The sequence below is a fragment of the Pseudoalteromonas sp. PSi26 genome, assembly GCF_054960575.1.
On record NZ_JBHNYT010000001.1, the window covers coordinates 115,343 to 173,013 of the forward strand.

The following is a 57,671-nucleotide window of genomic DNA, read 5'->3' on the forward strand; positions in this document are numbered from 1 at the left end:
CGCGTCCCCACCTTCTAGTGAGAATCGTTTGGCACCAGGGAACTTAGCACCCAAATATTTTTCAAGACCATCAGCTGCAGTTAACCCTTTGAGGATACGTAGCTTTTCTTCTTTTTCGAATTTAGGCCTAGATTGAACAGATTCTAAACGTTGTTGTAACCAACGCTTTTCTTCTGTTGATGTGATGTGCATATACTCTGCACCGATAGAACCACAATATGTAGTCTTAAGTGCTTGGTATAATTCACCTAAAGGCATAGAGTCTGAACCAACTGCAAAAGACCCTACGTTAAACTCTCGATCAAAATCAGCTTCTGACAAGTCGTGGTAATCTAGCTCTAAATCTCGAACACGCTCTCGCTCCCAAATACCCAATGGATCTAGGTTTGCATTTTGGTGACCACGAAAACGGAAAGCATTAATAAGTTGTAGAACTTTAACCTGTTTAAGGTCACCGCCGCTACCCTCTGCTACCACTACTTCTCTATGCTTGTTTTTTGCAAGCTCTGCAAACTGTGCTCGAACTTCTGAATGCTTAACTTCAACATCCACACCATTAACTTTTGGTAATTGTTCGAACACTTCTCGCCATTCATCTGGCACAGAAGTCGCATCATCTAAATACGCTTCATAAAGCTCTTCTACATAAGCAACGTTACCGCCGTTTAAATGTGAAGATTCTAACCATGCCTTCATCACACCTTCGTGCATTTATAAGCCCTTTTCTTTAGCGCAGAAATTAATAGTTATAATAACAAGATGGCTAGTAATGAAACTAGCCATCTTACGTTTCTATGTAGTTAAACTGAACGATTTAATAACATAGATTTTATTTGCCCAATCGCTTTGGTCGGATTAAGACCTTTAGGACAAACGCTAACACAGTTCATGATACTGTGACAACGGAACACACTGAACGCATCGTCTAAGTCTGCTAAACGCTCTTCTGTTGCTGTATCTCGGCTATCAGCTAAGAAACGGTAAGCATGAAGAAGGCCTGCAGGACCAATGAACTTGTCTGGATTCCACCAGAACGAAGGACACGATGTTGAACAACATGCACATAAAATACACTCATATAAGCCGTCTAATTTATCACGTTCTTCAATAGACTGAAGACGTTCACCTGCAGCAGGTGTGTCATTAATTAGATAAGGTTTAACTTTTTCGTATTGAGTGTAGAACTGACTCATGTCAATAACAAGGTCACGTACCACTGGTAATCCTGGAAGAGGACGGACTACTATTGTACCTTTACCGTTATTTTGTAACGTAGATAAAGGAGTAATACATGCTAAACCATTCTTACCATTCATGTTAACACCGTCAGAACCACACACGCCTTCACGGCATGAACGACGGAATGAAAGTGAAGGATCTTGCTCTTTTAATAATAAAAGTGCATCCAGAACCATCATGTCGTGACCATCGTCAATTTGCAAGGTGTAATCTTGCATACGCGGTGCGTTGTCAACATCTGGATTGTAACGATAAACTGAAAATTGTACTTGTGCCATCGTCTCGCTCCTAGTATGTACGTGCTTTAGGTGGAAATGCTTCACGCGTCTTAGGCGCGTAGTTTACGTCACGCTTACTCATTTCATCCGTAACAGGATTGTATACTGAGTGACATAACCAGTTCGTGTCATCACGATCTGGGAAGTCGAAACGAGAGTGTGCACCACGGCTTTCTGTACGGAAGTTTGCAGCTACTGCTGTTGAGTAAGCTGTTTCCATTAAGTTATCAAGTTCAAGACATTCGATACGCTGCGTGTTGAAGTCTGACGATTTATCGTCAAGACGAGCATGTTGTAAACGCTCACGAATTTCTTTAAGTTCTTGAAGACCAGTCGCCATTGAATCACCTTCACGGAATACCGAGAAGTTAAGCTGCATACATTGTTGAAGATCTTTCTTAATTTGAACAGGATCTTCACCTTGACCAGCTGTTGAGTTTTCCCAACGGTTATAACGTGCAAGAGACGCTTCTAAGTCTGATTCAGAGGCAGCTTTTGATACTTCAACATCTCTGAGGTATGTACCTAAGAAATTACCTGCAGCACGACCAAACACTACTAAATCAAGTAATGAGTTACCACCTAGACGGTTTGCACCGTGCACAGATACACATGCAATTTCGCCTACAGCAAATAAACCTTCAACTACTTTTTCATCGCCTTGAGCGTTGATTTGAAGCACTTGACCATTCACGTTAGTAGGTACACCACCCATCATATAATGACATGTTGGTATAACTGGAATTGGTTCTTTAGCTGGGTCTACGTGAGCAAATGTTTTTGCAAGGTCACAAACACCAGGAAGGCGTAGGTTAAGTGTCTCTTCACCTAAGTGGTCAAGCTTAAGCTTGATATGAGGACCCCAAGGACCATCACAACCACGGCCTTCACGAATTTCTGTCATCATTGAACGTGCAACAACATCTCGAGAAGCTAAGTCTTTTGCGTTAGGTGCATAACGTTCCATGAAACGCTCGCCATCTTTATTTAAAAGATAACCACCTTCACCACGACAACCTTCAGTTACAAGTGTACCTGCTCCTGCAATACCTGTCGGGTGGAACTGCCACATTTCCATGTCTTGCATAGAAATACCAGCACGTGTAGCCATACCAACACCGTCACCAGTGTTAATGTGAGCATTTGTGGTTGAAGCGTATATACGACCAGCACCACCAGTAGCTAGTACAACCGCCTTTGATTTGAAGTAAGTGATTTCACCTGTTTCAATCTCAATTGCAGTACAACCAACAACATCGCCGTTATCATTTTTAACTAAATCAAGTGCATACCACTCAGAGAATACATTTGTTTTATTTTTAACGTTTTGTTGATAAAGAAGATGTAATAAAGCATGGCCAGTACGGTCAGCTGCTGCTGCAGTACGTGCTGCTTGTTCGCCACCAAAATTCTTTGATTGGCCACCAAAAGGACGCTGGTATACACGGCCATTTTCAAAACGTGAAAATGGTAAACCCATGTTTTCTAATTCAGTAATTGCTTCTGGCCCGGTTTGACACATATACTCGATAGCGTCTTGGTCACCGATAAAATCGGAACCTTTAACGGTATCGTACATATGCCATTCCCAGTTATCTTCGTGTGAATTACCAAGCGCTACTGTAATACCACCTTGAGCGGATACGGTATGTGAACGCGTTGGGAATACTTTCGATATTAGTGCACACGTTTTGCCAGATTCAGTAATAGCCAAGGCAGCGCGCATACCTGCACCACCTGCACCGATTACTACGGCGTCAAATTCACGAACAGAATATTTCACTTAAACACCCCATAATACAATTAGACCAATAGCTACGTAAGCAACGGCCATTAGGTTTAGAACAAACCCTAAAAATGCGCGTAACTTTGAGTTTTTAACATAGTCTGTTAAAACCTGCCAAAGGCCAATGCGGGTATGAACCATAATGCATACTAGGGTTACTAGCGTAAACCCTTTCATAGCTAGGTTAGAGAAGAGGCCTGTCCAGGCTTCGAAAGTGACTTCCGGCGTCGCTAAAAAATAGCCGATAATAAAAATAGCATATGCGCTAATTATTAATGCCGTGGTACGTAAAGATACATAATCTTGTACACCATCACGTTTAAGAGTTGCTTGATTTAAGACCATATCCACACTCCCGCTAACACAGCGAATACAACGCCAAGAGCCATTGCAATTTTAGCGCTTAGGTTACCTGATTCAAGTTCTTCCCAGTGTCCCATATCCATTACCATGTGACGGATACCACCAATAAGGTGATAGCCTAGTACTGAAATAGTGCCCCAAGCTATAAATTTGGCAATGAATCCGTTAAACAGACCCTTGACGAATTCAAAACTTTCAGCTGACGAGAGAGACTCAGACCAAGCCCAAATGACAAACGTTAAAGCAAAAAATAATGCAACACCGGTGACGCGGTGAAAAATTGATGCTTTAGCCGTTGCCGGCATAGATATAGTTGTTAGATCTAGATTTACAGGTCTTTGCTTTTTCACAGTTACTTGCCCATCTTGCTCACATTGGAGCTCATCTACTTGCTTTTCTAAAAACCCACCAAATGTTTCTGGTGGAACTATCAAGATAAACGAATTAAAACATTAAAAGTTCACATTAATGTAAATTTTTTGAATGTAAAAATATCTTTACCCAAATACAATACGGTTTTAAAACCTCCGTTAGTATATATACCCATAAGGCTTTTTACAATTCTTGTTTATTTAGAGATGTTTGCGAATTAGCCAATAGTATAATACATATATGATACAGAATATTTATTATACAAATGTGCATAATGTTTATAAAAATTGACTTTAACCCCCTCTTTCACGTTAAAATGCGTAGATGTGCTTAAAACAGATTTCAGAACTTTAAAAATCTAAAAATCAGAATAGATATCTTAATAGGAGATACATAGCGATGGCAGATAAAAAAGCCACAGTTCATATTGATGGACTTGATCCAATCGAACTTCCAATTTATCAAGGCACTGCTGGCCAAGATGTAATCGACGTACGTACGTTAGGTTCACATGGCCACTTTACCTATGACCCAGGTTTCATGTCGACTGGTTCTTGTGAATCTGCAATCACCTACATTGATGGTGGTAAAGGTGTTTTACTTCACCGCGGTTACCCAATTGAGCAACTTGCTGAAGAATCAGACTATATTGAACTTTGCTACTTACTTCTTAACGGTGAGTTACCATCTAAAGAGCAATATGATGCATTCGCAGAGAAAATTACTCGCAGCACAATGCTAGATCAAAAAATTGCTAATTTCTTCCAAGGTTTCCGCTTTGATGCACATCCAATGGCAATGCTTTGTGGTGTTGTGGGTGCTCTATCTTCTTTTTATCATGAAGATTTAGATATTACTGATGCTGAACAACGCAAAACAAGTGCTATTAGATTAGTTGCTAAATTACCTACAATTGCTGCAATGGCTTATAAAACAAACATTGGCCAGCCTTTTGTGTACCCACGAAATGACCTAAGCTATGCAGAAAACTTCTTACACATGATGTTCTCTGTTCCAGCTGAAGAGTACAAAGTAAACCCGATTACTGCTAAAGCAATGGACAAAATATTCATGCTTCACGCAGACCACGAACAAAATGCTTCTACATCTACAGTTCGCCTTGCTGGTTCTTCGGGCGCGAACCCATATGCGTGTATTTCAGCTGGTATCGCTTCTTTATGGGGCCCTGCTCACGGCGGTGCTAATGAAGCATGTTTAAACATGTTAGAAGAAATTGGCTCAGTTGATCGTATCGATGAATACGTAGCCAAAGCAAAAGATAAGTCAGACCCGTTCCGTCTAATGGGCTTTGGACACCGTGTTTACAAGAACTTTGACCCACGAGCAACAGTAATGCGTCAAACGTGTCACGAAGTATTAGAAGAGCTAAACATTCAAGATCCTCTTCTTGATATTGCAATGAAGCTTGAGCAAATTGCCCTTGAAGACCCATACTTTGTTGAGAAGAAACTATACCCTAACGTAGATTTCTACTCAGGTATTATCTTAAAAGCGATCGGTATTCCAACAAGCATGTTCACTGTAATTTTTGCAATGGCACGTACTGTTGGTTGGATCACTCACTGGGATGAAATGCTTTCTCAGCCTGGTCATAAGATCAGTCGTCCTCGTCAAATGTATACTGGTTATACTGCCCGTGACTACGTATCTGCCGACAAGCGCTAATATTATTTAGCTATGAAAGGCCGCTTTTGCGGCCTTTTTTGTGTTCAATACTTGAGAATTATTATAAACCCATTACAATTTGCGCCTCAAAATGACCATGTTGAAGAGCTATGCCTGCTTTAGAATTTAATATTAATAAAATTAGAAATGACTTTCCTACTTTAAAGCAGCAGATAAATGCTAACCCACTTGTTTATTTAGACTCTGCAGCAACCACTCAAAAACCCCAATCAGTAATAGACGCTATAAACGAATTCTATACCAGCCAAAATTCAAATGTACATCGCGGCCGTCACACATTGAGCGAGCGTGCCACAAGCTTATACGAGCAAGCTCGTGACAAAACAGCCAAGTATTTTAATGTATCAAGTAAAGAAATTGTTTGGACTAAGGGTGCTACAGAGGCAATAAATTTAGTAAGTAATGGTTTACGAAGCCGATTTAACCAAAACGATACTATTATTATCTCAGTATTAGAACATCATGCTAACATTGTGCCTTGGCAAGTTCTTAGTGAGCAAACTGGCGCTAAAATATTAGCACTCCCAGTTAATGATGATGGAACATTAAATATTAAACAATGCTGTGATTTTATTAAGCAGTCAAAACCTAGTATGTTTGCCATTACACAAGCATCTAATATGCTTGGTAATATCACAAATTTAAAGCCTCTTATTACTGCCGCAAAAGAAGTTAATTCACTCGTTTTGATAGATGGCGCTCAAGGCGCAATGCACTTAAAGCCTGATTTACACAACTTAAACTGTGATTTTTACGTGTGCTCAAGCCACAAGATGCTTGGTCCCACAGGTTTAGGTGTACTTTATGGCAAATATCAAGAACTTAATTCTTTAGATGTGTATCAAACTGGCGGGGAAATGATAGATAAGGTGTACCTTACTCATAGTACTTATCGCCCTGCGCCTGCAAAATTTGAAACAGGTACTCCTAATATTTCTGGCGTAGTAGGTTTTTCTGCGGCTTTGGATTATTTAAACGCTCTACAAAACGAACAATTACAAAAGTATGAGAAAAGACTATTTAATTATGCGGCTGAAAAACTGGTAACCATTAAAGGTATTACAATTTACAGTAATCTATCTGATAACACGGGCACCCTAAGTTTTAATTTTAAAGATGAGCATCCTTACGATTTGGCAACATTACTTGACGGTTATGGCGTTGCAGTCAGAGCAGGTCACCATTGTACGCAACCACTTATGACTCATTTAGGAATAAATGGCACCTTAAGAGCCAGCTTTTGTTTTTACAATACCCATGAAGATGTTGACATATTCATCAACTCACTCAAAGAATGTATCGCCTTATTAGATTAAACGTCGCTTTTATATATTTTATTAGGATAACTCATGACAAATACGTTTAAAAAAACCACTGAGTCAATTGAAAAAGCGTCTTCTTGGCAGCAAAAGTATCGTGAAATAATGCTTTTAGGCAAAACTTTACCCGCTTTACCTGATGCTTTAAAAACAGAAGGTTCACTAGTTCCCGGCTGTGAAAGCAAGGTATGGATGTTCGTTGAATTTGATTTAAAAGAAAATACGTTAGTAGTCATTGGTGATTCCGATACACGTATCGTAAAAGGTTTGCTAGCAATTATTTTATCTTTATATAACGGACTGACACCAGAGCAAGTAGTGAAAATAGATGCGTATGAGGAGTTTGATAAGCTAGGTCTTATTAGCCACTTAAGTACATCACGTGGTAACGGAATTAAAGCCATGGTTGATAGAATCCAAACCATGGCACAGCAAAAAATAAGCTAAGTAGTGCTAAACCTGCAAACGCTGCTTTTTATCTAGGTATTTGCGAATAGCTCTCGCTGCTACAAAAAAGCCGAAACTTCCTGTAATCATCGTTGCAGAGCCAAAACCATTATTGCAATCCATATTCATGCTGCCATCTGCACTTTGCTTTGCATGGCATACACTACCATCACTCCCTGGATAAACTAATTGCTCTGTTGAGTAAACGCAATCAACATTAAATTTTCGTTTAGGGTTATTACTAAAGTTATACTGTTTACGTAATATGTAACGCACCTTTGCAAGTAAAGGATCTTGCGTTGTTTTAGCTACATCACCAAATGTAATTTGACTGGGGTCGGTTTGACCACCAGCACCACCAGTGGTAATTATTGGTATTTTATTTCGCTTGCAATGGGCAATCAGTGCTGCTTTTTCTTTAACCGCATCAATGCAATCGATAACATAGTCAAAGCCGTGAATGTGCTCTTTAATATTTTCAAGTGTTATAAAGTCATCAATGACATCAATGTTGCATTCTGGATTTATAAGTTCACAACGCGCTTTCATTGCGTCGACTTTAGCATGACCAATCGTTCCAGATAAGGCATGGATTTGACGGTTTACATTGGTCGCACAAATATCATCAAGATCTATAAGCGTTATTCTACCTAATCCGGTGCGTGCAAGCGCTTCAGCTGCCCAACTTCCCACTCCACCAATGCCAACAACACAAAAGTGAGCCTCTTGAAGCCAATCAAATTGCTGATGACCATATAAACGTTTAATGCCACCAAAGCGGATGTCAGTTATTTTTTCACTCATTTACCAGTCCAGTTCCCATGGCGAACGCCATGCTTGAAAATTATCATGTTGTAACAAGGTTAAAAACGCATCACCGTTACTAGGTAATAGCGTAAATTGTAAGTTCTCACCCTTCCAAGTAAAGCTCAATGCATAAGCATGCAAATATGTTCTATTTGAAGCCGTACCTGAGTAAGCAACATCACCCAATATTGGGGATCCAATGCTTTTTAAGGCAACTCTTAGCTGGTGTGTTTTACCCGAAAAAGGTTTTAAAATAAACGCTCTAAAACCCGCTTTAAAACTAATTGAATAAAAACGGGTAATTGCAGGATTTAAATTAGATGCCAATAGCTTATAGGTACCACGGCGGGACTTGGCCATGTCTCCTTTAACCCAACCTTGCTTTTTTTTAGGTTTAGAGTCTGTAATAGCAAGATAAAATTTATCAATAGAATGTTGTGCAAAAAGCTCAGTAAAAGTTGCTGCAGCGCTTTTATTTCTTGCTAAAATAATTAGACCTGATGTCACTTTATCTAAACGATGAACAGCATAAAGCTTTTGCGATAATTGTTGTTCAGCTAAAACAACAAAGCCAGGCCCCTCTTCAGAATGAAAATTAAGACCCTCTGGCTTTTCTAAAATATAAAAGTCGTTATGTGTATAAACAACTTTTAATATCTTACTTACTTGCTCACTCACACGTTTTTACTTTTAATATGCGCTATAACTTTAGCTAAGTCATCAGGCGTATCTACACCTGCATGAGGGGCTATTTGAGCTTGTTCTATTTTAATTTTATAACCGTGATACAAAACACGTAACTGCTCAAGTGATTCAAGTAATTCTAGTGGTGATACACTCAGCTCTATGTATTGTTTAATAAAACCCGCTCTGTACGCATAAATACCTACATGGCGTTGAAACGGGGCTAAATTAAGGGCAGTGCTATCATCCATCATCGTATTTCTATCAAACGGTATAGTTGCACGAGAGAAATACAGGGCATTTTTATTTATATCGCTAACAACCTTGACTGCATTAGGATTAAATATGTCGTCTTTCTCTTCAATGGCTACGCTTAGTGTAGCCATGGGTGCTGATGATTCATTTAACAACCTGGCTACTTGTAAAACGTTATCGGGAACTAGTAATGGTTCATCACCTTGAACATTTACAACTATGGTATTGCTATCTAAATTTAATAAAGCAACTACCTCCGCTAAGCGCTCGGTTCCCGACTGGTGATCTTCACGCGTCATTACAACATCATTAGTAAACGTACTAACCTCATCAAATACTTTTTGATGATCGGTTGCAATTATCACTTGGCTTGCACCTGATAAACATGCTTTCTCATAAACATGTTGAATCATAGGTTTACCACAAATGTCTGCTAGCGGTTTTCCTGGTAATCTTGTTGAAGCATAGCGCGCAGGTATAACGACTACGAATTCCACTTTTCAACCTCTTCTAACGATAACTCTCTTGCTTCATTTTCAAGTAATACCGGAATATCATCTTTAACAGGGTATGCAAGTTTTGCAGCAGTACTAATTAGTTCACTGTTGTCTTTATCAAAACGTAATTTTCCTTTACATACAGGGCATGCAATTATGTCGAGTAATTTAGTATCAAAGGCCATTTAGGATCCCTTTTTCTTTTAATATTAAAGTTAATTTATTTATTACAGCCTGTGTTGGCTTTGCATCAACTGGTAAATAATACCAATTATCTTTGGCAAACTCGCTACATTTTACGGCGTCTTTTTCGGTCATTAAAACATTGTCGTTACCAAATCGGGTAAAATCTTCGGCAGTGTATGGATGATGATCCCTAAAGTGATTTGAAGATAATAATGTAATCCCCTGTTTTTTTAAGGTGCTTTCAAAACGCTTAGGATTACCTATTGCGCTTACTGCATGGCCATTTGTAATCGATTCACTGACAGGAAAGGAACTTTTTACTGACCTGAGCGCTGCGGGCTCTAATGTGTAGTTATTACTATTCTGCCCACCGTTTTCAACAATCAAGTCTACCGACTTCAAACGTGCAGGAGTTTCTCGTAATGGTCCTGCAGGCATTAGTAACCCATTTCCAAATTGGCGTTCACTATCAACGATACAGCATTCAATAGTCCGTGCCATTTTGTAATGCTGCATACCATCGTCAGAGATAATGATATCTAAATTATAATCACGCGCTAGTAACTCAATATTGCGTTGTCGGTTTGGCCCTATAGCAATTGGGCATTTTAGACGATGAAACAGAAGTTTAGGCTCATCACCCGCCTCAGCAGCTGGCGTATTATCTTTAACAATCAAAGGATAATTACTCGCCTTACCACCATAACCTCGGCTAATAATTCCAACTGACAACCCTTGTTTTATTAAAAAGTCATAAAGCCATAATACAAACGGTGTTTTACCATTTCCACCCACACTAATGTTACCAACAACAATAATAGGTATGTCGCTTTTAAATTGCTTAAATATTCCAAAACGATACATCTGCTTTCTGGTAATCGAAATTAGCCAAAATAAAGCTGACAATGGCAAAAAAAGTAATGTAATAAGTCCAACTGGTTCATACCAGCTTTTTTCGATTTTATTCACGGTTGCTCGCCAAACTGCATTTTACACAACGCTGAATAAGTCCCATCGTTTGAAAGTAAGCTGGTGTGATCGCCACTTTCAATAACACGCCCATTATCGATAACATAAATTTTATCGCTATTTTCAATTGTAGATAATCGATGTGCAATGACGATTGATGTTTTATCTTTCATTAATTCATCAAGCGCATGTTGAATCAGTTTTTCGGACTCTGTATCTAATGCAGATGTTGCCTCATCTAATATTAAAATAGGGGCATCTTTTAAAATAGCTCTGGCTATAGCAATGCGTTGCCGTTGACCACCAGAGAGCATCACTCCGTTTTCACCTACCATCGTATTTAGCTTTTCAGGTAAGTCTTTTACAAACTCCCACACGTGGGCCTGCTTAGCTACCTGTAATAACTCAGCATCTGTAATATCTCGCTTAATTCCATAACATATATTGTTAGCTATAGTGTCGTTAAACAGCACAACCTGTTGCGATACTAGCGCAAATTGGCGTCGCAGATCTGTAAGCTTATAATCATTTAAAGGAATACCATCTAACAGTATTTGACTTGGTAAATCTAAATCATAGTAACGTGGTAATAAATTTGAAATTGTTGATTTACCGGAACCCGAACGCCCAACTAACGCAATACTCTCGCCTGCTTGAATTGTAAGTGTTAAGTTATTTAATACAGGCTCATCTTTTGTGGGATATTTAAAGGTCACATTTTTGACCTCAATTAAACCTTTAGCTTTTGTTACAGATACTGTGCCTGTATCTTTTTCTATATTTTCGTCAAGTATTAAAAATATACTTTGCGCTGCAGAAATACCGCGCTGCATATCACTATTAACGTTAGCTAACTGTTTCAGCGGACGTAGTAACATCATCATCGATGAAATAAGCACAACAAAGTCGCCTGAGCTAATGCTGTCTATCATTGAAGGCATTGATACCACCCACAAAATAACGGCCATGGCGCTCGCTGCAAGTATTTGAATAATTGAAACACTCAATGCCTTTGTAGCATCCATTTTTATACGTTGTTGTCGGTTATGATTGTTAATTTTAGAAAATTGATTAATTTCTCTCTCTTGACCGCCAAAACCATGAATCACTTTATGGCCACTGAGCATTTGCTCTGAGCTTCTTGTTACTTGGCCCATAGCTGATTGTATATTTTTAGAAATATGACGAAAACGCTTAGATACTATTGCAACGATCAGCGCAACTAAAGGAATAATAACTAAAAATATCAGAGATAATTGCCAGCTTGTATAAAACATTACACCAAGCAGAAACACAACAAATGCCCCTTCTCGCACTACAATCAATAATGCTTTGGTTATTGCTTGTTGAACTTGTTCTGTATCAAACGTGATTTTAGAAATTAGGTCACCTGTTGAATTTTTATCGTGAAATGAAACAGGTAGATGTAAAATATGTTCAAATAATTCCTGGCGGAGTGAACGAACAACTTGTGAGCCTACATAGCTTAGGCAATAAGATGACATAAAATTAAAAATACCACGACCAATAACCAAAGCGATTACTACAAAAGGAGCGTATTTTAATACTTCGTTATTTCGCTGATTTAAACCTTCATCAATAAAAGGCTTCATTAATTGAATAAATAAAGCATCCATACCTGAATAGCCAATCATGCCGACAATAGCAACTATTGCCACGCTTTTGTAAGCACCTACGTAAGAAATTAAACGCTTGTAAATTTGTGTAGTACTTTGATCCATAATACTCTCTTTATTCAAATACAGACCCTATTGTATCCTTGCTAGAACTAAAACAAAACGTCAATCTTTTATAAACCAGTAGCTTTGGTAATCTCGTGCTGTAATAACAGTCACAGTCTCTTCGTAAAATTCCACCGTAATTTGCCCTTGTTGCCCAGTGATATACTGAAAGGCATTAATATTTCTATAACGCTCAACAACTTCAGTTTTAGGAAATTGCCACTGCCCTTTGTAAGCACTTGAGTGAATAACAATCTGTGGCATAACTGCAGTAATAAAGTTCTTACTTGATGACGAACTACTACCATGATGAGGACTAAGTAACACTGTACTTTTTAAAATATCGCTAGAGTTTATCAGTTGCGACTCTCTCTTTTTTGAAATATCGCCTGTAAACAGAACACTGTGCTCTTTATCTGAAACCTTTATTACACAAGACTCATCATTTTCATTACCATACAAAGGGGTTGGGAAGCTTTTAATTATTAGCCCAGCCATGTTTACTTCATTTGGAATACAGCCCTTTGAGGGTCCATTAGGGTGAAATTCATTAAATGAAAACTTTAAACCTGCGCCGATAAAATGAGATAAACCACCGGAATGGTCATTATCAAGGTGACTAACTACAGAATGAGTCGCTGCAATATTATTTATATCAATAAAAGGTAACAAAATACTTTTAGCACGGCTAAAACGATTAAAGTAACTAGGTCCAAAATCATAAATAAACCCTTTATCATCTTTTTCAATAAGCGCCATAAGACCGTGCCCAACATCGAAGACATGTAATTTCCATGTAGGCTTATCAGCAAGTAAATAATCAATATAGAGTATGGCTAAAGGTAAAAAAGCGAGCCGCCTATATGGCGAAAAATAAAAAATTAAAAGAGTAAGATAAGCATAAATAATGACACTTAGACCAATAATTCCTATGTTTAGCCAACCAAAACCTGCAGGTAATTTATTTAAACAGGTAAAAATAAAAGCTAAACCACTATCGATAAAAATAATCACCATACTAATATCAAATACGGCACTTATAGCCGTTAATAAAATTAAACAGGGCATTAAAATAAATGAAAGAAATGGGATTGCGACTAAGTTTATGACTAAGCCAGCAACACTCACGCCATTAAAAAAGTAAACAGACAGAGGCAGTAAACCAATAAATAGTGCAGCCTGAATAGTAATTAATGCAAAGAGTACTTTTAGAAATGAATTAGTAGAGAGAGGTATATTTTTAATAACTAAAAAAATAACCACGACTGCAAAAAATGAAAAATATAACCCAGGATTAAGGGTATTGAACGGGTTAACAACGAGTACAATAACAAGCGCAAACAAAATACTGCGCCATCTCATTGGCTGTTTTTGAAAATAATATAGAAGTAAATAACAGCCAAGCATTATTAGTGCACGAGTCGCTGAAACCAAAAAGTTACTTAAATAGACATAAACAAACGCTGATACAAAGCCAATCACACTGTAAGCAATTGAAAAATTCATCGTTTGATTATTAAACAATTTAACGTGAATAAATACCCACTTTGTAATGAAGAAACCAAAACCGAACACCAACCCAATGTGTAAGCCTGAAATAGCAAGTAAATGGCTTAAACCCAGTGATTGCATCAGCTGCTTATCACTCGGTGTCATTAACGTCTTATCCCCTGTTAATAAAGCATAGTAAAGCCAATTCAGTGTTGTATTTTCGTATGTATTTTTAATAAAGCTTTTATAACTTTGAACACTATTTTGCTCTGAAGTACTTTTGATTTTTAACTCTTTATTAAGAACTTTGCCTTTAAAGAAAATTCGCTGCTTAAATGCATACAGTTCGTTGTCAAATACATTAAAGTTCTTATTACTTCTGAATTTTTGTAAATTAACACTTGCCACAAAACGATCATTAGCACGCAATGGGTGATCTAAATTAACGCTTAACATCGCGCTAGGTGCACTCAAATTAGAATAGTATTTTCCATTAATACGCACTAATTTTGCTTTGACATATTGGGGGGCTTTGTTTGAGATGACTTCTTGTATTACAACTTCGACTGGATATGCGTACTTTTCATCATCAATTATATGCTCAAAGTTATAAAAAATATGATAATGCGCTATAACGATACAAATTCCACAAATAAAGCCTAACAATAAAGACAAAAACGGCTTAAAATAAGCGCCTATTATTACAATGGACACTGTAATAATAATAAATTCGAGAGTTTCGTAATAAAACACGGTTGAAATACAGCCAATTACAAAACCAAGACTGATCCACGCTGATGTAAATGGTTGCTTTAAATGGCTAAGAAAACTATCCAAAGATTTTTACCCGATCCGAATAAAATTAGACATCACAAATCGTTAAAAATTTTTGGTAAGCTTTTGCAGGATGCAAATCTTTGGCACTTAAACAGACGTTCTGCTCGAGGAGCCTTTGCGGTTGGTTTATTTTTTGCTTTCATCCCTGTTCCCTTTCAAATGGTTTTAGCCGCAGCGACTGCTATTTTATTTAGAGTAAACTTACCTATCTCAGCAACGCTTGTTTGGCTTACTAATCCGTTAACCATGCCACCTATTTTTTATGGATCTTACCTCGTCGGCACTCTTGTTTTAAATCAGCCAGAGCAACACTTTGCTTTTGAGCTTAACTGGGCTTGGTTTGAGCAGAGTGTCGAAACCATTGGCCCTGCATTCTTAGTTGGCTCACTTGTATGCGCCTCTATAGCATCAATTATAGGCTATTTTGGCATTGATATTTTATGGCGCCGCTCTGTTATAAAGGCAAGAGCTGCACGCAAATAATGACGATTCTTTGAATAGTATAGACGAAAAAAAACCCAGCTAGAAAGCTGGGTTTTTCTATTTAAAAATAATTAAAAACGAAATATGCGTCGAATACCAATTAATGGTAGTAAAAATAACGCTAACCAAGAGGTACTCGCTGAACTTCTTTCAAAAAATTCGGCCTCTGGGGGTGCACAATTTTCAATTTCACCATTTTCTAATGGTGTTAATTTAACCGCAACTGCAACAGTTTCAAATTCAATATTACCGTTAATATCGGTCACTATACCACCAAGTGTGTCACGCTTTTCTACTGTTTTGGTGGCAACACCAAACACTTCGTTATTCTCATTAATAACATTAGCTTCAACAACTGTGTATGGGTAATCAGTTTCACCATCTGATTCATAACATGGTAAAAAGTCATTTATGTTAGTTATTTTATCTTCACCAATTTTATAAATAAATGCGGCTTTATCTCGCGAACTGTCCGATCCACCTAATTCACTCTCACCAACAATATAACCTTGATTATTGATATCGTTAGCAGTCGAGTTTGCTGCTAAAAAGAAGTTTGTAGGGTAAACAGTGTTACCAGTAGCGATATCATGATAAAAGAATTTTCTTACCCGAGTATTCTCGACTATTCTGGTTGCATAACCAGCAATAATATTTTCATCATTTATCGCTAAAGATACACCTGACTGATTAGAATCATTTTCTTGTTCGATAAAAGAAACAACTTCACTATCCCTAAAATAGACTGGCATTGTGATAAATAAATTATCGTTATTTTTATATCTGGTGTGGGAAGAACCTACTGCTATACCATTGGCGTTTACGGCAAGAGCATTGCTGGTAAATGTATCTTCTTCGAACTCATCTTCATCAGGAGTTAAAGCTAAACCAAGCTCCTCTACTGAAGATATATTTAGAAACTCATCTAGCTCCCATTTATAAGCTCGTTTATTAAAAATACCTGATGATATACTACTGTTTAACAAGTTAATACATGTCGAGACAGGCTCATCATCACCGTCGCAATTGTCATCTATATTTTCTAACCTATCAACTGAGATATATGTTGAGGCGCTACCTACTACTATATAACCGTTGTTAGTCCTAAAAATATCATTGGCTCGACTTGTACCTCCATATTCACTAAATTCAGGAATAAGAGAAACTTTTCTACCATCGGAACTAATTACAATACCTCGTTCGATAAAGTCATGAGTAAACCAAGTTTCGGCATCATCTTCACCCTCTGGTGTAAAAGAGACCTTATCATATGGCGCACTACCCCAACCAACTGAAACTCCATCTTCGCTCACAGCATTATAAACATTAAAAGTGGATCGTGTTAAGCCATCATAGTCAACCGATGCAATGTCAAAAAGTGGCTGCTCAACTACTTCATTTTCATTAAATCTTATACCTGTGAATGAATTAATTATTTGATACTCAAAACTACTAGATACTTGTGCTAAAAACCTTGCCATAAAACTATGTGCATCTGGGTTTGAAATGAGCGCATTATTGTTCTCGATATCATCAAGAGTAAAAGTTATAACCTTATCACTTAATTCAAAAGATCTAACTTCATTATCGTAGGCGCTTTCAATTAAGCTATCAGTAAAATCAATATAACTGGTATCTATGGGTAAGTTATATAATCCATTTGCTAAACCAATTATGTGCCCGCTTTCACTTGCATCAGTAACGTAAGAAAATTTTGCATTGTCGAGTGTGCCTAATTCACTTAATTGGTATGTTGCACTGATAGCTGATGTACTCAATGTCGCTAAGATACTGGCAGCGAGTAATTTATATTTCATTTTAGTCCTTACTACTGATTCTGTAATTCTTCAAGTTCTTCCCATCGCTCAAAAGCGGCTTCAAGGTCAGACTCAAGTTGTGCTAAATGGTTCAATGCTTTGGTTGTTATGTCACTGTCTTGTTTAAAAAAGTCAGGATCGCTTACCACATTTTGCTGGGCTTCTACGTCAGCTTCAAGTTGCTCCATTTTATTAGGCAACTGCTCTAATTCAAGTTTTAATTTGTAAGAAAGCTTATTCGTTTTAGCGGCTGGCTTTGCAACAGGGGTCGGTTGCTTTTCCACTTTTTTTGCAGCTGGTTGAACAGCTTGTTTTTCTTGTTCTGCTAAATAACTTACATAAGCTTCATAGTCACTATAACCGCCGACTATATCTGTCACTTTTCCGTTACCTTCAAATGCCCATACACTAGAGCATGTATTATCGATAAATTCACGGTCATGGCTTACAATAATCACGGTACCTTGATACTGATTAATAATGTCTTCTAACAGCTCAAGTGTTTCAATGTCTAAATCATTGGTTGGCTCATCCAATACCAAGATATTCGATGGTTTTAAAAATAGCTTAGCAAGTAACAATCGGTTTTTTTCGCCGCCAGATAAGGCCTTAACGGGTGTTCTAGCGCGCGCAGGTGGAAACAAAAAGTCTTGTAAGTAACCTAATACATGACGAGAGCGACCACCCATCATAACCTCTTGCTTACCTTCTGCAACATTGTCTTGTACTGTTGCTTCTTCGTCTAACTTTTCACGGTATTGATCAAAATAAGCAAATTCTAGGTTAACACCCTGCTTAGTTTCACCGCTGTCAGGTGCTAAGTCACCAAACATTAGTTTTAATAATGTTGTTTTTCCTACACCATTAGGACCGACTAAACCGATACGGTCGCCACGCATAACTAAAGTAGAAAAATCGCTTACAATCGTTTTCTCTTTAAAAGCATGAGATAAATGCTTAGCTTCAAAAACTAACTTACCTGAGCGGTCTGCGGTTTCAATATTGAAATCTGTTTTACCAACTTGATCAACTCGTTGCTTACGCTCATTACGCAATTGTTTTAATTCACGAACACGGCCTTCATTACGAGTTCTCCGTGCTTTTACGCCCTGACGGATCCACGCTTCTTCTTCAGCTAATCGTTTATCAAAGAGTGCATTTTGACTTTCTTCTACTTTTAAGTCATGCGCTTTTTGTTCTAGATAAGTGGCGTAGTCACCTGGATATGAAATAAGTTTGCCGCGGTCTAAATCCAAAATACGCGTAGCAATTGCACGAATAAACGCACGATCGTGAGATATAAATACAATCCCACCTTTAAAGTCTTTTAAGAACTGCTCTAACCACATCACACTTGTCATATCTAAGTGGTTTGTTGGTTCGTCTAATAGCAACAAGTCTGGCTCACTAACTAATGCACGTGCCAGTGCAACCTTACGTAACCACCCACCTGAAAGTGATTCAAGCTTCGCATCAGGTGTCAGCTCAAGCTTAGTTAATACTAATTGAATACGGCTATCGAAGCGCCAGCCATCAGCGGCTTCTAACTTATTAGATAAGCGCTCAAGTTTATTTAATAATTGATCGGTACATTCAGTTTGCAGTTCATTACTCACATGGTGATAATCGATAAGTAAATTAGCAATTTCTGGCATACCTTGGGCAACATAATCAAATACGGTACCGCTGGCCCCTTTAGGTGGATCTTGTTCAAGACGAGAGATCTTTAAACCACCGAGCTGGTTTATTTCACCATCATCCAATATTACTTGGCCGTCTAATACTTTTAACAGCGTTGATTTACCTGCGCCATTACGCCCCACAATACAAACTCGCTCACCACTTTCAATAACAGCATCTGCGTTGTTAAGTAACGCATGTGTACCAAAGGCAAGCTGTGCTTTCGAAATTCTTATTAAATCCATAATTCTACAATGCTCTTAATCTGCCAGTGCTAAAAATATTTGCACTTGTTCTGCAGTAAAAGGCCAAAACAATTGTTGGCCATGTTCATTTTTTAAAACAGGAATACTTACCTGATATTGCGCAATAAGCTGTTTGTCAGTCATTATGTCTGTTAACAATAAACTGTCCTCGCTCATTAATAACGGTGTTATTAGTGCGTAGGCTTGTTCACATAAATGACACCCTTCCGTATGGTATAGAGTCCACTTAGCCATGGGTAATTAACCAGCTGTTATGAATTTTTTTATTACGCTTAAAGTCTGGTGAGAGTGTTTTCTCAGAAATATTAATGGCTTTTAAACCTAAACCAATCAATCCAACTTCATCCATAACAAAGCCACGTTTGTTGTTAGAAAAAATCAATGTTCCAGACGGGCTAAGAATTTTTTTAACCCAAGTTAGTAACTTAATGTGATCACTCTGAACATCAAACGCATCTTTCATTCGCTTTGAATTTGAAAATGTTGGTGGATCAAGAAATATTAAGTCATATTGCGCAGTCGCATGCTCTAGCCATTTAAGGCAATCTGCTTGCTCAAAACGGTAACGCATGTTGCTAATATTATTTAAATCAAAATTATCTTGGCCCCATTTTAAATAGGTTTTGGATAAATCAACTGTGGTTATAGCCTTTGCCCCACCAATGGCTGCATGAACTGATGCACTTCCTGTGTAGGCAAATAAATTTAAAAAACGTTTGTCCTTGGCATTTTCTTGAATGTAGCGACGAACCAAACGATGATCTAAAAATAACCCCGTGTCTAGATAATCAAATAAATTAACCTTAAATTTAGCACCAAACTCTTCAACAACCATCGTTCTATTTTGCTTAGCCATAGGGGTGTATTGCTCTTCACCTTTTTGCTTTTTGCGAACTTTTACGGCAATGTTTTCAGGTGCTATGTTTAGTTGTTGCGCTGTTAAGCTAATGACGTCCTGAAGACGCTTATCAGACACTTTTTCATCTATTTCTTTCGGTGCCGCGTACTCAAAAATTACAGCGCTGTCGTTATATACATCAACCGCTACATTGTATTCTGGAATATCAGCATCATAAACGCGATACGCGTCGACTTTGTTTTGCTTTAACCAATTTTTAAGGCCTTGTTTATTTTTTTTAAGACGGTTAGCAAACGACATTGAACCTTCATAATTAAGGGCTTTTTTGTCATCAGTCGTCAAGCTGACTTGCTTGTCATCTAGTTGATATAAGTTAAGCTCTACATCTAATGGACCATTTTTAAATTTATAACGTTTTAATTTAACAAGCTTTAAAAGTTTAAATAAACTCTCATCCATGCCCAATAACGCCAGTTTCCAATGGTTAAAATGCTTTTTAAAGCCGACACCTAAATTACGGTGTAAATCAACTAACTCAGCCATAGAGCCAATACGTTCACCATAAGGCAAATTTGAAATAACCACACCTGGTAATTTAGCTACTGCGGTTAACTTTGTTGCGTCGCTTTGCTTAAATTTAATTATGTCATCAAGCTCGGCACGCTTTGCATTATCAATGGCTTTACTTAATACCTGAGCATCGTAGTCGTGGCCTATTAGCCAAAGTTTCGGGTCGGTTATATTTGCAAGTAGTTCTTCTTTTAACGCTTTAAATTTTGCCACTCTAAAACTAGGTAAACGCTCAAAAGCAAAGCCTTCACGAAACAAACCTGGCGCTTCATTACGTGCCATACCTGCGGCTTCTATTAAAATAGTACCCGCACCACAACATGGGTCAAACAGAGGTTGTTTAACGTTATCTAACCATCCGCTGCGTTTAATAATTGCAGCCGCTAAATGCTCTTTTATTGGCGCTTTACCTTGTCCCTGTCGATACCCACGTTCAGATAGCCTTGGTCCTGAGTAGTCAATGTAAAGAGAAACACCGTGACGATTTAAACGTGCAACAACACGAACATTGGCATCCTGTTTATCAACATTAGGGCGTTGCTCATACAAATCATTAAAGTAGTCAACAATTGCATCTTTAATTACTAAACCAGAAAACTGTGTATTCTTTAACGAATCATTAGTACCGTTAAAATCTACAGCAAATGTTTGCGTTGGGCCAAACCATTCTTGCCAAGGTTGAAAACGAGCAAATTTATACAAGCTATCTTTATCGTCAACGCCTTCTTTTTCTTCAATAAGCATAAGCACACGAGTTGCAAAACGGCTTGATAAACAAACCTTTTGCGCCAGTAATGAGTCAGCCTCAAAACGAACAGAACCAACAGTTTGCTTAGATACAGCAGCGCCAAGTTCTGTTAACTCATCAACCAATAAATTTTCGATTCCGATAGAAGTAAGTGCGATAAATTGCAAAGTAGTAACCCTTAATAGCTAATTGCGCAGGATTATACCATAGGTTGAGGGACAAACACGCCATAACACATGCTTAATAGCGTAAATTACTTAGGCAGTTTTAAATTTAATTTGCTGAGGTAAGATGGGATGAACGCGATTATTTAAAATTTTGATAACTTCAAATTGAGCAAGAGATAAATTTTCGTCTAATTGAAAATTCTCGCTTAAATTTAAGCAAACCGAAGCATCACTACAGTGATCGACAATCAAAAAATCGCCCGTTTGCGCCTTAGAAACTAATTTAACGACTGCTTCAACACTGGGTTGGCTGCCGGTATATTCATTAAAAAACCAGCTTTTTGCTAGCACAGGTTTTAAATGAAACTTAACCGCTGTAGCATTTAACGCTATTTGACATATTTGTGCACTAGACCAGATTTCAAACCCGTCCAGATAATTATAAACTTGTTCGTAAAATGCAGCATCTTCTAAACTAAAGTTAGGGTTTTTGATAACTAAATCTGTTAACTGCCTTATTTTATAAGGTGTGCAAAGCTGCATTTCATCGTTCAAATCAAGTAATAAACGATTTTTATTAGGACAAGCAATCCACTGCCATTGCTTTGATGCTTGTAACATTTGCTCCTCCTTGTGGGCTTTATTAAAAATAGTATCAGTTCAAAGTATAACTGCTTTTGACCATTTTATACATAAATGCTTAGAACATTTATCGAACGATCAAAAGCTTAGATAACTGATCCTTATAAGCCGTTTACGATCGATTTTACCAATTCTGGGCCTTTATAAATAAAACCTGTATAAACCTGGACTAAACTAGCACCCGCATTAAACTTCTCTTTAGCTGAATTAGCATCATCAATTCCGCCAACACCAATAATAGGTAACTGGCCTTTTGTTAATCGTTTTAATTCACTAACTACTTCTGTAGAACGTGTTCTTACAGGGTGTCCTGATAAACCACCGGCCTCCTCAGCATACTGCTGACCAATCACATCACTTCGTTCTAGTGTTGTATTAGTTGCAATTACCCCGTCAATTTTATTGTTTAGCAGTGATTCACTTACCTGTTCGATTTGAATAGGATCAAGATCCGGGGCAATTTTAACAAGCATCGGAACTTGCTTATTATGTTTTGAAATTAAATCTAGCTGCTCATTTTTAAGACTTTGCAATAAATCATCAAGTGCAGCACCGTATTGTAAATCTCTCAGGCCGGGTGTGTTTGGTGAAGAGATATTCACGGTAATATAAGAGGCATGCTCAAAAACTTTTCTCATACAGTGTATGTAATCGTCTTTACCTTGCTCATTAGGGGTATCTTTATTTTTACCTATATTAATACCTAATATGCCGTTGTACTTTGCTGCTTTTACATTACTAATTAAATTATCAACACCTTTATTATTAAAACCCATACGATTAATAATAGCGTTTGACTCTGGCAATCTAAATATACGGGGTTTATCGTTTCCGGCTTGCGGGCGAGGTGTAACAGTACCCACCTCTATAAAACCAAAACCCATTTGGCTAAATGCATCTATGCACTCTGCATTTTTATCTAAACCTGCTGCTAATCCAACTGGATTCTTAAATTCAAGACCTAAAAAGTTAACGGGCTTATCTGCTACAGATTGCGACCATGCGGCACTCAAAGGCGTGTTGGCAAAGCGGCTTAAATTATTAAGAGCAAATTCATGTGCCCACTCCGCATCACGGGTAAACATAAAACGGCGAGCTAAATCGTAAAACATGAATATATTCCTCTTTAAATTACAGACAAAAAAATACCTCAGTCAAGGCTGAGGTATTATATAACATTTTTAATAATTAGCTTATTACTTAGTTAATAAATAATAATGCGCGTAATTATTTTATTTTGCTGGTGTATCACAATTGTGACTCAATAGCATTAGTTCACGCAATGCCACTGAGAACTTGGCAAAATCATGACTTTGCGACGTTTTAAATTCAGCCAGCATTTGCTTCCAACGAGTAAGTAATAACTCTTGCTTATCCATCCACTCATCAATTTGGTAATCAACGTCTTTTTCATCTGCTTCAAAGCTATTTAAAACAACCTGAGCTAATGTTCGTTGCTGCCAATCTAACTCTTCACGATAAGATGAACGCGCCAACGCTTGCCAATGGTTAGCAACAGGTTGGTTAGTTATTTGATCTAAGAACCAATGTAAGCCCATTCTTGCACCAAGCTTAAAGTAAGTATTAGACACCATAGCAATGCCTCTACGCGAATTATTAGCAATTTCTGCTAAGTCCATCACCGAGAACAAGCTAGATAATGAAACGATGCGCTTAGCTATATCTAATGGTACTCCACTATCAGTTAACTTAGTTGCAGCTTCATCTATGCGAGCACTTTCCTTTTCAACAATATAAGTGTTCAAGTTATCACTCAAATCACTAAATGTTGGTGAGAAGTACTCAATACCTTGCTCAATCGATTGTGATTTATTGCGATGACGCAAGAACCAACGAGTTGCTCTGCGAACAGTTCTACGAAGCTGATAAAGCATTTCTGTTTGTACAGCCGCTGGAATTTTATTATCTAAAGCGCTGATTGATGACCACGTATCACGCATTTCAAAAATTTCACTGGCAATTGAGTAACACATTGCAATTTCAGATTCGCTAGCACCTGTTTCTTCGTGCATACGAACCATGAAATTTAAGCCCATGTCATTAACAATATTATTAGCAAGTTTGGTTGCTATAATTTCTTTACGAAGTGGGTGATTATTCATGGCATCATTAAATTTCTCACGAAGTGGACGTGGGAATGATTTAACAAGTAATTGGCGATAATACGGGTTTTCTGTAATTTCATCCGTTACAAGCGAATCTTTTAACACCATTTTAGCGTATGAAACTAATACTGAAAGCTCAGGACGCGTCAAGTCTTTGCCTGATGCTGCTCGCTCTGCTAACTCTTCATCACTTGGAATAAACTCTATCGCACGGTCTAATTTACCATCTTTCTCAAGGGCATGAATAAAGCGAATTTTTTCCTTAAGTGTCGATGTACCACGAGATTGCGTGATTGAAATTGTATGTGTTTGACGATAACAGTCTTTTAATACCAATTCTGATACTTCATCAGTCATAGAATAAAGCAGTTCATCACGCTGCTTAAGTGTTAAATCACCTTCAGCAACTAAACCATTAAGTAAAATTTTAATATTTACTTCATTATCTGAACAAGCAACGCCGCCAACGTTATCAATAAAGTCAGTATTTACGCGTCCGCCTTGTTCTGCAAATTCTATGCGTCCAAGTTGCGTAGCACCTAGGTTACCACCTTCACCTAGTACTTTAGCACCTAATTCTTTACCGTTTATACGTAGCGCGTCGTTTGCTCGGTCGCCTACGTCAGCATCGGTCTCTTTTGTGTGCTTAATGTATGTACCAATACCACCATTCCAAAGTAAATCAAATTCCATCATTAACGATGCTTTCATCAACTCATTTGGTGTCATGCTTGCTTTTTTAGTACCCAGCATTTTTTTCATTTCTGGGCTAAGGGTAATCGATTTTGCAGCTCGAGAAAAAATACCACCGCCGGCTGAAATAAGATCCTTGTTGTAGTCTTCCCACGAAGAACGAGGCATATTAAATAAACGTTCACGCTCTACATACGATTTTGAGGCATCAGGGTTAGGGTCAACAAATATATGCATATGGTTAAATGCAACTTGTAAACGAATGTGCTTAGACAGCAACATACCATTACCAAATACGTCTCCAGCCATATCACCAATGGCAACTACTGTAAAATCAGTACTTTGACAGTCAATATCCATCTCACGGAAGTGACGCTTAACAGACTCCCATGCACCTTTAGCGGTTATGCCCATTTTTTTATGGTCGTAACCTACAGAACCACCCGATGCAAAGGCATCACCAAGCCAAAAGTTGTACTCATTTGCAATGCCGTTAGCGATATCAGAAAACGTTGCCGTGCCTTTATCGGCTGCCACGACTAAATAAGCATCATCTTCATCATGACGAACAACATTACTTGCTGGCACTATTTCACCACGTGCAATATTGTCAGTAATATCTAGTAAACCTCTAATAAAGATTTTATAACACTCTTGGCCTTCTTTAATGAAAGCATCGCGCTCTGATGGTAGCTGTTTACAAACAAATCCACCTTTAGAGCCAACAGGTACAATTACGGTATTTTTAACTTGTTGCGCTTTAACTAAGCCCAAAACTTCTGTTCGGAAATCTTCACGACGGTCTGACCAACGTAGTCCACCGCGAGCTACCTTACCAAAGCGTAAATGTACGCCTTCAACACGAGGCGAATAAACAAATATTTCAAAAGCAGGTAACGGTAACGGTACGTCAGGGATCAAACTAGGTTGTATTTTAAATGATACATAAGATTTAAATTGGTTCTGAGCGTCTTTTTGATAGTAGTTAGTGCGCAGCGTAGCCACAATCATATCTACGTATAAACGTATAATACGGTCATCATCAAGGTTGGCTACATTTTCCAGCTCAAGGTAAATTTGTGCTATTAACTTGTCCAGTGTTTTAGAGCTCGCAGGGCTGTTCACAGAAAAGCGTTTAGCGAATAAGTTAACGATTTGAGACGCAATATGTGGATAGTTAGCAAACGTGCTTTCAATATATGTTTGAGAAAAAGTAACACCAATTTGGCGCATGTATTTAGCATAAGCACGTAAAATAGAGGCTTCACGACCCGTTAAGCCGCCCATTAGCACTAAACGGTTAAAACCGTCATTTTCTAAACGGTTATTCCATACATTGGTTAAAGCCGCACGAAAACGAGCAGACACCTTATCAAAATCATCCATCCCTTTACTGTCAATCAGCATAGAGAAATCCATGATCCAATTAATTCGGCCATCGCTTGTTTTAACCGAGTAAGGTGTTTCACCTATTACACGTAAACCAAAGTTTTCTAGCATTGGCATTACATCTGACAAATGAATTGGCTCATCTTTATGAAATAAGCTCAAGCGCACAATATTAGTATTCGCCTCCTCTTGAGGGCGATAAAAAAGCATCTCAAGTTTATTTTCTTCACTTAATAGCTCTAGTTTTTCAATATCTACTACTGCGGCACTCGGTAGCACTTCATCTTTGTATGAACGGGCGAATGCGTTACAATATTTACGGTTTAAATCATTTCCACGCGCTTCACCTGCAGACTCCAAGAGCGCAGATTGTAGTTTGTCTTCCCAAGTACGGGCAGCTTCTATTAAATTATTTTCGATGTCTTTCACATTAAATTCGATATTGTTGTCAGTCACACGAACAGTGTAATGAGTACGTGCTAGTGTTGACTCGGAGAAGTAAGTGGTAAATTCGACTTTTTCGTCAGAATTAAATGCATTGCCTAAAATATCTTGAGTTTCCCTGCGCAGGGCTGTGTTGTAGCGCTCGCGAGGAACATAAACCATACAAGAAAAAAAACGACCATAGGCATCTTTTCGCACAAATAAGCGACACATATCACGCTCTTGCACTTGTAATACACCGGTTGCAACTTCAAGTAACTCATTTTCGCGTGCTTGTACTAACTCATCACGCGGGTAAGTTTCTAAAATATTTAATACCGCTTTGTAAGCGTGTGTGCCTTTTGCAAAATCACACATATCCATTATGCGAGTAATTTTGCTTTTTAAAACAGGAACATCAGCAGCACTATTATTATAAAAATTAGATGAAAATAAACCAATAAAACGGTCTTCACCAATAACATTCCCTTCATCATCAAAACGTTTTACACCAACGTAATCGATATAAGCGGGACGATGAACACGAGACTGTGAATTAGTTTTAGTTAGGATCAATAAATTACTGCTGCGCGCTTCCTGGCGAGCCACCTCAGGTAACTCAGAAAGCAAGCGAGTATGCTCTTCAGTAGAGTTTTTTAACAACCCTAAACTTGTATCCATTTTACCTTTAAGCTGATAATCCCCCTGAACAGGGCTTAACTCATATTCACGATAGCCCATAAGGGTGAAATTATCGCTAACTAGCCAATCTAAAAATTCAACGGTTTCTGCCACTTCACTTTTATTTTTGCCGTGGCGGCGCTTAGGTAGCTCTTTACTTACTTCAATTAGTTTTCTTCTTATTGGCTGCCAGTCTTCAACTGCAACAGAAACATCAACAAGTACGGATTCTAATTCTTTTTTGAAAGACTCAATAGCAGATGAGTCTGTTTGGCGATCAATTTCTATGAAGAAAACCGTTTTTGTAGATGTAGATTCTTGCTCTGCTTTTAAATTAGATAAGCCTGAAATTTTAGCGTTGTCATCGCGTTGAATTTTAAGTGGGCTATGAAGTAATAAGTGAGAGGCAATATTTTCACGAGTCATGGCCATACGAACAGAATCAACTAAAAAAGGCATATCTTTAGCAATAATTTCTACGATGGTATGTGATGACTGCCAGCCATCTTTTGCCACTTCGGGGTTGAAAACGCGAATAACGGCGTCGTCAGTAGTATTTTTTTCTAGCGAATTCCAAAGGCTGAGTGCAGCACCGTATAAGTCACTGTCGTTTCGATTTGCCAAATCCTCTTTAGACATATTGCTGTACAAGGCTTTGGCGAATTTCTCAACGAGTAACACATTATCAGCGTGAACTTTTTTCTGGATAAGCTTACAGACATTATCTAGGATAACCGAGGCTTGGCCTTCATTTCGTGTCATTGTATGTTCCTTAATCTATTACTGCTCAAGAGCAGGAATTTGTACAGCCATTTATTAGTGTGGAGTCAGATAAATTCTAACCCTTTTACAGCTAATAAACAGCTTTTTCGATGAAAACATTTCAAGCTTTTCAGCTATTTGGTCATCTATTCACAAATTATAGATATAAATGGCCAATAGTGGCCATTTAGGAGCAATATTATTCACATTATTTTTTCTGGTCGGTCCACAGAAGACTTCCAATTGCAGGTAATAACAGCACTGCACCTAACATATTCACTAAAAACATGAAGGTAAGAAGTATTCCCATATCAACTTGGAATTTCAAATCAGAAAAAATCCATGTGCTTACACCAATGGCGAGAGTAATACCGGTAAATAGTACCGCACTACCGCGTTCAATGAGTGCATTACGATAAGCAATCGACAATGGTACATTTTGTTTAAGCTGCCCCATCATCGACGAAAGTATATAAATACCGTAATCCACACCAATACCTACACCTAGGGCAATAACTGGTAAGGTTGATACTGTTAGGCCAATTTCTAGCTGTACCATTAACGCTTGTGCAAGCGTTGATACTATATAAAGCGGTAACACCACAGCAATAGTCGCTTTTACGCTTCTAAAACTCAGTAAGCATAATGCAATAACAGCACCGTATACATATAGCATCATTGGTATTTGGGCCTCAGACACTGACTCGTTTGTAGCGGCCATTACGCCGACAGGACCAGACGCTAATTTAAATGCAAGCTTTTCTGTCCCTTCTTCATTTGCAAACTGTTTAACGCTTGCAATAACGCGGTCGATAGTCTGCGCTTTGTGATCATCTAAAAAGATAATAACGGGCATGACAGAACAATCACCGTTCAGTAAACCTGTGCTTGTTTCAACACGTGCTGTAGACTGCACTAATGAAGCCGAATTGCGCGGCAAGCTCTGCCATTTTAAATTACCTTCGTTGTAACCCGCATTAACAGACTGAGCAACCGAACTTAAACTAACTGCAGATTGAACACCTGCAACATTTTCAACTTTGTATTGAAAACGGCTAATGCGCTCCATTACGTCATATTCTGTACATGCTGCTGGGTAAGCTTCAACTATCACTTTTAAAATATCTGATGAAATAGTGTACCTGTCCGATATTAAAAAAGTATCCTGGTTATAGCGAGCATCTTGATGAAGTGACGGAGCACCTGCATGCAAATCACCTATCCGCATTTTATCAGCTTGCCAGTAACCCAAAGCAAATAAGACAAGCGTAAAGCCAATAATGATTTTAGCTACTTTAGGATCGGTTGCTTTTACCAATAAATCCCTAACTTTATCAAGTATATTTGGCTTGTTAGCATCACCTGATTGAATATGAATACTATTTTCAAATTGCATGTATGATGCCCAAACAGGCAATAGAATTAAGTTAGTAAATATAATAACCGCTACACCTAAGCTAGCAGTAATTGCAAGCTCACGGATAATGCCTATGTCAATCGTCAACAAAGTTAAAAAGCCAACAGTGTCTGATAAAAGAGCAATACCACCTGGAATTAAAAGCGCTCTAAAACTTGATTGACAGCAAACTCGCGTACTTTTCCCTTCGCTTACTTTTTTACCTATCGCATTTATCATTTGCACGCCATGGCTAACACCAATAGCAAATACTAAAAATGGAACTAATATCGACATTGGATCAAGTCCAAAGCCGAGGCTTGAAAGCAACCCTAACTGCCATGCAACCGCAATAATAGAGCACGCAATGGGTAATAATGTAAGCTTTAAGCTTCCACAGAACAGCCAAACCATAATAAATGTGAAGGCTATGGCAATTGCAAAAAATAACACAACGCCTTTAGCCCCTTCGGCAATATCACCAGCCATCTTTGCAAAACCGATAATATGAATACTCACTTTATCGGTACTCAGAGGCTCTCTTAACTCTGTTTCGAGCTTTGCTGCAAAGGCTAACGTGTCTAACTTTTCTTGCGTTTGTGGGTCAGTTTCTAATAATTGCGCTGTTACCATTGCACACGAATAGTCGCTTGCAATCATACGACCAACAACTTTTGCTTTTTCTATATTTTCTTTAACAACGGCTAAGCCACGTTCGTTTGCCTTAAAGTTTGCAGGAATAATTGGGCCACCGGCAAAACCATCCTCAACCACTTCGACAAATCGGGCGCTAGGAGCAAATATAGAGTTTACGAGCGGTCTGTTTACACCGGGTATAAAATAAAGCTGATCATGAACAGCTTTTAACTGAGTAAAAAATTCTGGATTGAATATGTTACCACTGTCATCACACACTGAAATTAAAATACTATTCGCACCACCAAACTGCTTTTCATGCTTGGTATACACTTTCATGTATTCGTGATTTAAAGGGATATTTTTATTAAATGAAGCATCTAGTTGAATGTGCGTGGCTTTAAAAATAAGCAAACAAGTAATAATTGCAAAACTTATAAGCACAACTAAGCGATGTCTAAAAATCGCTTTTTCTATAAAATCTAAAATAGTATGCATTAAGGGGTCAACTCCTTCACTTTAATGCCATCTTCAGTAGCCATTACCAATTTATTATTTTTAATCACACCATCAAGTATCGCTTTACCATCGGCAAGTTGCTCATGAGTTAATAAACCATCCTGTAAGTGAAAAATCACCCCGCTATTTGCTAGCATTAACCACTGTTTGTTATTGTAATTAATAATGCTGTTTACAGTAGCAGCTTTAGTACTTTCAAGGTGAAGCCACTCTTCTTCATCACGCTGCTTGCTGAAAACATTACCTCTAAGCCCTGCGACTACCTCTTGAGAATTATCTGAATTAAAAGCGAAGAAAGAACCTGGGTATATTTCTTCAAGACGCAGCCAAGTTTTACCGTTATCTGTGCTTCTCGCTAGTAAGCCCATCTCACCAACAAGCATTAAGCCTTCAGAAGTTTGTTCAATTCGATTAAAATGTGGCAGGATTGATGCTGTTTCGGCCTCGTATCCCTGAGGATCATTGTCTTTTAAGTCGTTTAAATAATCCCTGTCTTCACTGAACAATAAAGAATCTAAAAATCGTTTTTCCCATTGTTTACCACCATCAGTAGTATGGTAAAACATGCCATACGCACCCACGGCAAAGCCTTCTAATTTATCTTTAAATAAAATATCTAAACACGGTTTATCTAAAGAAGGCTTAGCCTGTTGTAATTGCCAATTATTACCACCATCAACAGTATTAATAATTGTGGCATCGTGCCCACATGCCCAACCGTTGTTTTCATCACTAAAATCAACAGCGGTTAATAACACTTGCGTAGGCACTAATTCTGCTTGTTGCCACACTTCACCATTTGTACTTTTTATAACTGTGCCATGTTTACCTACAGCAACTAATTGATTGCCTGTATCGATAATGTCAGTTAATAGTGTTTTTTGTGCATTAGGCACACTAATTGCGTTTTTTGGTGTATCTTGAGCAAAACTCGCACCGCTTATAATCAGGCTGGCACATACCAAATACTTCATAAATTTTAATCGCCTTGAACTGAAAGGAGTGTTTGTCTTTGTAAACGAGGAAAAGTTTTTGCGTTGAAAGACAAACGCGATGAGAAAGGAAAAAGGCACCTAACTTACGACTAGGTGCCTACTTTTAACTTATCTACCTGCGCGGCGTAATGCGCTAGATGTAAACTCGTTATCATTAAATGATTTTGAGAAATCGTACATTTTTTCTTGGTTATCTAAACCAATAGCTAAGTAACGACGTGAATTCAAATCATGATAAACCTCTAACGTACTCCACTGAGTAGGTACTTCATAGTAGTTAAGACCATAGGCCATTGCTACACGGTAAAGTTGGTCACGGTTATCATAAATATCTGTTACTGTTACTTGCCAGCTGTCTTCATCTATGTAAAAAACACGTTTTTTATAAATGTGACGCGTATCATCTTTAAGGTTAGCCTCTACGACCCAAACACGGTGTTTTTCATAACGTGTGTGCTCAGGATTTATATGACCTGGTTTTAAAATATCATCGTACTCAAGCTTGTCACTGTGAAGTTTGTAGCTGTTATATGGAACATATAGTTCTTGCTTACCTTTAAGTGTCCAATTATAGCGATTTGGCGAGCCATTAAACATGTCAAAGTCATCAGTAGTACGTAAGCTATCTGCTGCTGTACCCGGTGCATCATAGGCAACATTAGGTGCACGACGAACACGACGCTGGCCAGAGTTATATGTCCATGCTTGGCGAGGCGTTAATATTTGGTCCATTGTTTCATGTACCAATAGGGCTGTACCAGCAAGTCGAGCTGGCTGAGTAACGCTTTGTTTAAATTTAAACAATATGTTTGAGTCTTGAAGCTCAGCAGGTGTAGCACTTGGATCAGAGTATTTAACAAGTAGTTGTTCATCAAAACCAACATAGTTGTAAGAACCTGATGCTGTAGGTGCTGCTTGGCCACCAAAACGCTCAACTGACTCACCTCTAAAACGTAATAAATGGTTCCAAATTGCTTCTAAACCTGTTTTAGGAATTGGAAATGGAATGCCAATGGCTGTGTTCTTAATCCCATTACCGCCTTCAATTAATTCAGCAGTAGGTGCAAACTCTTTAGTTGCATCATAAACAAACTGAGGGTATGAGGCCGAACGGCGAGTTTCATATACTGGCATTTTAAACGTGTCGGGGTATGCTTCAAACAAAGCAATTTGGCCTGGGCTCAAGTTAGCTTTATATTTATCGATGTTTGTTTTATCAATAGTAAAAAGCACTTTATCACTTGAAAAAGGGTCTAGGTGATGCATACCAACTTCGTACCCTGCAGGAGCTGCAGTGATACCATTGTTCCATGCTGGAATAGTGCCGTCAGCGTTACCTGCTTTTTCAGCGCCCATTGGCGTTAAATCTTGACCTAAACGCGCTACTTCTTCAGCTGATAGTTTTGCTAAAGCAGCATTACTTGCAAACAGGCTAGCAAAAGCTGCTGCAATGAGGGTAGGTTTTTTAAGCATAATAATGTTACCCCTAAATAGAATATTTTAAATTGAAAGAAACGTAATCACGGTCTGAGAAGGTGTTTACACCACCGCCGCCCCAAAATGAGTTGTAGCTCACGTCAAGTGACCACGCATTTTGATAGTTAAAGTTCATAGTAGCACCCAAAGACTTACGATCTTCAATAAATAAGAACATAGGATCTGGTGTATTACCATTTACGTCATGTGAAAATACAAAGCGAGGTGAAAAGTTGATACCGTTGTAAAGGTCAAAATAATCACCTTTTGCAATTAATCGGTAACCCCAAGATGACCCCGTTGCAAACGACTTTTCTTCAGGACCGTTTGAAAGACCTAAATGCAATGTAGAGTAATCTGTTGTTCCTGGGCCAGTAATAACACCACTTCGGCCAGTACCTGACACATTTAAACGCATTTCGTCATAATCTGGCATATCGTGAATTTTAACAGCGCCCACTTCACCTACAACAGCCCAGCTATCAGCTCCCAATGACGGGCCAAATAAATGAGTGGCAGTAAACTGTATTTGTGAGGTATCGCGTTCAATATAACCTTTTGCAAGTTCACCTGGACCTACTGAACTGATTGCATCTCCGATGCTCATTTGCGAAATACCCGCAAAATCAGGACGAATACCAGCAACAGCTAATTGCTCAGGCATAGCAGTGTAAAGTAACTCTACATCATCTATTTGTAGTGGTTCGTCTTGTCTAAAGGCAAACTCACCTGCAAACGCAGTCTCGCCAATGGTCGTATTAAAACTCACACCGTAAAGTTTTATATCTTCAGGGTAGTCATTCTCAGCTTTAGAAAATGCAACCAAATCAGCAACATTGTCATCTGTAATTTCTGTTGTAGAAATCATTGCTAAATCTTGTGCAATGGCAGCTTGAGAGAAATTAGATACACGGCCTGAAATAAGAGGACGACGGCTGTGGTAATTTACATGGTACAACGCAATTTCAGTGTCGTTCCATTCAGGCAAAAATATGCCTAATCGTAAACCATATTGACCACCATCATCTGGTTCAGTTTTACCGTTATTACCTTTACCTTTAAGTGCAACCTTGGTTGGGTGCGCTAGGTACATGTTAGCTAGTAAAGCTTGGCCTTCTGCACTTGTAGGATCAATCCCCTGAGCTGCAGCTACTTGAGCATAGGTTGCAGTTAAGTTATTTAAACTTTCGGTTAAAAATGCAACATCTATATCAGGGTTAGACGTAAAGCCTAGCTGAACGTTTTGTTGGTAACCATTTTCTGCAGCAAAATCATTTGTAGAAAAATAAGTACCAGCAGCTGGCAAGCGAGTCTCATGCCATTGGTACTGATAAAAACCTTCTAGAGTAATGTTTTCTGTAATGCCCAATGATGCCCAAAGCATACCAACAGGAATAAATGCTTCTTTTAGCTCTGCGCCTGGCGCTTTCAATCTATCGATATCTACAGGGTTAACATTTATACCATGAGATATAAGCGTGCTTTCCCCCCAGTTAACAACTTGCTGACCAAGACGAACTGAAAGTGGGTTTTTGCCGTCGTTTAAGTCGAAATCAGCCCAAACAAATGCATCAAGTAGACGAATGTCTGCACAGCTTTGCTCTTTTGTATCTTCATCATCACAAGGATCTACGCTTTGACCTGATGTAGGGTTTGCATAGGCAAAGTCACCATCCATCAAAGCAAAGTCATAAAAGTACATAAAACGAGTAAATAGACCGTAGTTATCTTTGTTTATTGAAAGGTCATGTGTTCCCTTTAACAGTTTGGAGAATGAATCACCGCTGTCAAAGTTAAGATTACCTGCGTCACCATTATTTGAATACGACCCAGGCTGTGCCCAAACATCTTGTGAAGAGTAAACTGTATTTAGGGCTGGGTTATAACCAGTCCAATCAAAAGCAGGGTTATTACTTTTACCTATTAAGCTAAAGTCTCTATCTTCTACACGAATACTTTGGCCGTAAGAAAAAGTTGAATCGAAGGTTATATCAAAGCCTCCGGCGTCAAATGTTACAGCCTGTGAACTTGCTGTAGTTAGGGCTAAACTAGCGGCTGCTAAACCTATAGCGATTTTGTTTTTAACAAAAAGCGATCTTCTTATCATTGTGGTTCCCCCCTGTCGCGGGTCATATTGTGTGATCAAGTTATTGTTTTTAGTGTAATCGTAACGATAGAAGCGAATTGTATAAATTACAAATAGTCGCATTCAATCTGTCATATATTTAGTGTGTCAGCTGACGTTTACGTATTGGTAAGACGTCATACCAGATAATTTATACACGTTATTTAACAATAGAACAAATTGAAATTAACAAAAAGACAATATTTTTATGGTTTTATAACATAAAAACAGCGCTCTAAGCCACTCGTTCAATACGAATAAATTTATTTTCGGGAGTAAGTAACATTCTAAAACGCCCTCTTATCCCCAAACTTGTAATAAACGGTCTTAAATGATTGGCAGAAAACCGAATTGATTTTCCGCCCTCTTCAACCACTTGCACCGAGCTATACCGACCGTGGTAATAATCCATGCAATCTTCATAGCTCAATCTTAAATTAAAGTAATATTCAAGCATTTAATTAAGCGCTTTTTCAACCTTCTCGAATAAGTCGTCACTTAGTCCATCTAAATTAGATAAACGTTCTAATTGCGTTTTCATAAGCGCTGAACGTGTTTTATCATAACGTTTCCAAGACATAAACGGTGTTAACATTCTTGATGCATTTTGTGGATTTATTGCATTCAGCTTAACAAGTAAATCACCAAGCAATTCATACCCTTGTCCGTCTTCTCGATGGAATTGCTCAGTATTAAAGTAGCTAAAACTCCCCACTAAAGCACGCACTCTATTGGGGTTAGAAAAATCAAAACTTGGGTGCTCATATAATGACCTAATATTAATGATAGCATCTTCACCTGTTTGCATTGCTTGAAGCGCAAACCACTTATCCATCACAAGTACATCATGTCGCCATTGACTATCAAAGTGCGACAATAAATCATCACAAAGTGGATGAGAGGCTTTTACCACCGCGCTAAGTGCGCCCAACACATTGGTCATATTTGACGAGCTAGCAGCTAGCTTAATAAATTTATCTGTTTGTTTGCTCGGCACCTTTGCAAGATAATGCAGGCAAATTTGCTGTAGTGAGCGCACTGCAACCGCTTCGGCGCTTATGCTGCCATCGTCATGTAATGAACCAAAACATGCGATAAGCTCATCATTAAGGCTTGTGGCAATTTGTATTTCGAACTGTGCTACAACACTATTAATTTCATCAACAGGAATAATTTCAAATTCTGCGGCTAAAGTGTCAAAGCTAGGTAATTTTAATAACTCTGCAATTAACGCTAAATCGCCTTGTTTTGAAACAATTAAAACACGCAAGGCTTCAATTATCTCGTCACTTAATTGAAATTGTGTATCTGAGTTAATTGCTGCTTTTACTGCTTTTATGAACAATTGTTGCTGTGCATCCCAACGTGAAAAATCACTTCGTGCAAAACGCATGATATGCAAAAGCTCGAGCTCAGTTGTTTGTTGAGTTAGAATACACGGAGCTGAAAAGTCTTCTAACAACACAGCAACCGGTTTACAAGTCACATTCTCAAAAGTATAACTCTGCTTTTTATCGGTAACATTAAGCACATTACTAACTTTTAAACCTTTGAACTGTAATTCGATACTACTGCCGGATTCGTCCAACAACTCAATGGCAAACGGGATATGCAACGGTTTGTTATCGGGCTGATTAATCGGTGCATATTGCTCTATGGTTAGTGTGTAGGTATTTGAGGCACTATCATAATGTTCTACAGCATTTAAGCGAGGCGTACCCGCCTGACTATACCAACGCTTAAATTGCTCTAAATTAACACCCGATGCGTCACTCATAGCACTGACAAAGTCGTCACACGTAACTGCTTGACCGTCATGGCGTTTAAAGTAAAGCGCCATCCCTTTTTGAAAGTTAACCTCACCAAGCAAGGTATGCATCATTCTTATTACTTCAGCACCCTTGTCGTATACTGTTACAGTATAAAAGTTATTCATTTCAATAACTTTTTCCGGTCGAATAGGATGCGCCATTGGCCCTGCATCTTCACTGAACTGATGCGTACGCATCACCTTAACAGCATCAATGCGGTTGAGTGCACGCGATCCAAGATCACTACTAAATTCTTGGTCTCTAAATACAGTTAGCCCCTCTTTAAGTGATAACTGAAACCAATCTCTGCATGTAACACGATTACCAGTCCAATTGTGAAAGTATTCATGACCTACTATAGACTCAATAGTATGGTAATCTTTATCCGTTGCTGTTTCTTGATTGGCCAAAACACATTTACTGTTAAATATATTTAAGCCTTTGTTTTCCATTGCACCCATATTAAAGAAATCTACGGCTACAATCATGTATATATCAAGGTCATATTCTAAATTAAAACGCTCTTCATCCCATTGCATAGATTTTTTAAGTGATTGCATCGCATGCGGTGTTTTAGGCAAATTCCCCTTATCTACAAATAATGCTAAATCAATTTTTCGGCCACTTTTAGTTATATAGGTATCGTTTAATACATCAAAATCACCAGCAACTAATGCAAATAAATAGCTTGGTTTTTTAAATGGGTCTTGCCATTTAGAAAAATGACGGCCGTCAGGTGTCTCACCTTTGTCAATTTGGTTACCATTTGACAATAAATGCGTATAACTTGAATCAGCAATAATAGTCACATCAAACGTTGACAACACATCAGGACGATCCATGTAATATGTTATCTTTCTGAAGCCCTGCGCCTCACACTGTGTACAATACGCTCCACCAGATAAGTAAAGACCTTCTAAAGATGTATTTGTCTCAGGAGATATCTCAGTCACAATACGTAATTTACAACGATCTGGTAAGTTATTAATAATTAGCTGTTCATCAACAACGCTATAATCTGTTATCTCAATCGCATCTAACGATAAGGACGTTAAACGTAAATCTATGCCATCTAGAATCAGAGGTGATTGATTATCACTAACACGCGTTAACGTCAGTACGCTTGTTACCGTTGTAGTTTTAGGCTGAAGATCAAACGTTAGGTCTGTGTGGTCAATTAAAAAATTAGGCGCTTTATAGTCTTTGAGATATTGAGCTTGGGGCGTTTTTGAGTCGGTCATAATTACTCCAAAAAAAGCGCCTCTATATGAAGAGGCGCTACTAAATTTAGGCAGATTGTTTTGGCTTAATACGTAAAATCTTAATACCGAGATATGCATATATAACAGCTAAAACGGGATTAATTAAATTAAAGAAAGCGTAAAGTGCGTAATCGAAAGGGTTTATTAAAAGTACACTTTGCATGTAAGCACCACATGTATTCCAAGGAATAAGTGGACTGGTAATCGTACCGCCATCTTCTAAGGTGCGAGATAAATTAACCGGCTTTAAACCGCGCTTTTTATATTCATCTTTAAACATACGTCCAGGAACCACAATAGCAATATATTGATCGGCTGCAATGAGGTTAGTACCAATACACGTTGCAATAGTCGAGGCAATTAAAGAGCCAGTACTTTTCGCTATTTTTAAAATACTTTTTACAAAAATGTCTAACAAGCCTGTTTTTTCCATAATAGCGCCAAACATAAGCGCAGTCATAATTAACCACGTCGTTGTTAACATTCCCGCCATACCACCACCGCTAAGTAGTGAGTCCATTTTGTCATCACCGGTATCGATGCTAAAACCGTCAAAAAATGTCGTCCATACTAATTTGAAATACCCAACCACTTCGCCTTGAGAAGTATCAATTTGAGAACCAATTAAGTCAGACTGAAATAGCATAGCCCAAACAGCACCAACCACAGCACCAATAGAAATAGCAGGAAAAGCAGGCATTTTTTTAATTGCTAGCACTAAAAGCACAATTAAAGGAATGAGCATCTCAAAACCAATATTGAAGTTTTGCTCCAAAATTAGCGTAATTTCGTCTAAACGCCCAGCTTCATTAGAAGCCGTTGCGTTAAAGCCCATAAATATAAATATAATAAGCGCAATCACAAAGCTAGGAACTGTTGTCCATAGCATATGCTGAATATGTTCAAATAAGTCAGAGCCAACCACTGCGGGCGCTAAGTTAGTTGTTTCAGAGAGTGGGCTTAGTTTGTCACCAAAATACGCACCAGATATAACAGCACCAGCTGTAACTGTCTGATCTAAACCAAGACCCGTAGCAACACCTAATAAAGCAACACCAATTGTAGCTGCAGTGGTCCACGAGCTACCAATGCTCATAGCCACAATGCCACAAATTAAACAACTTGCTGCATAAAACCAACTAGGGTTAATTACTTGCAGGCCATAATATATTAGCGTTGGTACCGTGCCCGATAACAACCAAGTACCTATCAAAGCACCTACCATTAATAAGATTAATATAGCGCCAAGAGAGAGCGTTATACCCTCAATCATAGCTTGCTCAAGCTTTTTCCACGTGTAGCCGTTTTTTAGGCCAATTAGAGCAGCTGCGAAGGTTGCAAATAAAAGTGCAATTTGGTTTGGTCCAGATGACGAGTTGTCACCAAATAAGTAAACCGCAGCCCCTAACAAACAAATTAAAACTGAAATAGGAATTAATGCATCAAGAAATGAGGCGGGTTTTACTGGTTTATCATCCAATGGGTTCAAAGTTGAGACTCCTACACACATACAGCGTGTTTAATTATTATTTTTAGCACTTAGTGCGTATTAACTGAGCATTTCTAAGCCGGCTCAATTTTTAATAGTTAGAGATTATAACAATTTAGGCTGTGATAGGTAGCAAAAAAGGCGCACGAGCGCCTTTTTTGTAGTGGTAAAACCAGTTTTTACTTTTTGGCGATGCGACCAAAGTTAATGTAGTCCTGAGTAATTAAGGCCGCTTCTTCAAGGAACGGGTCAAGCTCATCAATTACATCTGGTACATCATCTAGGTTTTCAACCGGATCTTTACCTAATCGTTTCAAGCGCTCATTTGTACGAACTAATGCACGCGCTTCACCTTCTTCTTTTTCTTTAATACGCGTGGCTTCAACTAAAGAAATCGTTTTACGATCTTTTTCTTCGTTGTACAACGCTATATCATCAAACACGTAGCCGAACTCAGGTTCAGATTTAATACGATCTTTATGCTGCTTTTCTAGGTAAGGAATAACTGGAGTTAAATTTCCTAACTTTTTATATTTTGCTTTAACAATGCTATCCCAAGGAAGTGCATTATCTTGTTTACTTTCACCCCACTCGGCAGGATCTATAGCCGATGGAAATGAAATGTCAGGAATAACACCTTTGTGCTGAGTACTGCCGCCATTAATACGGTAAAATTTAGCTATGGTGTATTGCACGCTACCTAATGGGTTATCGTAAAGATCATACGCTCTTGCAAGACCTTTATGTTGCTGCACAGTGCCTTTACCAAATGTTTGTTCGCCAATAATAACAGCGCGACCATAATCTTGCATTGCAGCGGCAAAAATCTCAGAGGCAGACGCACTGTAACGATCAACTAAAACCGTTAATGGCCCGTCGTAATAAGTAACGCCATCACGATCTCTTTGCTCTTCAATTCGGTTATTTAGAGTGTGTATTTGTACAACAGGACCTTGATCGAAAAACAAGCCAGAAAGCTGGGTCGCTTCGTATAACGAACCACCACCATTTTGACGTAAGTCGATGATAATACCGTCTACTTTAGCCTCTTTTAATTTAGCTAACTCAACTTTTACGTCTTTAGACAAATTGTTGTAGAAACCTGGGATTTCAATAACCCCAATTTTGCTTGATAAATCAGAATATTTAGCTTCAAACACTTCTGACTTTGCAGCTCTGTCTTCAAGACGGATTTTGTCACGAGTAATTTCGACCACTTTAGGTGTGCCGTGAGCATCTGCACCTTTCAAATATTGTAAACGTACTTTAGTGCCTTTAGGGCCTTTTATTAAATCTACAACATCGTCTAAACGCCAGCCAATCACATCGGTAAAATCTTCACCGTCTTGTGCTACGCCAATAATGCGGTCATCTGCTTTAATTTGTTCGGTTTTGTCTGCAGGACCACCTGGTACAAGACTACGAATTACGGTGTAATCTTCGTCAGGAGTTAGTACAGCGCCAATACCTTCAAGTTCTAAGTCCATATCCATTTTAAATTGTTCAGCACGTCTTGGTGATAAATAAGACGTATGCGCCTCAATCGTGCGAGCTAAAGAATTTAAAACAATTTGAAATGCATCTTCTGAGTTAGATTGAACTAGACGCTTTTCAGCGTTTTTGTATCGCTTGGTAAGAACCTCTTTGATTCCTTCCCAATCTTTACCAGTCATTTTTAATCGCAGTGCATCGTACTTAACACGCTCTCGCCAAATCTCGTCTAGCTCTGCTTGCGATGTTGGCCAGGCTGCATCTTCACGATCAAAGAAGTATTCATCTTGTTTTTCGAACGTCATTTCATTTTCTAGTAAAGAAAGTGAATATTCGTAACGCTCAAAACGGCGCTTTAAGCTTAAATTAAAAATATCAAACGTAAAGCCTAGCTTGCCGGTAGTTAAAGCATTGTCAAAGCTATCGCGATATTGCTCAAAGGATTCAATATCGCTAGCTAAAAAAACGCTTTTGTTAAAATCAAGGGATTCGATGTAACGATCGAACACTTTACTAGAAAGCTCATCGTTAAATCGAACCGGGATATAGTGTGAACGAGTAAATAAGCTTGCCACGCGTTTACTGGCAGTGCCATGTTGACTTTCTTGCTTTAATAGAGGTAAATCATCAATTGTGACAGGCTCTACAGCGGCAAATAATGAACCTGAAAACAGGGCTGCAACTACCGGAATGAGCGTAAACTTTTTACTCATACAAACTCCTTAATTTATGTACAACTTAAATTGTGTATAAGCTGTCAGCTTTGGTTTTAACTTGCATACCAGTCACTAATTCAACATGGACGTCGTCTTTGTTTACTTCAGTGATTACTGCATTTACAAGTGCTTGGCCTAGTTTAACCTTAACCTTGTTATTAACCTTGACCTCTGTCGCTGGTAAAGGTTCAATTTTACCTGAACGTTTAGCAGGTGCAGCTTTAGCTGTTTTGTTAGCCGACGGGTTTTTATCTGCGCCTTTGTTTGCGTGAGCTGGCTTTTTCTTAAAGTTTTTAGAATCTGAGTCTTGACGTGGACGCTGCTGTTTTTTGCGCTTCGCCATTTTTGCACGGCTTTCTTCTAGTGCTTTTTGAGCATGATCAATATGCTCTTGCTCAACTTTTTCACCTTGATTACCATCAAGATCAATACGAAATTCTGACTTGGTCACAGCTTCTAAATAACGCCAGTTAGACGTGTATTTTCTTAATGCTTGACGAACTTGAGTCTTACTTACTTTTTCAGACCCTTCAATACGCTCAGCAATATCTTTAAAAATACCGACTTTAAGCGGTTTAATGCCGTCTTTTTGTTTAAAACATTGTGGAAATTCTTGGTACAAGAACTCCAATACTTCATTAATATCTTTTAGCTTGTTTGTGGTTTCCATTTTAGAACCTATTTTTCACATCTTTTCATCAAGGGACGAATCAACATAGTGTATTACCCAGTCGACCAGCTCTTCGAAGTCAGCTTCAAGTACAGCCATATCACCTCGAAGGTGTTCCCAAATACCATTTATTATTTCATCGATTGACTCACAATCTAAATCATCTGGAAGTTTATCCCAGGCTATGTGAATCAAATCATTGAGCGTTTCCGCTACATGTTCTTCTTCGCCTTCCCAGTCGCCTACATCTTGTAAAGCGAATAGGTAGTCTTGAACATTTAGCAAATCTTTCATTACAAGCTAGCCTCAAAGCACCTGACCAATGCTTCTAATCCCGCTTTGTCATCATTATCAAACCGAGAAATACTAGGGCTATCAATATCTAGCACTGCAAATATTTTACCATGTTTCATGATAGGTACAACAATCTCAGAGTTTGATGCCGCATCGCAGGCAATATGCCCGTCAAAGGCATGAACATCTTCAATTAGTTGTGTTTGCAACGTAGCTGCAGCCGTTCCACATACACCCTTTCCAACTGGAATACGGATACATGCTGGGTTACCCTGAAATGGGCCTAGCACTAATTCTGACGGCGAATCAATAAAGTAAAAACCCGCCCAATTTACATCATCTAAAGAGGTAAATAACAGCGCGCTTATATTTGCCATATTAGCAATTACATTCGACTCTCCGGCAATCAGCGATTCAGTTTGTTTAACTAATGACTGGTAAAAATCGTGCTTTTGCATACCAAACTACTTCTTATTAAACATACAGTAGCTAAAGGTACTCTTTGTAGTGAAAAATTGGAACCTTTTGCAGGTAAAAAAAAGGAATTTCCGTAGTTTAAGCGCCCCCTTGGTTAATAAAAACGCTATTATGATTTTGAAGTTTTACGAAGACCAAATAAAAACAGCCCTGCCGCTATTGCTGACATAACACTATTTATTAAAAATATTTCGCCTGTAGAGGCACTTAAAAGAAAGCTAAAAATAGCACCACCAAATAAACCAAGCGTTAAAACACCGGAATAGTTTACTTTTGAATATTTAAACATTAATAAATAGCCTGGGACAACAAATGCAGCCATTGTTAAGCCAACAATATGCGCATTAGATATGGCTGTCATCAATAATGAAAAAAATATAGAGACAAATTCACCTTGTAGGGTTATTGAATAATAAATACCTAGTAGGCTACCAACAATCACAGGAGAAAGTAATGAAAGCGCAACGCTTTTTGCTAATTGGTGTTTCATTTAATAATCCTTAACAACACACTTAAACTCTTTTTATAAGCATGCACCAAGAACCCAAAGTTAGAAACAGAGACTATGGTCGTAAATTATGAACAAAAATAAAACACATTAAACAACAAACGACCTACCGTTCCCGGCTAATAATTTTAACAAAGGTAAAGTTATTGCTTTTAAATAACAAGACAGGTGATTCATTCTGCAAATGTTAAACAGAAGAATTATTTGATGTCATCAGCTTCATGCTTAATTTGAAAATTGATGAAACATGAATGCCAATTGCAATTAATAGTTAAATTCAAAAAACAAAAAAGCCCGCTGTTTAGCGGGCTTTAATATAATGGTGGAGAGATAGGGATTTGAACCCTAGATAGGCTACAAACCTATGCCGGTTTTCAAGACCGGTGCATTCGACCACTCTGCCATCTCTCCTAAAGTGCTATAAACTACAAGTAAGAGTGTACTCATAGTTATTGTAATAAGTGGTGGAGAGATAGGGATTTGAACCCTAGATAGGCTACAAACCTATGCCGGTTTTCAAGACCGGTGCATTCGACCACTCTGCCATCTCTCCGCACGGCCTGCATAATAGGGAAACCCGTTGGCTTTGTGAAGCTTTTTTTTAAAAAAATTGCTTAAGTGCTTAAAAAACAATTAATTTGTTCAAAGATAAAACAAAAACTTTCTTTTTGGTGGTTAAATGAACTTTAATTAAAAAATTAATGTCTATTGATCCACAAAGGTTTGCCCAAACATATAAGAGTTGGTAATCTAATTTTAGTTAAATTATCGAAACACACGTTTCACTTAAAGGAGCTCTACAATGGCGTTTAATCAATCGTACAATACCGCTAAACCGGTAATGTCTACCATTGAAACAAACAAGGTACTTAAAAACACCTACTTTTTACTTGCGATGACACTTGCATTTAGTGCAGTGACTGCCGGTATCTCAATGGCACTACAATTACCTTACTTTATGGGAATTGTGTTCACACTGGTTTCGTTTGGTTTATTATTTGTTGTAAACAAAAAAGCTGACACCGCATCTGGTGTATTTTGGGTATTTGCTTTCACAGGTTTAATGGGGGCTGGTTTAGGTCCAATGTTAAACCATTACGCTGCCATGCCTAATGGCCCAATGCTTATAATGCAAGCTCTTGGTTCAACAGCACTTATTTTCTTTGGTCTATCTGCATATGCGCTCAACACCAAAAAAGACTTCTCTTTTATGGGCGGCTTTTTAACGGTTGGCCTAATTGTGGTTATTGTTGCAAGCATTGTTAACATATTCATCGGTAGTTCTTTAATGTTTATGGTGCTTAACGCTGCGGTTGTATTAATTATGTCTGGCTTAATTTTATTTGATACAAGCCGCATTATTAACGGCGGAGAAACTAACTACATTCGCGCTACAGTATCTTTATACCTAAATGTGTACAATCTATTTACTTCACTACTGCACCTACTTGGCGCAAGTGATGACTAATTAAATAGTTCTGTTAAAATAGCCCCTTTATTGGGGCTTTTTTATTGGAATTGTTTTGGCACGATTTGTTCTTTCATTACACACACCACCATCAGATCACGACACCAGCCAACGCATAATTAAGTTTGCTAATGCGTGTTTATCTCAAGGGCACACCATAGACGCAATATTTTTGTATCAGCAAGGCGTTTATCATGCATCAACACATTTTGACTTAGCCTCTGACGAGCTTCAAATTAGCGCATTATGGCAGGCGCTATCAAGTCAAAATATTAATCTTATGCTGTGTGTAACCGCGGCAGAAAAAAGAGGCTTAGATACGTCAAACACAGGCGTATTTTCTGTTGCAGGTTTAGCTGAATTCGCAATGCTTGTAAGCGACGCTGATAAGTGGGTGCAATTTAAATGATTAATGTATTAGTAATGAGTCAAAGTAGCCCATTTGATGACCTTAATCTGCGAGATGCCCTCGATATGACGTTAATTTTTGCAGCTGTCGATCAAAATATCAGTTGGTTGTTTAGCGGCCCCGCCGTTTTAGCATTAAAAAAACATCAAACTCCTTCTACTATAGGTATTAAAGATTTTTTTAAAAACATAAAAACGCTAGAAATTTATGACGTAGAAAATATCTATGTATGTGAAAAATCGCTCCTTGATTATGGCCTAAGTAAAACTGATTTACTCATAGACGCGCACGCGGTTACATTTAATGAACAACAAACACTTATCAAAAAGCAACATCACGTGGTGACCTTATGAGCACACTACATATTTTTTCAAAACCACTAAGTTACTATTCTGCTAACCAGCTAGAAAACTTAATTAATGCTGATGACCGTGTATTGCTTTTAGGTGACGCGTGCTTTGCTAGTAAACAGTTTAAGCAATTTTCAGACTCTCTTCTTGTACTTGAAGAAGACGCACTTGTTCGTGCAATTAAGCTGTCAAACAACGACACCGCCATTAGCTATGACGAGTTTGTAGCGCTTACTTTAACCTCTACGCAATTAATTACTTGGTAACCCATGCTTGAATTTAACCAACAAACAATAGACACAGATAAACAAGGTTATTTACTCGACCATACACAATGGTCTAAGCAACTAGCCCCCATTATTGCAGAGCAAGAAAACATATCGCTTAGCGAACAACACTGGGAAGTGATTAACTTCGTCCGCGAATTTTATCTTCACTACAACACAAGTCCAGCCATCCGCATGCTAGTAAAAGCCATGGCAAAAGCACTCGGAGAAGATAAAGGTAATAGTATTTACCTTTATAAATTGTTTCCAAAAGGCCCAGCTAAACAAGCCACAAAAATTGCTGGATTACCAAAACCAGCAAGGTGTATTTAATGAGAAGTAAATCGAGTAACAAGCAACCCCCCGCTTCCTCAACCAAGCGTAATACGGGTCGCACGTATTCTAGAAGTGCAATTAAAAAGCCTACAAACAAAAGAGAAATAAAACCTCAAATAGACGCTAAAGACAAAAAAATTGTACTTTTTAACAAGCCATTTGATGTGCTTTGTCAATTTACAGACGATGCTGACAGAAAAACGCTAGCTGAATTTATTCCTATTAAAGATGTATATGCTGCAGGACGATTAGACCGCGATAGCGAAGGTTTATTGCTGCTCACAAACTGCGGGAAACTACAAAATACATTAACAGCACCTAATAAAAAAACCAATAAAACGTACTGGGTTCAAGTAGAAGGTGAGCCTTCGACTGAGTCAATACAAGCTTTGTGTAAAGGCGTTGAGCTAAAAGATGGGCTCACACTGCCTGCTAATGTAAAAATGATAGAAGAGCCTAACATATGGCAACGTATTCCCCCTGTACGTGAACGAAAGTCTATACCTACCTCATGGCTCAGTATTACCATTAATGAAGGTAAAAATAGACAAGTTCGCCGAATGACAGCTCACATTGGCCATCCTACTCTTAGGCTAATTCGTTACAGCATAGGTAATTACACTTTAGACGACATTAATACTGGTGAATATAAAATCATTAAAGGTAGCATTAATGCATAAACCAAATGTAACAGTAGCCGCAATAGTTAAAAACCATAACGAATACTTATTAGTAAAAGAACGCGATAAATTTACTGGGCAAATTTGCTATAATCAACCGGCTGGTCATTTAGAAAAAAATGAAACGCTAGCTCAAGCAGCAAGCCGCGAATTATATGAAGAGACAGGTTTATCGTTCAACCCTTCTGGCTTTTTAGGTGTTTATAACTTGTACGCTGACAACGGCGTTCATTACCTAAGGTTTTGTTTTTTATTTGATGCGACTGGCACCAACCAACAACTTAACCCTATTGATGATGATATTATAAGTGCCCACTGGTTTAACCTAGAGAAAGTTAAATCTTTACCACTGCGAAGCCCGCTCGTTCAAAAGTGCATTGATGACGCGATGACGCGTCCGCCATTAAGCCTAGATACTATTTACAACTAATAAAACAATATTATGGTATGTTGAACTTTGTAGATTAAAGTTTACTCTGCCTAGAGGGGTTACATAGTGACGTGGGGTGTGTAATTGCTCCAGTGCTATTCTTCTAACTTGTATCTTTGTAATGAGAAGTAAAAAATAGAGCAAAACTTTCACGCCTTCCCTACCCCTCACCTAAAGTTTTGTAATAAAAAGTTAATCTAACTTTGAGAATGCAATGCAATACAATTTCTACCCTGGTTTTTTGCATAATACAGTGCGTTGTCGGCTCCTTTAACAAAATTCACCTTATCGTCTTTGAAACTAGCCGTTGAGTTAACGCCCATACTCACTGACAAAAAGCCACTGTATGTATCTTCATGCACAATTGCTAAACTTTCAACGGCCTTTTGTATTTGCTCAGCAATAAATAATGCACCTTCTTTATCAGTATCAGGAAGCAATACAACAAATTCTTCACCACCATACCTGGCAACAAAGTCTTCAGGGCGATTTACTGTCGATGCAATAGTTTGAGCCACTTCATATAAGCAAGAATCCCCAGCCAAATGTCCATAACGGTCGTTAAACTGTTTAAATAAATCAACATCAATAATTATTAACGATATTGCCCCCTCACACTCCTTCGCTTTATCAAATTCATGGGCAAGTTTTTCATCAAATCGACGCCTGTTGGCAATTTTGGTTAATGAGTCCAAAAACGCCATATCTCTTAAAATATCCTCAGCCTCTATTCGCTCGGTTGCATCTTTAAATACGGCTAAAAATTCTTCCCCTATATTTATACCCGATACCTCCATAACCACTTGTGTGCCATCACTACGTGCAACTGTGTAGTTATTGGCAGGTATATCGTCATTAGTACTTTTCGCTTTTTTTAATGCTTCAGACCATAAATTTTGAGCTTGCACTCTATAATGCGGATCTGGGTAGGCCTTTTTCCACCATGCATGTAGGTTAGGTACATCCTCAACAGTATAACCAAACACATCTACAAACCGTTGGTTTACCCTAAGAATATCACCGGTTTTGCTGCACACATTACACACTGGCATAGGGAGTACTGAAAATAATTTAGCATAGTGACTTATTTCATGTTTTCGCATTGGGTTTAAGGTACTGCGTGATAAAAAGCTCATCGGCATTTCTTTGCTTTCAGCGCTCAATTGTTCATGCATTTGTATAGCAAAATACCATTCTAGCCACCAGTGTTCTAATTTATCTAAAAGCTTCATTTCGAGACTAAGTATTTCTGTAGTGTTTTTAATTAGATTAAACAAATCACTGATTTGGTGATGGGATTGAACTTGCTTGAGTTTTATTAGTTCATAAAAAAGATGGTAGGCTGACTTTTTTAATTCTTGTAGGTTTATGATTAAAAGCTCATTCGAAATGAGATTTACTTGGTGTTTGTTTTGTTCTACGAACGATCTAATTTTATTAATTTTGTATGCGTGATTCATATATTCATTCCATTGATTATATTTTACAGCTAATTGGTTGGGCTAACCCATCAAACTTTATTATTAATGAGTGTATATATACTCTAATCACTTTTAAAGAACTTATTATTAATTTTTAACACGTGACTCGTATTTTGTTCTGTCTGTTAAGCGTAGAATTAGAATCAAATTTTATCAAAAAAAAATTATGTAAGCGCCTTAGGTACCTTAGCTATTTATTATATTAATAAATTACTCACTAATTGTAAGGTTTGCCTTGTTAGTCTCTTTAAGCGCAAACAAAATACATGCTATAATCGCGGCCTTTCCAAGTTAACAGTAATCTGTATAAGCGAAATTATTCATGAGCGAAAATAGTCACATTAAAGTCATCGTTGGCATGTCCGGCGGTGTTGATTCTTCAGTATCTGCATATTTGTTACAACAACAGGGCTACCAAGTAGAAGGCCTGTTTATGAAGAACTGGGAAGAAGACGATAATGACGAGTACTGTGCCGCTGCAGAAGACTTAAAAGACGCGCAAGCTGTGTGTGACAAATTAGGTATCGAACTTCATACTGTTAACTTTGCAGCTGAATATTGGGATAACGTATTTGAATACTTTTTAGAAGAATACAAAGCAGGCCGCACACCTAACCCCGATATTATGTGTAACAAGGAAATCAAATTTAAAGCCTTCTTGGAATTTGCTGCACAAGCACTCGGAGCCGACTTTATTGCGACAGGCCATTATGTCCGTCGTGAGCTTCGGGACGACAAATATGTAATGTGCCGTGGTTTAGATAACAACAAAGACCAAAGCTATTTTTTATACACTTTAAGCCATGAACACATTGCTCAAACGCTATTCCCTGTAGGCGATATCGCCAAGCCAGAAGTTCGCCGTATTGCTGAAGAGCAAGATTTAATCACACATGACAAAAAAGACAGCACTGGTATTTGTTTTATTGGTGAACGTAAGTTTAAAGACTTTTTACAAAAATTTTTACCTGCCCAACCAGGTGTTATTGAAGACACTGAAGGTAATAACGTGGGCGAACACGAAGGCTTAATGTACCACACTCTAGGCCAACGAAAAGGCTTATTAATTGGTGGAATGAAAGAAGGCTCAGGCGAACCTTGGTACGTTGTAGACAAAGATGTCGAGCGTAACGTACTTATTGTGGGCCAGGGTAAAGACCACCCTCGTCTATATAGTAATGGTTTAAATGCTAACCAACTTCACTGGGTAGACCGTGCAGGTCCAAAAGGCACAACACGTTGCACTGTTAAAACACGTTACCGTCAAGAAGATATAAACTGTACTTTGCTTGTTGGTGATGACGGTATGGCCCGTGTGTTATTTGATGAACCTCAAAAAGCGGTTACACCCGGTCAGTCTGCGGTATTTTATGCTCAAGAAATTTGCTTAGGCGGTGGTATTATTGACTCGGTGATCAAGTAATGAATGAACACCAAGTTATGGCGCTTGCCGCTATGTGCCAAGCCGCTAAACAAGTACAAAAAATAGCGCAATACGGCAGTAATAATGAACACGATTTAGACATATTACTTTCTAGTATTGTACAAACATCGCCAGCATCACCAGAAGATGTATATCAAGGCACTCACAATTTACGAGATGGCTACAAAACGTTGATGGAACAGCTATCAGCGGGCGCTCAGAAAGACGTTGAGATTGTAAAATACGTGGGTGGCTTAATGCAGCTTGAGCGAGCACTTAGCGCAAACGACAAAAGCTTAAACGAATTAGGTAAACGTATTGATGATATTCATCGTCGTTTAGACCATTTTGCTATAACCGATGACACCGTTGTTGCCGGTTTGGCAGATATATACTCGTCGGTGCTAAGCCCCCTTGGGCACCGAATACAGGTTTATGGTAAACCCGAGTTATTAAAACAGCAACTCACTCAAAATAAAATCCGCGCATTACTACTTGCCGGCATCAGAAGTGCAGTATTGTGGCGACAAATGGGCGGTAAACGCCGTCATTTTTTCTTTGCAAAAAGAAAAATAATCGCCATTGCTAAAGCAAAAATTTAATTATCGTTCAAACAAAAATTTAGGAGTTATTATGGAGCTTTCAGCGTTAACGGCTATCTCGCCAGTTGATGGTCGCTACGGCAGCAAAACCACTGAACTACGCAGTATTTTCAGCGAATTTGGATTAATTAAATACCGTGTAATTGTTGAAGTGCGTTGGTTGCAAGCGTTAGCTGCAGCAAGCGACATTAAAGAAGTGCCCGCATTTAGCGACCAAGCAAATGCACTTTTAAACGCTATTGTTGATAACTTCAGTGAAGCCGACGCGCAGCGCGTGAAGGATATTGAACGAACAACTAACCACGACGTCAAAGCCGTTGAATACCTTTTAAAAGAAAAAGTAGCTGATAACGCAGAGCTACATGCTATTAACGAATTTATTCACTTTGCATGTACCTCAGAAGACATTAACAACCTATCACATGGTTTAATGTTAACTGAAGCACGTGACAGCGTATTATTGCCATACTGTGACCAATTACTTAACGCCATCAAAGAAAAAGCAATTGAGTACAAAGCAGTGCCAATGATGACTCGTACGCACGGACAACCTGCTACACCATCAACTATGGGTAAAGAGTTTGCAAACGTATACATGCGTTTAAAGCGTCAACGCGATCAAATTGCGCAAGTAGAAATGCTTGGTAAAGTAAACGGCGCTGTTGGTAACTATAATGCTCACCTTAGCGCATATCCAGATTACGACTGGCATACTCATGCAGATAAGTTTGTATCGAGCCTAGGTTTAACATTGAACCCGTTTACCACACAAATTGAACCACATGATTACATTGCAGAATTATTTGATGCAATTGCACGTTTTAATACTATTTTGCTTGATTTTGACCGTGATGTTTGGGGTTACATTGCCCTTAACCACTTTAAGCAAAAAACCATTGCTGGCGAAATTGGCTCATCAACTATGCCACACAAAGTTAACCCTATTGATTTTGAAAACTCAGAAGGTAACTTAGGTTTAGCAAATGCAATTTTTGCACACCTTGCACAAAAACTGCCTGTATCTCGCTGGCAGCGTGATCTTACCGATTCGACAGTGCTACGTAACCTTGGTGTGGGTATGGGTTATGCGCTTATTGCATATCAATCAACGCTTAAAGGTGTTAGCAAGCTTGAAGTTAACGAACCACGTTTACTTGAAGAGCTAGACCAAAACTGGGAATTGCTCGCTGAGCCTATTCAAACAGTTATGCGTAAATACGGCATTGAAAAGCCATACGAAAAACTTAAAGATTTAACCCGTGGAAAGCGCGTAAATCAAGAAATAATGGCTGACTTCATCGATGGTTTAGACCTTCCTGAAGTTGCTAAAGTAGAAATGAAAAAACTAACACCGGCTAATTACATTGGCCGTGCGGTTGAATTTATTGATGATTTAGTTTAATTAGTAATCACCACTATCAAAAAGCGAAAGGGTTATCCTTTCGCTTTTTTTGTATAAAAAGCAAAGCAATTACCGGCAGGCAAACGTATGTATCAATTAAAAATAAACGATTTATCTGAACAAGAATTTTTAACCCACTTTTGGCAAAAAAAACCTCTTTTGATCAAACAAGGGTTTAGTCACTTTGAAGATCCGCTTGATGCAAACGAACTTGCTGGCTTAGCAATGGAAGACGCTATTGAATCGCGTATTGTTACAAATCACAATAACGACTGGCAAACCCATCAAGGGCCATTCCAGGATTTTGATTTACTCACAGAGGAAAATTCAACGTTATTAGTGCAAGCAGTCGACCACTGGCATCCAGAGGCAGCCCAGCTGCTAGAACCGTTCAGATTTATCCCTAACTGGCGCATTGACGATTTAATGATCAGCTTTTCTACCCCTAATGGTGGTGTTGGCCCGCATTTAGATCAATACGATGTTTTCATTATTCAAGGTGAAGGAAAGCGTCATTGGCGAGTTGGCCTACCCGACCCAACTCTTAAGCAATTTGCTCAAAATAAAAAATTATTGCAAGTTGAAGCCTTTGAAGCAGTCATAGACTGCATTTTAGAGCCCGGTGATATTTTATATATTCCACCAGGCTGCCCGCATGAAGGCTACGCGGTTGAAAATGCACTTAATTACTCTGTTGGATTTAGAGCACCAAATCAGCAAGATTTACTATCAAGCTTTGCCGATCATGTTATTGATACTGAAAGCGGTCAAAAACGCTACACAGACCACAACTTAGTTACAAGAGCCTCAAAAGGTGAACTTACAAATGATGAAGCTGGAAAGGTTAAGCATCTTATCGCCTCAATGCTAGAAGATGATGGTCTATTCAAGCAATGGCTTGGCAAAACTTTAAGCCAACCCAAACATGAAATGGACTTGGCACCAGTAGAACCTGCTTTTACCCAAGAGCAAATAGCAAACGAATTGGCAGAGCCAGATACTATTTTTGAACGTGTAGGTGGAACACGAGCAATTTATCAGCAGTGTGAAAATGAGCTTTTAGTAAGTATTAATGGTGACAATTTCACTCTTCCTATCGGGGACATAGCAGCAGTAAAATTACTAACGGACGAAACCGAGTTTAATACTAATGAATTAGCTAACGCTCAAAATAGTCTAGTTTTTGTTCAAATGTTTACTATACTTGTTAATGAAGGCATTTGGTTTAACGCAAACCAAGAGTAACAAGTAGGAGGCAATTGTGGGTTATCGTATAAACAAAGTTGAATGGGATCGACAAAAAAATGAGTTACAACAAATAAGGGAGCGAGTTTTTGTTTATGAGCTACACATACCTAAACGTATTGAATTTGATAACCACGATAAATTAGCTCTGCATGTACTTGTAACAGACGATAGCTGTTGTCCTGTAGCTACTGCACGATTATGTGAGGACGGCTTAATTAGTCGCTTAGCCGTACTGCCTGATCACAGAAACCGAAAAGTATATTGTTCATTACTCAATTACATTTTTGATTTGGCTACAGAGCAAGGCATTGAATCTATCAGTGTTAATTGTGTATTACACGAAGTTGAACGCTTTATACGTAATGGCTTTATAAAACAAGGTAATGTGTTTATGGAGGCAGGTATACCAAGGCAAAGACTTAAATGCCCAGTTAGGTGTGCTGATACAACACCTTTCACATTAGTTCATTAATTGAGTTGTAAGGGTAATCAAAAATTGATTACCCTTTTCGGATTATTTTGGCTCGTATGCCCACAATTTATCGTTATCGTATAACTCGTATAGACCATGTGCTCTTTTCACTAATAGGTTAGCAAAGTCTGCCTGTGTTTTATCTCGTGCGCCCGCACTCATTATCTGATCTGCTTTTAACTGCCATTGCAATGAAAAATAACGCATGGCATCACGCGCGTCTGACGCTGCACCCACTTCAGCATGGTCTGTTGGTAATTGCCCAGTAACAACCCAATACGTTTTTCCGTTTTGCGCTTTAAATTTCCACATGGCGCATATAGGGGCTAAAAAGCGGCTGTCTTGATCAACTACAGATTTAGGCATAATGCCTTTTTCTGCTAAATACTTTTGTGCAGTTTGAAAACATCCACGTTGCCATGCAACACGTTGTTGCTCAGCTAATGCTTGCTCTTCAGGTGTTAATTGTTTTTGTTGTTGTTCCATTGTAATGACCTTATTACTTCTTTTTAAACACTGTAAGGTCTTAGTAAATAAGGTGCAAGCATAAAACAGGCTGCTTGCACTTTAAAAACTCTGACTGCTTTGTTTTTATACAAATTGCTATTTTATATTATGGTCAAACGAACCAACATCCCCAGGGAACACAACTGGCGACTCAAAACCATCATGACTAACGGATGAAATACCAAAGAAATAATTGTCTATTACTACATTCTCAAGTGTGAAATCAGAAACATTACCAACGTATTTACTAAACTGCCATTGCGGCTCGCTTGTGTAACGCCAATATATTTTATAACCGGCAATTGTGTCATCATTACTTTTTTGCCACGAAAACGAAGTACTAGCCTTTACTGCGCCAGTAATTTTAACGTCTTTAGGAGGGGCTGGAGCCCAAGCCATAGATGCCATAGTTACCGCATTGAGTGATGTTAGTTTAGCTGCATAATCAAAATCAACCCCGTCAATCGTATCGCCATATGTAATGCCATTTTCTGTGCGTAGGTCTTGGTGTTGACGATCATAATGCTCGTTTGTTTCCATTATGCGCACTGCTGCAAACCCAGCATCGTTAAATGGACGATGGTGCCCGCCTCGTGCAAACCTGTCTAGCCTGTAAACAAGCATTGTATCAAGGTTGGGGATGTACCTATCTGCAACAGTATCAATATAACGGGCTAAATTTCTACTTGCAGAGTCAACCTCACCACCCGTAAATCGACGAGTACGAGCCTGTGCTTTTGTTTCAACAACACGTGTACCTTCTGAAAAAATACGTGCGGTTGTGTTGTCAGTCACTCCATTTATACCGGTAATATTGCCAATCATGTCATTATTTAAAACACCATGTACTTGCCAGTTATTCTTTTGAGCGTGCGCGGTTAAAATTTTACCGCCAAATAACCCCTGCTCTTCCCCTGATAACGCAGCGTAAACCACAGAGCCATTAAATTTATATTTACTCAGTACGCGTGCCGCTTCAATAACACCAGCGACACCCGATGCATTATCATTAGCGCCAGGAGAGTCACTAGTAAAATCCATTACATCGCTTACACGTGAGTCTATATCACCCGACATCATCACCATTCTATTTGGTTCAGTACTGCCGCGCTGAATAGCAACAATATTTACCACCTCAACAGGATCAGGTATACGTTTTTCGCCTGAAATAGTGTCTGATACCTCAATAATCTCTAGGCAACCACCACATTTTGCGGATATTTTTTCAAACTCAGCTTTAATCCAACGTCGAGCAGCACCAATACCTCGATTGTCAGATTTAGTCTCTGAAAGTGTATGACGTGTACCAAAGTCCACCAGCGTTTGAATATCGCTGCCAATTCGCTCTGCTGACACACTTGCCGCAATATCATGCAGATCTTGTTGATCTTTATATTGCATATCAGCCGCAATAACGCCACTTGATGCTGAGCAAGCAAACGCAAGCATGCTTAGCTTTAATAATTTAATTGATGGTTTAAGCATTTATGTAGCTCCTTATTTTTATTGGTTTACAATTACCTATGTATTTGTATATCGCAATTAATTTGAGGTAGATACGAAAATAAGCACGCTAAAGCGCAGAAAAGAATAGTACTAATTCGAGTTCAATATAAAAATAGTTACCAAAGTTATAAAGTAAGGTATCAGACCAAATATCCAAAGTTTTAACCCAAGCGTGTAATGCCTAAGCACTGTTGTATTCAACCTTGCACGAACTCTGCTTTTATAATCCACAGCGTTACCCAACGCTAAATGCATACCCCCTAAAATTAACGCTAAATAAAGTGTACTGAACACGATTAAATTATTTCTAACGGAATCAGTAAGTAATTTTACATAATCAAAACAAAAGAAAAGAGCAAATAAACCAATATAAATAGATAGCACCATACCGATTAGGACACTCGCCTTGCACCCCGTTTGCGTATTATTTGGGTCAACTTTTTTTAGCCATTGAGCACACACAAAATGTACAGCACAAATAAACGATCTCATCTTCTACCCTTGAATTAATGAGTAAGTTGGATATTGTTATAACCTATAAAACGGTCATGTAACCCCACACTTAATAACACTGCAGCAGAAAACATAAACAAAAGTATAAACACCACACAATTAACGGCTGCGCTTGTTTGCATACTAGTAGAAAAAAAATGTAAACATAAAGCCAAAACAACAGTGGATATTGCAAATTTGTTGAATACAAAATAGCTGGGTATTTCAAATGCCCACAACGACGCTTCATTTATAAATTGCCTGTAACCATAAAATACAAAGGCAATAGCACCAACTAAAGCAACGATGAAAATAATTAGCGTGATCTCTAAAGCCATATTTTTATAAATAAGCAAATAACCGAGTCGAACTGAGTAAATAAAAATAGCGAGCCAAATTAACAGCACAGGGCCTAAAATTAATCCCATTTTTCTCTCCTTGAATGTTTT

Annotated in this window: 51 protein-coding genes and 2 tRNA genes (1 of these 53 cut by a window edge); 16 read left to right on the forward strand and 37 right to left on the reverse strand. The window is 38.4% G+C overall.

Annotated features, from left to right (window positions below; all coding sequences use genetic code 11):
- From ACFI34_RS00570 to sdhC, 5 genes are all read right to left on the reverse strand, one after another.
- A protein-coding gene (locus ACFI34_RS00570; protein ID WP_462672012.1) for a 2-oxoglutarate dehydrogenase E1 component crosses the window boundary here: on the reverse strand, positions 1-711 show its beginning. 2,109 nt of this gene lie to the left of the window's left edge; only the first 711 of its 2,820 coding nucleotides appear in the window; the start codon lies at positions 709-711; the stop codon falls past the left edge of the window.
- A gap of 89 nt (positions 712-800) precedes the next feature.
- Positions 801-1,517, reverse strand: coding sequence for a succinate dehydrogenase iron-sulfur subunit (locus ACFI34_RS00575; RefSeq protein WP_006794722.1), 717 nt, complete (start codon positions 1,515-1,517; stop codon positions 801-803).
- Between the two features lie 10 nt (positions 1,518-1,527).
- Positions 1,528-3,300 carry a succinate dehydrogenase flavoprotein subunit gene (gene sdhA / locus ACFI34_RS00580; protein WP_006794723.1) on the reverse strand — a complete coding sequence of 591 codons (1,773 nt, stop codon included), beginning with the start codon at positions 3,298-3,300 and terminating at the stop codon, positions 1,528-1,530.
- A complete protein-coding gene (gene sdhD, locus ACFI34_RS00585) occupies positions 3,301-3,648 on the reverse strand; it encodes a succinate dehydrogenase, hydrophobic membrane anchor protein (protein WP_006794724.1) in 348 nt (115 codons plus the stop codon).
- The gene (gene sdhC, locus ACFI34_RS00590; protein WP_074210168.1) at positions 3,639-4,016 is read right to left on the reverse strand and encodes a succinate dehydrogenase, cytochrome b556 subunit; all 378 of its coding nucleotides are present in this window, start codon (positions 4,014-4,016) and stop codon (positions 3,639-3,641) included. Before sdhC ends, sdhD begins: the two co-directional genes overlap by 10 nt.
- A 421-nt stretch (positions 4,017-4,437) precedes the next feature.
- Between sdhC and ACFI34_RS00595 the strand changes: the two genes are divergently transcribed.
- From ACFI34_RS00595 to ACFI34_RS00605, 3 genes are all read left to right on the forward strand, one after another.
- Entirely contained in the window at positions 4,438-5,724 is a 1,287-nt protein-coding gene (locus ACFI34_RS00595; RefSeq protein ID WP_008127363.1) for a citrate synthase, read from the forward strand.
- A gap of 110 nt (positions 5,725-5,834) precedes the next feature.
- Entirely contained in the window at positions 5,835-7,061 is a 1,227-nt protein-coding gene (locus ACFI34_RS00600; RefSeq protein ID WP_462672013.1) for a SufS family cysteine desulfurase, read from the forward strand.
- A gap of 33 nt (positions 7,062-7,094) precedes the next feature.
- On the forward strand, positions 7,095-7,511 hold the full coding sequence (locus ACFI34_RS00605; protein WP_010556431.1) for a SufE family protein: 417 nt from the start codon (positions 7,095-7,097) through the stop codon (positions 7,509-7,511).
- Between the two features lie 6 nt (positions 7,512-7,517).
- Here ACFI34_RS00605 and tcdA read toward each other — a convergent pair whose 3' ends face one another.
- From tcdA to ACFI34_RS00640, 7 genes are read right to left on the reverse strand one after another with little or no spacing between them, the layout of a single operon-like run.
- Positions 7,518-8,315, reverse strand: coding sequence for a tRNA cyclic N6-threonylcarbamoyladenosine(37) synthase TcdA (tcdA, locus tag ACFI34_RS00610; protein ID WP_462672014.1), 798 nt, complete (start codon positions 8,313-8,315; stop codon positions 7,518-7,520).
- Positions 8,316-8,996 (reverse strand): TIGR01621 family pseudouridine synthase, encoded by a 681-nt coding sequence (locus tag ACFI34_RS00615; RefSeq protein ID WP_462672015.1) that lies wholly within the window; start codon positions 8,994-8,996, stop codon positions 8,316-8,318.
- Positions 8,993-9,754 carry a 3-deoxy-manno-octulosonate cytidylyltransferase gene (gene kdsB, locus ACFI34_RS00620; protein WP_462672016.1) on the reverse strand — a complete coding sequence of 254 codons (762 nt, stop codon included), beginning with the start codon at positions 9,752-9,754 and terminating at the stop codon, positions 8,993-8,995. The genes ACFI34_RS00615 and kdsB overlap by 4 nt, the downstream gene beginning before the upstream one ends.
- A complete protein-coding gene (locus ACFI34_RS00625; RefSeq protein WP_006794732.1) occupies positions 9,742-9,939 on the reverse strand; it encodes a Trm112 family protein in 198 nt (65 codons plus the stop codon). The genes kdsB and ACFI34_RS00625 overlap by 13 nt, the downstream gene beginning before the upstream one ends.
- Complete coding sequence (lpxK, locus tag ACFI34_RS00630) at positions 9,929-10,909, reverse strand: tetraacyldisaccharide 4'-kinase (RefSeq protein WP_462672017.1); 981 nt, start codon at positions 10,907-10,909, stop codon at positions 9,929-9,931. The genes ACFI34_RS00625 and lpxK overlap by 11 nt, the downstream gene beginning before the upstream one ends.
- Entirely contained in the window at positions 10,906-12,651 is a 1,746-nt protein-coding gene (msbA, locus tag ACFI34_RS00635) for a lipid A export permease/ATP-binding protein MsbA (protein WP_462672018.1), read from the reverse strand. Before msbA ends, lpxK begins: the two co-directional genes overlap by 4 nt.
- 60 nt (positions 12,652-12,711) lie before the next feature.
- On the reverse strand, positions 12,712-14,979 hold the full coding sequence (locus tag ACFI34_RS00640) for a DNA internalization-related competence protein ComEC/Rec2 (RefSeq protein ID WP_462672019.1): 2,268 nt from the start codon (positions 14,977-14,979) through the stop codon (positions 12,712-12,714).
- Between ACFI34_RS00640 and ACFI34_RS00645 the strand changes: the two genes are divergently transcribed.
- Positions 14,959-15,462, forward strand: coding sequence for a DUF2062 domain-containing protein (locus ACFI34_RS00645; RefSeq protein WP_462672020.1), 504 nt, complete (start codon positions 14,959-14,961; stop codon positions 15,460-15,462). The two genes, ACFI34_RS00640 and ACFI34_RS00645, sit on opposite strands and share 21 nt — an antisense overlap.
- 71 nt (positions 15,463-15,533) lie before the next feature.
- Here ACFI34_RS00645 and ACFI34_RS00650 read toward each other — a convergent pair whose 3' ends face one another.
- The 21 genes from ACFI34_RS00650 to ACFI34_RS00750 all read right to left on the reverse strand — a co-directional run bounded on the left by ACFI34_RS00650 (position 15,534) and on the right by ACFI34_RS00750 (position 44,703).
- Positions 15,534-17,279, reverse strand: coding sequence for a DUF3466 family protein (locus tag ACFI34_RS00650; protein ID WP_462672021.1), 1,746 nt, complete (start codon positions 17,277-17,279; stop codon positions 15,534-15,536).
- 11 nt (positions 17,280-17,290) lie between these two features.
- Complete coding sequence (gene uup, locus ACFI34_RS00655; protein WP_462672022.1) at positions 17,291-19,204, reverse strand: ATP-binding cassette ATPase Uup; 1,914 nt, start codon at positions 19,202-19,204, stop codon at positions 17,291-17,293.
- A 15-nt stretch (positions 19,205-19,219) separates the two neighbouring features.
- Entirely contained in the window at positions 19,220-19,459 is a 240-nt protein-coding gene (locus ACFI34_RS00660) for a glutaredoxin family protein (RefSeq protein WP_462672023.1), read from the reverse strand.
- A complete protein-coding gene (gene rlmKL / locus ACFI34_RS00665; protein ID WP_462672024.1) occupies positions 19,452-21,569 on the reverse strand; it encodes a bifunctional 23S rRNA (guanine(2069)-N(7))-methyltransferase RlmK/23S rRNA (guanine(2445)-N(2))-methyltransferase RlmL in 2,118 nt (705 codons plus the stop codon). Before rlmKL ends, ACFI34_RS00660 begins: the two co-directional genes overlap by 8 nt.
- A gap of 90 nt (positions 21,570-21,659) precedes the next feature.
- Positions 21,660-22,190, reverse strand: coding sequence for a cell division protein ZapC (locus ACFI34_RS00670; protein ID WP_462672025.1), 531 nt, complete (start codon positions 22,188-22,190; stop codon positions 21,660-21,662).
- A 122-nt stretch (positions 22,191-22,312) separates the two neighbouring features.
- Positions 22,313-23,323: a quinone-dependent dihydroorotate dehydrogenase gene (gene pyrD, locus ACFI34_RS00675; protein ID WP_462672026.1), complete on the reverse strand. Its 1,011-nt coding sequence runs from the start codon at positions 23,321-23,323 to the stop codon at positions 22,313-22,315.
- Between the two features lie 120 nt (positions 23,324-23,443).
- The gene (locus tag ACFI34_RS00680; protein ID WP_462672027.1) at positions 23,444-28,285 is read right to left on the reverse strand and encodes an NAD-glutamate dehydrogenase; all 4,842 of its coding nucleotides are present in this window, start codon (positions 28,283-28,285) and stop codon (positions 23,444-23,446) included.
- Between the two features lie 208 nt (positions 28,286-28,493).
- Complete coding sequence (locus tag ACFI34_RS00685) at positions 28,494-30,815, reverse strand: efflux RND transporter permease subunit (RefSeq protein ID WP_462672028.1); 2,322 nt, start codon at positions 30,813-30,815, stop codon at positions 28,494-28,496.
- Entirely contained in the window at positions 30,815-31,810 is a 996-nt protein-coding gene (locus tag ACFI34_RS00690; RefSeq protein ID WP_462672029.1) for a WD40/YVTN/BNR-like repeat-containing protein, read from the reverse strand. The genes ACFI34_RS00685 and ACFI34_RS00690 overlap by 1 nt, the downstream gene beginning before the upstream one ends.
- Positions 31,811-31,939: 129 nt before the next feature.
- A complete protein-coding gene (locus tag ACFI34_RS00695; protein WP_462672030.1) occupies positions 31,940-33,304 on the reverse strand; it encodes a DUF1329 domain-containing protein in 1,365 nt (454 codons plus the stop codon).
- Positions 33,305-33,317: 13 nt separating this feature from the next.
- Complete coding sequence (locus ACFI34_RS00700; RefSeq protein ID WP_462672031.1) at positions 33,318-35,414, reverse strand: DUF1302 domain-containing protein; 2,097 nt, start codon at positions 35,412-35,414, stop codon at positions 33,318-33,320.
- Positions 35,415-35,667: 253 nt separating this feature from the next.
- Positions 35,668-35,889, reverse strand: a complete 222-nt coding sequence (locus ACFI34_RS00705) for a DUF2835 domain-containing protein (RefSeq protein WP_462672032.1) — start codon at positions 35,887-35,889, stop codon at positions 35,668-35,670.
- Positions 35,890-38,484, reverse strand: a complete 2,595-nt coding sequence (pepN, locus tag ACFI34_RS00710) for an aminopeptidase N (RefSeq protein WP_462672033.1) — start codon at positions 38,482-38,484, stop codon at positions 35,890-35,892.
- A gap of 46 nt (positions 38,485-38,530) precedes the next feature.
- The gene (gene nhaC, locus ACFI34_RS00715) at positions 38,531-39,994 is read right to left on the reverse strand and encodes a Na+/H+ antiporter NhaC (protein WP_006792819.1); all 1,464 of its coding nucleotides are present in this window, start codon (positions 39,992-39,994) and stop codon (positions 38,531-38,533) included.
- Between the two features lie 179 nt (positions 39,995-40,173).
- Positions 40,174-42,198, reverse strand: coding sequence for a carboxy terminal-processing peptidase (gene prc, locus ACFI34_RS00720; protein ID WP_462672034.1), 2,025 nt, complete (start codon positions 42,196-42,198; stop codon positions 40,174-40,176).
- A 25-nt stretch (positions 42,199-42,223) separates the two neighbouring features.
- On the reverse strand, positions 42,224-42,871 hold the full coding sequence (gene proQ, locus ACFI34_RS00725) for an RNA chaperone ProQ (RefSeq protein ID WP_462672035.1): 648 nt from the start codon (positions 42,869-42,871) through the stop codon (positions 42,224-42,226).
- A 15-nt stretch (positions 42,872-42,886) separates the two neighbouring features.
- Positions 42,887-43,165: a hypothetical protein gene (locus ACFI34_RS00730; protein ID WP_058405538.1), complete on the reverse strand. Its 279-nt coding sequence runs from the start codon at positions 43,163-43,165 to the stop codon at positions 42,887-42,889.
- Positions 43,165-43,623 carry a GAF domain-containing protein gene (locus tag ACFI34_RS00735; RefSeq protein WP_462672036.1) on the reverse strand — a complete coding sequence of 153 codons (459 nt, stop codon included), beginning with the start codon at positions 43,621-43,623 and terminating at the stop codon, positions 43,165-43,167. The genes ACFI34_RS00730 and ACFI34_RS00735 overlap by 1 nt, the downstream gene beginning before the upstream one ends.
- A 128-nt stretch (positions 43,624-43,751) precedes the next feature.
- Positions 43,752-44,132 carry a hypothetical protein gene (locus tag ACFI34_RS00740; RefSeq protein WP_462672037.1) on the reverse strand — a complete coding sequence of 127 codons (381 nt, stop codon included), beginning with the start codon at positions 44,130-44,132 and terminating at the stop codon, positions 43,752-43,754.
- A 338-nt stretch (positions 44,133-44,470) separates the two neighbouring features.
- Positions 44,471-44,561, reverse strand: a tRNA-Ser gene (locus ACFI34_RS00745).
- A gap of 51 nt (positions 44,562-44,612) precedes the next feature.
- Positions 44,613-44,703: transfer RNA gene (locus tag ACFI34_RS00750), tRNA-Ser, on the reverse strand.
- Positions 44,704-44,952: 249 nt separating this feature from the next.
- Here ACFI34_RS00750 and ACFI34_RS00755 point away from each other — a divergent pair.
- The 7 genes from ACFI34_RS00755 to ACFI34_RS00785 are packed head-to-tail and all read left to right on the forward strand — an operon-like array spanning position 44,953 to position 48,089.
- Entirely contained in the window at positions 44,953-45,618 is a 666-nt protein-coding gene (locus ACFI34_RS00755) for a Bax inhibitor-1/YccA family protein (protein ID WP_006792828.1), read from the forward strand.
- 55 nt (positions 45,619-45,673) lie between these two features.
- Positions 45,674-46,027: a sulfurtransferase complex subunit TusD gene (tusD, locus tag ACFI34_RS00760; protein ID WP_006792829.1), complete on the forward strand. Its 354-nt coding sequence runs from the start codon at positions 45,674-45,676 to the stop codon at positions 46,025-46,027.
- A complete protein-coding gene (gene tusC, locus ACFI34_RS00765; protein ID WP_462672038.1) occupies positions 46,024-46,380 on the forward strand; it encodes a sulfurtransferase complex subunit TusC in 357 nt (118 codons plus the stop codon). Before tusD ends, tusC begins: the two co-directional genes overlap by 4 nt.
- Positions 46,377-46,643: a DsrH/TusB family sulfur relay protein gene (locus tag ACFI34_RS00770; protein WP_462672039.1), complete on the forward strand. Its 267-nt coding sequence runs from the start codon at positions 46,377-46,379 to the stop codon at positions 46,641-46,643. Before tusC ends, ACFI34_RS00770 begins: the two co-directional genes overlap by 4 nt.
- 3 nt (positions 46,644-46,646) lie before the next feature.
- Positions 46,647-46,976 (forward strand): TusE/DsrC/DsvC family sulfur relay protein, encoded by a 330-nt coding sequence (locus tag ACFI34_RS00775; protein WP_462672040.1) that lies wholly within the window; start codon positions 46,647-46,649, stop codon positions 46,974-46,976.
- Positions 46,976-47,659, forward strand: coding sequence for a pseudouridine synthase (locus ACFI34_RS00780; protein ID WP_462672041.1), 684 nt, complete (start codon positions 46,976-46,978; stop codon positions 47,657-47,659). The genes ACFI34_RS00775 and ACFI34_RS00780 overlap by 1 nt, the downstream gene beginning before the upstream one ends.
- Entirely contained in the window at positions 47,652-48,089 is a 438-nt protein-coding gene (locus ACFI34_RS00785) for an NUDIX domain-containing protein (RefSeq protein WP_462672042.1), read from the forward strand. The genes ACFI34_RS00780 and ACFI34_RS00785 overlap by 8 nt, the downstream gene beginning before the upstream one ends.
- A gap of 197 nt (positions 48,090-48,286) precedes the next feature.
- Here ACFI34_RS00785 and ACFI34_RS00790 read toward each other — a convergent pair whose 3' ends face one another.
- Positions 48,287-49,549 carry a sensor domain-containing diguanylate cyclase gene (locus ACFI34_RS00790; RefSeq protein ID WP_462672043.1) on the reverse strand — a complete coding sequence of 421 codons (1,263 nt, stop codon included), beginning with the start codon at positions 49,547-49,549 and terminating at the stop codon, positions 48,287-48,289.
- Positions 49,550-49,892: 343 nt separating this feature from the next.
- Here ACFI34_RS00790 and mnmA point away from each other — a divergent pair, with 343 nt between their 5' ends.
- The 5 genes from mnmA to ACFI34_RS00815 all read left to right on the forward strand — a co-directional run bounded on the left by mnmA (position 49,893) and on the right by ACFI34_RS00815 (position 54,717).
- Entirely contained in the window at positions 49,893-50,993 is a 1,101-nt protein-coding gene (gene mnmA, locus ACFI34_RS00795) for a tRNA 2-thiouridine(34) synthase MnmA (RefSeq protein WP_462672044.1), read from the forward strand.
- A complete protein-coding gene (hflD, locus tag ACFI34_RS00800; RefSeq protein ID WP_006792838.1) occupies positions 50,993-51,595 on the forward strand; it encodes a high frequency lysogenization protein HflD in 603 nt (200 codons plus the stop codon). Before mnmA ends, hflD begins: the two co-directional genes overlap by 1 nt.
- A gap of 31 nt (positions 51,596-51,626) precedes the next feature.
- Entirely contained in the window at positions 51,627-52,997 is a 1,371-nt protein-coding gene (gene purB, locus ACFI34_RS00805; RefSeq protein WP_006792839.1) for an adenylosuccinate lyase, read from the forward strand.
- A gap of 87 nt (positions 52,998-53,084) precedes the next feature.
- Positions 53,085-54,242: a JmjC domain-containing protein gene (locus ACFI34_RS00810; protein WP_462672045.1), complete on the forward strand. Its 1,158-nt coding sequence runs from the start codon at positions 53,085-53,087 to the stop codon at positions 54,240-54,242.
- 16 nt (positions 54,243-54,258) lie between these two features.
- On the forward strand, positions 54,259-54,717 hold the full coding sequence (locus ACFI34_RS00815) for a GNAT family N-acetyltransferase (RefSeq protein WP_462672046.1): 459 nt from the start codon (positions 54,259-54,261) through the stop codon (positions 54,715-54,717).
- A 42-nt stretch (positions 54,718-54,759) separates the two neighbouring features.
- On the opposite strand, the gene ACFI34_RS00820 is transcribed toward ACFI34_RS00815, so the two are convergent.
- The 3 genes from ACFI34_RS00820 to ACFI34_RS00830 all read right to left on the reverse strand — a co-directional run bounded on the left by ACFI34_RS00820 (position 54,760) and on the right by ACFI34_RS00830 (position 57,650).
- The gene (locus tag ACFI34_RS00820) at positions 54,760-55,203 is read right to left on the reverse strand and encodes a DUF4826 family protein (protein ID WP_462672047.1); all 444 of its coding nucleotides are present in this window, start codon (positions 55,201-55,203) and stop codon (positions 54,760-54,762) included.
- Positions 55,204-55,320: 117 nt separating this feature from the next.
- Complete coding sequence (locus ACFI34_RS00825) at positions 55,321-56,709, reverse strand: M28 family peptidase (RefSeq protein WP_462672048.1); 1,389 nt, start codon at positions 56,707-56,709, stop codon at positions 55,321-55,323.
- A 527-nt stretch (positions 56,710-57,236) separates the two neighbouring features.
- Positions 57,237-57,650: a hypothetical protein gene (locus ACFI34_RS00830; RefSeq protein ID WP_462672049.1), complete on the reverse strand. Its 414-nt coding sequence runs from the start codon at positions 57,648-57,650 to the stop codon at positions 57,237-57,239.
- Between the last annotated feature and the right edge of the window lie 21 nt (positions 57,651-57,671).

Excerpts from the sequence above, each read along its gene's own strand:
- ACFI34_RS00575 (WP_006794722.1), bottom strand. The coding sequence starts at position 1,517 with ATGGCACAAGTACAATTTTCAGTTTATCGTTACAATCCAGATGTTGAC.
- sdhD (WP_006794724.1), bottom strand. The coding sequence starts at position 3,648 with ATGGTCTTAAATCAAGCAACTCTTAAACGTGATGGTGTACAAGATTAT.
- ACFI34_RS00595 (WP_008127363.1), top strand. The coding sequence starts at position 4,438 with ATGGCAGATAAAAAAGCCACAGTTCATATTGATGGACTTGATCCAATC.
- ACFI34_RS00600 (WP_462672013.1), top strand. The coding sequence starts at position 5,835 with ATGCCTGCTTTAGAATTTAATATTAATAAAATTAGAAATGACTTTCCT.
- ACFI34_RS00605 (WP_010556431.1), top strand. The coding sequence starts at position 7,095 with ATGACAAATACGTTTAAAAAAACCACTGAGTCAATTGAAAAAGCGTCT.
- tcdA (WP_462672014.1), bottom strand. The coding sequence starts at position 8,315 with ATGAGTGAAAAAATAACTGACATCCGCTTTGGTGGCATTAAACGTTTA.
- ACFI34_RS00625 (WP_006794732.1), bottom strand. The coding sequence starts at position 9,939 with ATGGCCTTTGATACTAAATTACTCGACATAATTGCATGCCCTGTATGT.
- msbA (WP_462672018.1), bottom strand. The coding sequence starts at position 12,651 with ATGGATCAAAGTACTACACAAATTTACAAGCGTTTAATTTCTTACGTA.
- ACFI34_RS00645 (WP_462672020.1), top strand. The coding sequence starts at position 14,959 with ATGGCTAAGAAAACTATCCAAAGATTTTTACCCGATCCGAATAAAATT.
- ACFI34_RS00650 (WP_462672021.1), bottom strand. The coding sequence starts at position 17,279 with ATGAAATATAAATTACTCGCTGCCAGTATCTTAGCGACATTGAGTACA.
- uup (WP_462672022.1), bottom strand. The coding sequence starts at position 19,204 with ATGGATTTAATAAGAATTTCGAAAGCACAGCTTGCCTTTGGTACACAT.
- ACFI34_RS00660 (WP_462672023.1), bottom strand. The coding sequence starts at position 19,459 with ATGGCTAAGTGGACTCTATACCATACGGAAGGGTGTCATTTATGTGAA.
- ACFI34_RS00670 (WP_462672025.1), bottom strand. The coding sequence starts at position 22,190 with ATGTTACAAGCATCAAAGCAATGGCAGTGGATTGCTTGTCCTAATAAA.
- pyrD (WP_462672026.1), bottom strand. The coding sequence starts at position 23,323 with ATGTTTTACGATTTAGCTCGCCGTTTTATGTTTACCCGTGATGCGGAG.
- ACFI34_RS00680 (WP_462672027.1), bottom strand. The coding sequence starts at position 28,285 with ATGACACGAAATGAAGGCCAAGCCTCGGTTATCCTAGATAATGTCTGT.
- ACFI34_RS00685 (WP_462672028.1), bottom strand. The coding sequence starts at position 30,815 with ATGCATACTATTTTAGATTTTATAGAAAAAGCGATTTTTAGACATCGC.
- ACFI34_RS00690 (WP_462672029.1), bottom strand. The coding sequence starts at position 31,810 with ATGAAGTATTTGGTATGTGCCAGCCTGATTATAAGCGGTGCGAGTTTT.
- ACFI34_RS00695 (WP_462672030.1), bottom strand. The coding sequence starts at position 33,304 with ATGCTTAAAAAACCTACCCTCATTGCAGCAGCTTTTGCTAGCCTGTTT.
- ACFI34_RS00700 (WP_462672031.1), bottom strand. The coding sequence starts at position 35,414 with ATGATAAGAAGATCGCTTTTTGTTAAAAACAAAATCGCTATAGGTTTA.
- ACFI34_RS00705 (WP_462672032.1), bottom strand. The coding sequence starts at position 35,889 with ATGCTTGAATATTACTTTAATTTAAGATTGAGCTATGAAGATTGCATG.
- pepN (WP_462672033.1), bottom strand. The coding sequence starts at position 38,484 with ATGACCGACTCAAAAACGCCCCAAGCTCAATATCTCAAAGACTATAAA.
- prc (WP_462672034.1), bottom strand. The coding sequence starts at position 42,198 with ATGAGTAAAAAGTTTACGCTCATTCCGGTAGTTGCAGCCCTGTTTTCA.
- proQ (WP_462672035.1), bottom strand. The coding sequence starts at position 42,871 with ATGGAAACCACAAACAAGCTAAAAGATATTAATGAAGTATTGGAGTTC.
- ACFI34_RS00730 (WP_058405538.1), bottom strand. The coding sequence starts at position 43,165 with ATGAAAGATTTGCTAAATGTTCAAGACTACCTATTCGCTTTACAAGAT.
- ACFI34_RS00735 (WP_462672036.1), bottom strand. The coding sequence starts at position 43,623 with ATGCAAAAGCACGATTTTTACCAGTCATTAGTTAAACAAACTGAATCG.
- ACFI34_RS00740 (WP_462672037.1), bottom strand. The coding sequence starts at position 44,132 with ATGAAACACCAATTAGCAAAAAGCGTTGCGCTTTCATTACTTTCTCCT.
- ACFI34_RS00755 (WP_006792828.1), top strand. The coding sequence starts at position 44,953 with ATGGCGTTTAATCAATCGTACAATACCGCTAAACCGGTAATGTCTACC.
- tusC (WP_462672038.1), top strand. The coding sequence starts at position 46,024 with ATGATTAATGTATTAGTAATGAGTCAAAGTAGCCCATTTGATGACCTT.
- ACFI34_RS00770 (WP_462672039.1), top strand. The coding sequence starts at position 46,377 with ATGAGCACACTACATATTTTTTCAAAACCACTAAGTTACTATTCTGCT.
- ACFI34_RS00775 (WP_462672040.1), top strand. The coding sequence starts at position 46,647 with ATGCTTGAATTTAACCAACAAACAATAGACACAGATAAACAAGGTTAT.
- ACFI34_RS00780 (WP_462672041.1), top strand. The coding sequence starts at position 46,976 with ATGAGAAGTAAATCGAGTAACAAGCAACCCCCCGCTTCCTCAACCAAG.
- ACFI34_RS00785 (WP_462672042.1), top strand. The coding sequence starts at position 47,652 with ATGCATAAACCAAATGTAACAGTAGCCGCAATAGTTAAAAACCATAAC.
- ACFI34_RS00790 (WP_462672043.1), bottom strand. The coding sequence starts at position 49,549 with ATGAATCACGCATACAAAATTAATAAAATTAGATCGTTCGTAGAACAA.
- mnmA (WP_462672044.1), top strand. The coding sequence starts at position 49,893 with ATGAGCGAAAATAGTCACATTAAAGTCATCGTTGGCATGTCCGGCGGT.
- hflD (WP_006792838.1), top strand. The coding sequence starts at position 50,993 with ATGAATGAACACCAAGTTATGGCGCTTGCCGCTATGTGCCAAGCCGCT.
- purB (WP_006792839.1), top strand. The coding sequence starts at position 51,627 with ATGGAGCTTTCAGCGTTAACGGCTATCTCGCCAGTTGATGGTCGCTAC.
- ACFI34_RS00810 (WP_462672045.1), top strand. The coding sequence starts at position 53,085 with ATGTATCAATTAAAAATAAACGATTTATCTGAACAAGAATTTTTAACC.
- ACFI34_RS00820 (WP_462672047.1), bottom strand. The coding sequence starts at position 55,203 with ATGGAACAACAACAAAAACAATTAACACCTGAAGAGCAAGCATTAGCT.
- ACFI34_RS00825 (WP_462672048.1), bottom strand. The coding sequence starts at position 56,709 with ATGCTTAAACCATCAATTAAATTATTAAAGCTAAGCATGCTTGCGTTT.
- ACFI34_RS00830 (WP_462672049.1), bottom strand. The coding sequence starts at position 57,650 with ATGGGATTAATTTTAGGCCCTGTGCTGTTAATTTGGCTCGCTATTTTT.